This is a genomic window from Sulfobacillus harzensis, assembly GCF_012933365.1.
GTDB classification, from domain to species: Bacteria; Bacillota; Sulfobacillia; order Sulfobacillales; family Sulfobacillaceae; genus Sulfobacillus_B; species Sulfobacillus_B harzensis.
Window position 1 is genome coordinate 1 of sequence record NZ_JABBVZ010000032.1, and the last position, 40,409, is coordinate 40,409.

Annotated in this window: 40 protein-coding genes and 1 tRNA gene; 29 read left to right on the top strand and 12 right to left on the bottom strand. The window is 58.5% G+C overall.

The genetic code is table 11. The features are described from left to right. From HIJ39_RS10690 to HIJ39_RS10750, 13 genes are all read left to right on the top strand, one after another. Positions 1 to 396, top strand: a 396-nt coding sequence (locus HIJ39_RS10690; RefSeq protein WP_207711619.1) for an ABC transporter permease, incomplete at its 5' end; no start/stop codon positions are given. Positions 397 to 915: 519 nt separating this feature from the next. Then, positions 916 to 1,257, top strand: coding sequence for a hypothetical protein (locus tag HIJ39_RS10695; RefSeq protein ID WP_169099503.1), 342 nt, complete (start codon positions 916 to 918; stop codon positions 1,255 to 1,257). 946 nt (positions 1,258 to 2,203) lie between these two features. Continuing rightward, positions 2,204 to 2,926: a hypothetical protein gene (locus tag HIJ39_RS10700; protein ID WP_169099504.1), complete on the top strand. Its 723-nt coding sequence runs from the start codon at positions 2,204 to 2,206 to the stop codon at positions 2,924 to 2,926. An 847-nt stretch (positions 2,927 to 3,773) separates the two neighbouring features. Beyond that, positions 3,774 to 5,012, top strand: a complete 1,239-nt coding sequence (locus HIJ39_RS10705; protein WP_169099506.1) for a peptidoglycan-binding domain-containing protein — start codon at positions 3,774 to 3,776, stop codon at positions 5,010 to 5,012. A 304-nt stretch (positions 5,013 to 5,316) separates the two neighbouring features. After that, entirely contained in the window at positions 5,317 to 5,595 is a 279-nt protein-coding gene (locus HIJ39_RS10710; RefSeq protein WP_169099508.1) for a hypothetical protein, read from the top strand. Positions 5,596 to 6,261: 666 nt separating this feature from the next. Next, the gene (locus tag HIJ39_RS10715; protein WP_169099510.1) at positions 6,262 to 6,807 is read left to right on the top strand and encodes a GNAT family N-acetyltransferase; all 546 of its coding nucleotides are present in this window, start codon (positions 6,262 to 6,264) and stop codon (positions 6,805 to 6,807) included. Between the two features lie 246 nt (positions 6,808 to 7,053). Next, positions 7,054 to 7,962 carry a cupin domain-containing protein gene (locus tag HIJ39_RS10720; protein WP_169099512.1) on the top strand — a complete coding sequence of 303 codons (909 nt, stop codon included), beginning with the start codon at positions 7,054 to 7,056 and terminating at the stop codon, positions 7,960 to 7,962. A gap of 69 nt (positions 7,963 to 8,031) precedes the next feature. Continuing rightward, the gene (locus tag HIJ39_RS10725; RefSeq protein ID WP_169099514.1) at positions 8,032 to 8,505 is read left to right on the top strand and encodes a GNAT family N-acetyltransferase; all 474 of its coding nucleotides are present in this window, start codon (positions 8,032 to 8,034) and stop codon (positions 8,503 to 8,505) included. Positions 8,506 to 8,588: 83 nt separating this feature from the next. After that, the gene (locus HIJ39_RS10730) at positions 8,589 to 8,876 is read left to right on the top strand and encodes a hypothetical protein (RefSeq protein ID WP_169099516.1); all 288 of its coding nucleotides are present in this window, start codon (positions 8,589 to 8,591) and stop codon (positions 8,874 to 8,876) included. Then, entirely contained in the window at positions 8,867 to 9,325 is a 459-nt protein-coding gene (locus HIJ39_RS10735) for a methyltransferase domain-containing protein (protein WP_169099518.1), read from the top strand. Before HIJ39_RS10730 ends, HIJ39_RS10735 begins: the two co-directional genes overlap by 10 nt. 226 nt (positions 9,326 to 9,551) lie before the next feature. Next, entirely contained in the window at positions 9,552 to 9,746 is a 195-nt protein-coding gene (locus HIJ39_RS24915) for a hypothetical protein (protein WP_169099520.1), read from the top strand. 14 nt (positions 9,747 to 9,760) lie between these two features. Further along, positions 9,761 to 10,180, top strand: a complete 420-nt coding sequence (locus tag HIJ39_RS24620; RefSeq protein WP_338055148.1) for a TadE/TadG family type IV pilus assembly protein — start codon at positions 9,761 to 9,763, stop codon at positions 10,178 to 10,180. Further along, on the top strand, positions 10,152 to 10,511 hold the full coding sequence (locus tag HIJ39_RS10750; RefSeq protein WP_169099524.1) for a hypothetical protein: 360 nt from the start codon (positions 10,152 to 10,154) through the stop codon (positions 10,509 to 10,511). The genes HIJ39_RS24620 and HIJ39_RS10750 overlap by 29 nt, the downstream gene beginning before the upstream one ends. 10 nt (positions 10,512 to 10,521) lie before the next feature. On the opposite strand, the gene HIJ39_RS10755 is transcribed toward HIJ39_RS10750, so the two are convergent. The 7 genes from HIJ39_RS10755 to tkt all read right to left on the bottom strand — a co-directional run bounded on the left by HIJ39_RS10755 (position 10,522) and on the right by tkt (position 20,277). Continuing rightward, on the bottom strand, positions 10,522 to 11,208 hold the full coding sequence (locus HIJ39_RS10755) for an HAD family hydrolase (RefSeq protein ID WP_169099526.1): 687 nt from the start codon (positions 11,206 to 11,208) through the stop codon (positions 10,522 to 10,524). After that, entirely contained in the window at positions 11,192 to 11,896 is a 705-nt protein-coding gene (pgl, locus tag HIJ39_RS10760) for a 6-phosphogluconolactonase (protein ID WP_169099528.1), read from the bottom strand. The genes HIJ39_RS10755 and pgl overlap by 17 nt, the downstream gene beginning before the upstream one ends. After that, positions 11,893 to 12,921: a glucose-6-phosphate dehydrogenase assembly protein OpcA gene (locus HIJ39_RS10765; protein ID WP_169099530.1), complete on the bottom strand. Its 1,029-nt coding sequence runs from the start codon at positions 12,919 to 12,921 to the stop codon at positions 11,893 to 11,895. The genes pgl and HIJ39_RS10765 overlap by 4 nt, the downstream gene beginning before the upstream one ends. A gap of 79 nt (positions 12,922 to 13,000) precedes the next feature. Then, entirely contained in the window at positions 13,001 to 14,530 is a 1,530-nt protein-coding gene (gene zwf / locus HIJ39_RS10770; RefSeq protein ID WP_169099532.1) for a glucose-6-phosphate dehydrogenase, read from the bottom strand. Positions 14,531 to 14,544: 14 nt separating this feature from the next. Further along, the gene (gnd, locus tag HIJ39_RS10775) at positions 14,545 to 15,441 is read right to left on the bottom strand and encodes a phosphogluconate dehydrogenase (NAD(+)-dependent, decarboxylating) (protein WP_169099534.1); all 897 of its coding nucleotides are present in this window, start codon (positions 15,439 to 15,441) and stop codon (positions 14,545 to 14,547) included. A 19-nt stretch (positions 15,442 to 15,460) separates the two neighbouring features. Then, on the bottom strand, positions 15,461 to 18,226 hold the full coding sequence (locus tag HIJ39_RS10780) for a bifunctional transaldolase/phosoglucose isomerase (protein ID WP_169099536.1): 2,766 nt from the start codon (positions 18,224 to 18,226) through the stop codon (positions 15,461 to 15,463). Positions 18,227 to 18,288: 62 nt separating this feature from the next. Beyond that, positions 18,289 to 20,277, bottom strand: coding sequence for a transketolase (tkt, locus tag HIJ39_RS10785; RefSeq protein WP_169099570.1), 1,989 nt, complete (start codon positions 20,275 to 20,277; stop codon positions 18,289 to 18,291). A 162-nt stretch (positions 20,278 to 20,439) separates the two neighbouring features. Here tkt and HIJ39_RS10790 point away from each other — a divergent pair, with 162 nt between their 5' ends. The 4 genes from HIJ39_RS10790 (at position 20,440) to HIJ39_RS10805 (ending at position 23,530) form a co-directional block, all read left to right on the top strand. Beyond that, complete coding sequence (locus tag HIJ39_RS10790) at positions 20,440 to 21,381, top strand: ROK family protein (protein WP_169099538.1); 942 nt, start codon at positions 20,440 to 20,442, stop codon at positions 21,379 to 21,381. A gap of 130 nt (positions 21,382 to 21,511) precedes the next feature. Continuing rightward, complete coding sequence (glnA, locus tag HIJ39_RS10795; protein WP_169099540.1) at positions 21,512 to 22,927, top strand: type I glutamate--ammonia ligase; 1,416 nt, start codon at positions 21,512 to 21,514, stop codon at positions 22,925 to 22,927. 46 nt (positions 22,928 to 22,973) lie between these two features. Then, positions 22,974 to 23,061 (top strand) — tRNA-Leu (locus HIJ39_RS10800). Positions 23,062 to 23,113: 52 nt separating this feature from the next. After that, positions 23,114 to 23,530: a winged helix-turn-helix domain-containing protein gene (locus tag HIJ39_RS10805; RefSeq protein WP_169099542.1), complete on the top strand. Its 417-nt coding sequence runs from the start codon at positions 23,114 to 23,116 to the stop codon at positions 23,528 to 23,530. Here the strand turns inward: HIJ39_RS10805 and HIJ39_RS10810 are convergent. Next, complete coding sequence (locus HIJ39_RS10810) at positions 23,520 to 24,200, bottom strand: alpha/beta fold hydrolase (RefSeq protein ID WP_169099544.1); 681 nt, start codon at positions 24,198 to 24,200, stop codon at positions 23,520 to 23,522. The two genes, HIJ39_RS10805 and HIJ39_RS10810, sit on opposite strands and share 11 nt — an antisense overlap. Positions 24,201 to 24,326: 126 nt before the next feature. Between HIJ39_RS10810 and polA the strand changes: the two genes are divergently transcribed. Genes polA through HIJ39_RS10840 form a run of 6 tightly spaced genes read left to right on the top strand, consistent with a single transcriptional unit; the run spans position 24,327 to position 30,541 of the window. After that, positions 24,327 to 26,885 carry a DNA polymerase I gene (gene polA / locus HIJ39_RS10815; protein ID WP_169099546.1) on the top strand — a complete coding sequence of 853 codons (2,559 nt, stop codon included), beginning with the start codon at positions 24,327 to 24,329 and terminating at the stop codon, positions 26,883 to 26,885. After that, positions 26,878 to 27,738 (top strand): bifunctional DNA-formamidopyrimidine glycosylase/DNA-(apurinic or apyrimidinic site) lyase, encoded by an 861-nt coding sequence (gene mutM / locus HIJ39_RS10820; RefSeq protein ID WP_169099548.1) that lies wholly within the window; start codon positions 26,878 to 26,880, stop codon positions 27,736 to 27,738. Before polA ends, mutM begins: the two co-directional genes overlap by 8 nt. Further along, a complete protein-coding gene (locus tag HIJ39_RS10825) occupies positions 27,725 to 27,916 on the top strand; it encodes a hypothetical protein (RefSeq protein WP_169099550.1) in 192 nt (63 codons plus the stop codon). Before mutM ends, HIJ39_RS10825 begins: the two co-directional genes overlap by 14 nt. Next, positions 27,917 to 29,194 carry an ABC transporter substrate-binding protein gene (locus HIJ39_RS10830; protein ID WP_169099552.1) on the top strand — a complete coding sequence of 426 codons (1,278 nt, stop codon included), beginning with the start codon at positions 27,917 to 27,919 and terminating at the stop codon, positions 29,192 to 29,194. A gap of 22 nt (positions 29,195 to 29,216) precedes the next feature. Then, positions 29,217 to 29,816 carry a dephospho-CoA kinase gene (gene coaE, locus HIJ39_RS10835; protein WP_169099554.1) on the top strand — a complete coding sequence of 200 codons (600 nt, stop codon included), beginning with the start codon at positions 29,217 to 29,219 and terminating at the stop codon, positions 29,814 to 29,816. Continuing rightward, complete coding sequence (locus HIJ39_RS10840; RefSeq protein ID WP_207711621.1) at positions 29,789 to 30,541, top strand: lytic transglycosylase domain-containing protein; 753 nt, start codon at positions 29,789 to 29,791, stop codon at positions 30,539 to 30,541. Before coaE ends, HIJ39_RS10840 begins: the two co-directional genes overlap by 28 nt. A 69-nt stretch (positions 30,542 to 30,610) precedes the next feature. Here HIJ39_RS10840 and HIJ39_RS10850 read toward each other — a convergent pair whose 3' ends face one another. Continuing rightward, a complete protein-coding gene (locus HIJ39_RS10850) occupies positions 30,611 to 31,729 on the bottom strand; it encodes a homoserine dehydrogenase (protein ID WP_169099556.1) in 1,119 nt (372 codons plus the stop codon). A 71-nt stretch (positions 31,730 to 31,800) separates the two neighbouring features. Next, positions 31,801 to 33,090, bottom strand: a complete 1,290-nt coding sequence (locus tag HIJ39_RS10855; RefSeq protein WP_169099558.1) for a hypothetical protein — start codon at positions 33,088 to 33,090, stop codon at positions 31,801 to 31,803. 83 nt (positions 33,091 to 33,173) lie between these two features. Between HIJ39_RS10855 and HIJ39_RS10860 the strand changes: the two genes are divergently transcribed. The 4 genes from HIJ39_RS10860 to HIJ39_RS10875 are packed head-to-tail and all read left to right on the top strand — an operon-like array spanning position 33,174 to position 35,912. Beyond that, a complete protein-coding gene (locus HIJ39_RS10860) occupies positions 33,174 to 34,052 on the top strand; it encodes a VanW family protein (protein ID WP_243239549.1) in 879 nt (292 codons plus the stop codon). Positions 34,053 to 34,093: 41 nt separating this feature from the next. Further along, the gene (locus HIJ39_RS10865; protein WP_169099560.1) at positions 34,094 to 34,912 is read left to right on the top strand and encodes a hypothetical protein; all 819 of its coding nucleotides are present in this window, start codon (positions 34,094 to 34,096) and stop codon (positions 34,910 to 34,912) included. Positions 34,913 to 34,940: 28 nt separating this feature from the next. Further along, entirely contained in the window at positions 34,941 to 35,483 is a 543-nt protein-coding gene (locus tag HIJ39_RS10870) for a cob(I)yrinic acid a,c-diamide adenosyltransferase (protein ID WP_169099562.1), read from the top strand. Between the two features lie 9 nt (positions 35,484 to 35,492). Further along, a complete protein-coding gene (locus tag HIJ39_RS10875) occupies positions 35,493 to 35,912 on the top strand; it encodes a DUF2203 domain-containing protein (RefSeq protein ID WP_169099564.1) in 420 nt (139 codons plus the stop codon). Here the strand turns inward: HIJ39_RS10875 and HIJ39_RS10880 are convergent. Next, a complete protein-coding gene (locus HIJ39_RS10880) occupies positions 35,909 to 36,484 on the bottom strand; it encodes an HDIG domain-containing metalloprotein (protein ID WP_338055147.1) in 576 nt (191 codons plus the stop codon). The two genes, HIJ39_RS10875 and HIJ39_RS10880, sit on opposite strands and share 4 nt — an antisense overlap. A 106-nt stretch (positions 36,485 to 36,590) precedes the next feature. On the opposite strand from HIJ39_RS10880, the gene HIJ39_RS10885 reads away from it, so the two are divergent. Continuing rightward, positions 36,591 to 37,559, top strand: coding sequence for an FAD-dependent oxidoreductase (locus tag HIJ39_RS10885; RefSeq protein ID WP_169099566.1), 969 nt, complete (start codon positions 36,591 to 36,593; stop codon positions 37,557 to 37,559). On the opposite strand, the gene HIJ39_RS10890 is transcribed toward HIJ39_RS10885, so the two are convergent. Next, a complete protein-coding gene (locus HIJ39_RS10890) occupies positions 37,547 to 39,295 on the bottom strand; it encodes a M61 family metallopeptidase (RefSeq protein WP_207711623.1) in 1,749 nt (582 codons plus the stop codon). The genes HIJ39_RS10885 and HIJ39_RS10890 overlap by 13 nt on opposite strands. Positions 39,296 to 39,400: 105 nt before the next feature. Here HIJ39_RS10890 and HIJ39_RS10895 point away from each other — a divergent pair, with 105 nt between their 5' ends. After that, positions 39,401 to 40,294, top strand: a complete 894-nt coding sequence (locus HIJ39_RS10895) for a fructose-bisphosphate aldolase (RefSeq protein WP_169099568.1) — start codon at positions 39,401 to 39,403, stop codon at positions 40,292 to 40,294. Positions 40,295 to 40,409: the final 115 nt, after the last annotated feature.

The following is a 40,409-nucleotide window of genomic DNA, read 5'->3' on the forward strand; positions in this document are numbered from 1 at the left end:
TCCGGTACCGTTTCGCTGGAAGTGGAAGCCCGAGGACGCAAAAAGCATGGACGCTATTTAGGAATGGCTATACTAGAAGCCACCACGGCCGCCTTCTTCAGCGGCAGCGCCCTGATGGCCCGCGGCGAGATTAACGGGTTTGCCGCCTTGGCCAATGGGTTAAATCTCCCCGTGTTGCTACTCGGTGGCGTGTTGCTGCCCATTTCGCTGGGCCCGACATGGCTTCGGGACTTGGCGCACCTTGATCCGCTATACTACGCGGTGGACGCTGCCCGCAGCTTGGCAGCCGGGCATGTGGGCGCGCCGACGGTATGGCACGCCTACGCGATTTTAGTACCGCTGTGTACCTTCATATTGGTGTGGGCAACGCGTGTGCTACGACGGGTGGTGACCTGAGTGGACCTATCTTGTGTTTATCTTTGGCTAGATTGCTGTTAGGGCAAGCGACGTGGACGTCGACCCACATGAGAAGAGATGGTGGAAGCGCGCCTTGTTCCATCCGGCATGGCGCGCTGACGCGCGCTATAGGATATCCGTTATCCCTGGAATCTCGTAGACTATTGTGAGCGTGGAACATGAAATGCTGTGTACCGCCGGAGTCCAAAAAAACAGCCCCTCCGCGTTATGGGTCCGAACCATTTAATGCCGTGCACCATGACATGATCACACTCCCTCATGTATCGAATCGCCATGCCGCGACCCCGCCACGACGTCATCGCTTCACGCGTCCTAGGATCTGACTTTCTTAAAATGATGGCCTTGATGGCCATGGAATATGGGCCGGAGCCACAGCTGGGAAAAATTTAACAAACACAGTTACAGGGCGTTGATCCACACGAAAATCCGAATGCCCATAAAAATTGCATGATAGACGCAGGCAAGTAGAGTATCACGCCGGCGAATGGCGGATATTTCGTGGTGGTCCGGTATCCTCACGGCCACCAAGATCAACTGTTTTACACAACGGTGAAGGACCGACAATGGACGGCCGTTAATACCGGGGAACTGTATCGGCCGGCGTTCACCTATAGCTTCAGTGGAACAGTTGGCCCTCAAAGACCGAGCATTGTCACGGTTTCGACCCCGGACAACCCGAAAGTCGCCACCGTGGTGGCGTACTCGCGGCTTCGGGGATCGGGAAAGGCCATCCCGATCGCTCTTAGCAAAATTGGCCGCTTGGCTCTATGGGCGTATAAGTACAACTCCGCCGTATTTTCCGTCACCAGGGTCGTGGTGTACGACAGTCACGGCACGTGATATGGTCGAGCCAGCCCAAGTCGTAACGCCCACGCATCAGATCTCTCATACTCAGCTGGCGCCGGCGGATGAAACTGACTGCTGCAGTGTGGTCCCAGCAAAATCACGGTGAGGGCCGTGCCGCCAAAATTACCCATGTCGATATCGGCTTGGCTGCCTTCGGGTTTGTCAGTGCTGTGCCATTGTCCTCTTAATGATGCAGCCGATGGGCGCCTATTTGAGGGGGCGCATTGGCGGTCGTAACCGTTTAGCCCGCAATCGATGGGAAAGAATATCCTGTTCTGCCGGTTACGGTGTCGGGTGGGCCTGAACGGGTGGGCAGCAGCGTCTTTATGTGTCGGATTCCTAATCGGGATAGGTGTTGACTGGGTGGTGCACCGGAGCGGCGTGGTCGGCTCGGGGTAGAGAAAGAGCGCCTCATCACCACCGTCGGGGTGCTCAATTCGCTGCGGGTCTCTCCGGGCAGTCCATGTGCTCCGAAATGGAAATCTCTATATTACTTGGCGCTGTAACTTTATTCGCAAGGGGGCGTTGTATTCGGCAAATACGGACAAAGGGATGATTTACGTGGGACGATTGCGTTTGGTGTTGGTTGGCGCCGTTCGCGCGCTCTTGGCGTTGCCACTCGTGAGATGCGAGGGTAATTGATATGCTGCGCGCGTCGGTACCTTCAAGCCTTCTAGTCCTGGCTCTTGCTGGATGCCTGGCTGGATGTGGGACTGCTGTGGCGGACGGGGGATCGAGCCAAACCGCTCCGCCAAAGGCCGTGGCTAGCGGGAGTGTGACAGCTCCGGCCCAAAGCTCCCAACCGGGCGCCTCCTCTGCTTCAACAGCTAGCCCTAGGCCGGGGCACGAGGTCGGGCCAGGCAGCGTGAGCCCATCCAGCCGTGGTCCGGGCTTTACCGCATGGGTAAACGGATGTTATCCCGCATGGGAGCAAACCGACATGAGCGTGGCTGAAAAGACCAAACTGCCTGTCGCCACCGTCGAGGTCCAGGGATTCGACGGGGACCCGCAGATCACAGCGGTAAACCTTCCCATGTGGTTCGGCGACCCGGCGGGCACAGTTTCTACGGCTAACGCGCTGTTGAACGGGTGGACCGTGCGTGGCGATGCGGCCATCCGGGGTACGAGCATGTTGAGGCTCGTTTCGTCACCCACCTCCGATACCCTGTACATTGAGGAGCCTGCTCCAACGGCAGCGCAGCTCAAGGCATTAAAACCTCTCGGATGGCCGGTGCCCAGTGCATCCTCTGCGGTCACTGTTGAGATCCAGACTCGGCCGACGGCGTCCGGCTCTGGTCTCGCGGCTGGGATCGGCGCAGTGGTTCATGCGCTGGCGTCGAAAGGGCCAATGGCGACGACGCTGTTTTTTGTTACCGTGCCGGCACCTGCGCCGAGAAACTATGAGTCATACGCGGGAGGGATTAATCCGGCGGAGTGGCTTACGCCCCCCGAAGGAGGCGGACAGTACATTTGCAGCTCCGGAAAAAGTTCCGTCATGGGACTGTCGGCCGGGCTTGTCACGCCGCTTCCCGTCTCTTCAATCAGCAATGCCAACGGCATCACCGAGGGGTTTGCTATGGGTGCGTTTCTGGTTTCCTCAGATCACGCGGGAATAATCCAGAACTACTGGTACAGCATCCCTGGGATAACGGCGCCGCGTTGAAGTCTATACCACATTCCCTCCCTCAAACAACACCCTTGTTGGTCACGGCGACTGTGTCGGCGCACCTCATGACGTATTCGGCCATTTGCATGGTAGTCGCGATCGGCACGCGTCAGCGATCGCGGTGCATGCGACTTTAGGCTGCGCTTGGCCGAATGAGGACGAGCGGATAAGCTCTTCGCCGCAGCTGTGCATTCCTAGAGCGTAGGTCGATTACGGTCATGTCTTACTTGAAAGGCCCGCCTTGCCGCTTTTGCGGTTGCGTTGGCACAAACCATAAATTTCGTTCGGGTATCATCTATAAAGCGAAAAGAACCAAGCCGATACGTCACCAACCGTTCGCGAATGACATATTGACGAGGACGTTCGGCCTTGACCACCAACTCCGGTTCCATATCCGTTAGGGCAGCCCTGGTCGGCGTGAATGAATGCGTGGTGCAGAAGTTTTTGCGCCCACGACAACGGCCCCATTTCGATCTCCTGGGGAACTTCTGAGCCCCATACACAAACACGGGGAGTGGCCAGAACATGGTCGCTGGAGAGATTCCACCGACCGGCGAAGGCGCGCGCATAGGGCCCCCATTCGTACGATCAGCGGCTTGGTGTGTTCCGCTGATGCCTAACCCACCCAAGACTGCGATACTGCCTGCAAGTACAGCCCACCATGACCCTTGTTTCATGGGACAAGAAAGGTCTCGCGGCGCTTTGGGAATAACCCACGAATAGATCGCAGGACCAAAGGGGGGGCAGAATTCAACCGCGTTAAGCATCCGTCGCGTTCATGTCACAATCTTCGACTCTGCGTCATACGGTACACCATGTTATGCCAAGGGAGGGAAACATTAACATGGCTTTGTTTGAGGATACATTTTCCCCATACGTGCCATTTGGGAGCCGCAATCTCTCAACGGGGGCGGTCGGAACCGATGTCGCGGTATTGCAGGCTGTGTACGACCTTATGCTGAAAACGATGAATCCGCCGCTTGGACCTATGGGCTCACCCATCGCCATCGATGGGCGTTTCGGATCCAACACCGCGCAGGCGGTCCGCAACATTCAATCCTACTTCGATCTCTCGATAGATGGAATCGTTGGCCCCAATACGTTCTTTGTGTTTGGGCAGGGTGTTGGCCCCAACATGACCTATGGCGGCCCGGAGTATGGAAGTCGCGAACTAGAAACTGGGATATCCGGGGGCGACGTAAAGATTCTTCAGAACCGCCTCAACCTATTTCACTATAGCTCCATTATCGGAAGGCCAGCTTCCGGGACCTTCGATGCGGCGACCGAGGCTGCCGTTCTGGCTTTTAAGCAAGATGCGGCAGGACACGGGGATACCGGCTTCCCTAACAACGGCATTGCCGGCGATGGCTTTTATGACGGGTCCTGGATTTACACGTTTGCCGGCGGTCGAGCAATCCAATCGGGCCGGAATGGCTTTGACGTCGTGTTTCTTCAGGTGCTGTTAAAGGTCCTCGGATACTATTTTGGGCGCATTACCGGCTACTACGATTCCGCCACTTTAACGGCTGTGTGCGCCTTCCAAGCCGCAGAAGGCATCGCCGTCGACGGCGTGGTGGGACCCGAGACATTCTATAAGCTTGGCCGCCACAACAACCACGCCGCGCCGACCCCGCTGGGCGTTGCTTGGCCGGTGTATGCGGAAATCGCGGAGTTCACCGATTGCTGCTTCATTTTAGCAAGCCCCGACGGTGCGGTCTCTGCTGGGGCTGCAGAACCCCCAGGAGGCACTATGTGGGTGCGCCAGTTTGCCAACGGCGGCCTTGCGACGGTGGCTACCACCTGGGAATTGCCGCCACCTGAGACTTACAACCCGTGCTACGACACCTGGGTGCTCGACTTCCTCCCCTATCCCAGTCGGATCATGACCCTGGTCAATTCCTGCTTCGGAATCTACCAACATGCGCGGTCCCAAAGCTACGGCTCGCCTCTTCCTCTTGATGCGGAAGTTACAATTCGGCCCGGGCAAGGATCGGTGCCGATGGGTCCCGTGGTGTTGCGGGGAATCATGGCCAATTGCGGCGGAACGGGTGAAGGCAGCGGCTGCCCCGACGTGGACATCTAACGGACAATTCGCTCGAGGGCATCTCCTAAACGCCGGGAGGTGCTGTTTAGCACGTACTTCCCGGTATTCGTTTCAACCGCCGGATGTCGAGTCCGCAAGGAATCAGCCAAGGGAAAAGTCGACAGGGAGCAAACCACCCTGCAACACGTCCCAGACTGCTGGGCAGGGGATTGCGACCAAAATATCGAATTATCAGCTATCAGCGCGAGCGCTCGTGAATGGCGAGTGCTGCGCCGACAATGTTGCGAGGTAGAAACCACGGAATGGACTTAGTATCTTCCAGGCAGACGAAGGGGGATTCTCTATGCAGATCGATGAATTGAAGCGCCACTTCATACGGCACTTGCTGGCTCACGAGCATGGATTGTCTTCAGACACGCTTGAACGCCATGTTGAAAACTCGGCTGGTCCCCTGGAGGTTGAGCACCGTGAACTCCTCCGCACCTGGACCGATGCGCTGGTCGGTCGGGGACATATTCACCGCGACGGCGATTGGGTAAATCTCAGTGAAGAGGGTCGACTCGAGGCCTTTCGCTTGTCGCAGGCAAGTCAGGTCTCCGAATTCAACGGATGGCCGTTTTAGAGTGGTGCTTTCTGGAATCGGCCTGTGCCCTTCTAGCTATCGACGTCCGGACCATGACGCGTCCATCGGCTTGAGCACCCAGTGGTGGATTCTAAGTTGAAAAACCCATTGAGAAGCCATTGGGTGACCTGGTCATGTGCATCCAAAAGCGTCGTATTGGGGAGGCATATCCGGCTCAGGTAGCTCACGCCCCGTGAAAGTCGAGGCAGAGAGCCGCTGTCTTTCGGATGCGCCGGTCACGTGTTTGACGGTGGGCCAAAATGTCGTGAAAAGCAGGAATTCATGGGGCCCATAAGACGTTGGTGGGGGAGAGTCCGTGGGCGTGCCGTATCGCGTGATTCGTGAGCAGCACCGCAGCTACGCTGAGGCACTGCTTTTGTGTGCTGGCGACCAGGTGGAGGGGGGCGGTGTGGGCCGGATGCCCGCTGGCCTTCAAGGCTTTGGTGTACCGCCGTGTCGGGCCTCAGGGCATGGTTGCCTGAGCGAATTCTAGACGTTCACGACAGGACCCGAGCCGTGGCGACAACCGAAGATCATGCCATCGAGTTGACGGTAGAAGCTGAGGACGTGGTCGGGTCGGGGCGAAGATTCTAGATGCAACCCGTAACGATTTATCGGACGGTCCTCCCGCAATGTGGGATAATTGGCGGAAAAAGGAGACGCGCCATGAAACCGATTCTTCTCGACTTTCCACAGGAATTCGAAACCGAACGGTTGCTGATTCGCTGTCCGTTGCCAGGCGATGGTGCCATGGTCAATGAAGCTATTGTGGAGTCCCACGAAGAATTGAAGGAATGGATGCCGTTCGCGGTGAACCTGCCATCCATCGAGGAGACAGAGGAAAATGTGCGTCGTGCGCACGCCAAATTTCTGCTCCGTGAGGATTTGCGTCTCCACATGATCCGGAAGTCATCGGGGCGTTTTGTCGGCAGCACCGGACTACACCGCATCAATTGGGACGTGGGACGTTTTGAGATCGGATACTGGATTCGCACATCGGAAGCTGGCCAGGGGTTGGTGACCGAAGCCGTCCATGGCATCGTGCGCTGGGCTTCAGATAATTTGAATGCGCAGCGCATCGAGATCCGGTGCGACGCACGCAATCAGCGGAGTAGGAACGTCGCCGAGCGGGCGGGATTTCACCTGGAAGCTATTCTCCGTCAAGATGAACCGGACGTCGAAGGACTGCCCAGCGAACCCCCATCTATGTAAAATTGCGATTGCCCAGTGGCGAGTGGGGGTATCCATCGTGATGGGGTCTTTGACGCCGTGGACGTCAATTGCATGACGGAGCGCCTCAAGGGATTTTGGAATCGCCGATTGGTCGGGATCGCACCCGTCTGGTTTTTAGGCCAGGCAGTAATCGTCGCAGTTAGGGATTAACGATGTACTCAGGCGGTTGTTTGGCGAGTTCTGACGCCTAGCGTCGGCGTGCAAGGACAATATAGGGGGGGTTACATGGCGAGGGTGATTTTTTGGGATGTTGCCAACGGACTTCCTGAAGGGGAACCGCTAATCCGCTGGGATTTGGCATGGCCTTTGTTTTTGCAAGGCATTGAACCTGGAGAGTTGCCCCTTGAGCAGCCACCGTTGCTCAATATCCTGGGGCGGTGGTTCTGGGAACAGATGGGGATGCTGGGGGGCCGTCTTCGACCTGATGCTCATGAAACCGTGTGGTTCGTGACACCGGCGTTGTCGGATGGGGCGCGGGAATATCTGACGCGTCTCGCGTCATTTTGGTGTGACGAGGTCTACTGGGAAGTTCCCACCGCGATCACGCCGAACCGCTGGACGATACCAGCGGTGAATGTCGGGGCATTGCCGTCCACGCCTCTATGGACTGCGCTGACGGAATCCTACCCGGAGGGGATCGACCGTCATCTTCTCCCGATGATTGGCGTGGGCCGGGTGTTTATCAAGGTTCAACAGGTCGTTGAGGGCTCCGCATCCGCTCGGCTTCACAGTCACAGTGCCCAAGACGAATACTACTTCATTCTGGCAGGATCGGGTACTTTGCGTATGGGCCGTTATAGCCAACCTGTCGCGCCGGGCACCTTTATCGCCAAGCCCACAGGGCCGGACCTGACTAGTCAGATAGTGGCCGATCGAGGCGAGTCGGTGACCATTCTCGACATCGAGGTCCATGCGGATTCCCGCCTGGCGATGGGTGGAAGGGACATGATGGCTTACACCGATCATCAGGAGGTGTTACTGGTGGGGGCGGGGATGGAAGGCATGGTTCCGCAATCCGCGGTGCGGCCCACCGAAGATGTGTTTAGCCATTACTTTGATGGCTATGTGCGGGCAGTCGACGGCAGCGTGATACCCTGCGAACTGCCGGGGCATCCCAAACGGGATGACGGCTAGGGCTCACATCCTGGTGCCAAGTTGGCGAGGTCTCCGACAAAAACGCAAATGGGATAGGGTGGGGGGAAAATGGTTCAAACGAAGGTGCTGACACCAGATGACTGGCGCGTATGGCGGAGCCTTAGATTGGCTGCCCTTACGGAAGCGCCCGCTGCTTTTGGTTCCGTCCTGGCCGACTGGCAGGGCGACGGGGACGTAGAGGAAAGGTGGCGCCATCGTCTGACCGTGGTCGCTTTCAACGTCATGGCGGACGTAGCCGGCACTCCGGCGGGCATGGTCAGTGGTGCTTGGGACGCTCCAGATGTCGAGCTCATTTCCCTGTGGGTGGCGCCCTTCGCGCGGGGACGGGGCGTCGGTGATCGGCTCGTTGCGACAGTGGTCGAGTGGGCGCGGAGTCAACATGCGCCGCGCGTAATCCTTAGCGTTAAGGATGATAATGTGCCCGCCATTCGTTTGTACCGCCGCCACGGATTCCATGAGGCGGGTCCGAGTGAAGACTCGAAGCCCGGGTCTCCGGAGACGCTATTTGTCCGGCGTCTCTAACGAGGCGCCGCCCGGCTTCAGGCCGGCCGTTATCCCCGTGGAAGTCAGAATGGGCTGAAGCTCTCTATATTGGAGGTCCGTCAATGGAAAGCAATGCGTGGGACAATATTGACGCTGTGCGGGAGTATGTCCTGCGGCAGCGTGCGAATGCCGATTACTTGGAGCGCCCAGCCATTGAGTCCGTCTTGCCTCCCCTGCGTGCAAAGCGCGTTTTAGATTTGGGGGCGGGAGCAGGGGACTGGGCCGCCTGGGCGGCCAATGCGGGGGCAAGCTCGGTGACGGCCGTGGAAAAATCGCTCGCCATGCGCTCGTTCTTTATATTCCCGAAAACGGTGCGTTGGTTGGTGGCAGCATTGAGACGGTGGACCTGAGCCCGGCCAGCTTCGATTGCATCCTCAGCGTGCGGGTCTTTCATTACCTCGAACATTTCCCCGACTTGGCAAGTCGCTTGTATCAGTGGCTGGCACCGGGGGGGAGTCTGATCTTTTCCGTGGAACATCCCTTGAAGTACGCCAATAGCCGAGGAGACTGGATCGTGGACGCCGAAGGCAACGCCAGTGCATGGCCCATTGATTCCTACCTAAAACCTGGCCCCCGACCGGAAGAACGAATGGGCGTTCACCTGGTGAAATGGCACCGCCCAATATCGGCCTATATCACCCCATTAATTGAGGCGGGGTTCTTGATCAAAGCCGTGATGGAGCCGGATTTCACCGATGAGGGGTGGCGGGACCAACCGGCCGCTGCCGAAGGCAACCGCCGCCGGCCTAACATTCTCGTCATTCGTGCCGACAAGGAGATGAGCACCGGCACCGCGTGAGGCAGGCTACCAGGGCGGAGCTTAGGGAAAAAGAGAGCCAGACAGGCGACAGCTCCAGGTAAATCTGTCGGTTTTCGTCGGATGCCGGGTGCACTGCGAATACGCAGTTTCCGGTGCAGTGGGCTAACGGTTCTGTCGAACCCTTTGCCGGAATCCTCCCTCGATTCTTCGCTATCCTGTCCCTACCGCGTAGACGGCGCGGAAAAATGGTTCAGGAGGAGATCTTGTGAGACTATGGCTGACACTATGGGGGGGCCGATTGACGGCGTTCTTCGGGAAAAAAGAGGGCAATGTCTTTATCGAAAACGGCATTTGGATTATCGTGGTGGTCTTGGCCATGATTATGCCCATCGAATCCCTCCGAAACGCCCTGGTCAATGCTTTCGGACAAATCACGCAGAATCTCAGCACCATTCAATAGCGGGAAATGCCTACATTGAACTACTGCTGGTACTCCCAGTGCTCACCGCGGTATTCCTCGGGATGGTGACGGTTGCCAGCTTATTTTTAGGCAACGTGGCGGTATCACAGGCGGCCGAACAGGGAGTCCGGGCGTGGGCCGGGGGGGCGTCAACCGCCTCGGTGACAGAGACAGTCGCGGCGGCACTGCGCCAAGAGGGAATATCCGCCACGCCCGTGACCCAATTTGCGAACCAGGGCAGCGCGAAAAGTGTAACGGTGACCGTGCCCTTCAAACTTCTTAACACAGGAACCATCGGGTCCGTGAGCGCGTCGCGCACCATCACCAGCGCGGCTTCCGCACCGGTAGGCAGCGGGCCATCCGGGCCTGTTGGCGGGGGAGGCGGTGGTCAAGGAGGCGGCGGTGTTGTGTATCATCACTTCCCGCGCTGGTAGCGTCAGCATCATGGGGCTCGGGCTCGTCTTAGTAGGGCTGATGGCAGCGGCGCTAATCGTGGCTGGCGGGCAACTCTGGATGAGTCAGCAAGCGCTTCAGGACGCGCTCGGGAATGCCGCCTTGGTGATGGAACAAGCGCATCAGACTTCCGCCGCGGAACTGGTTCAGTTGGTGGAGGATAATGATCCCCAAGCGTCATCGGTCACTGTGCTTTTTTGTCAGGAAACCGCCACGGGAACTCTCGACGCTACCGTCAGCGCCCCGGTTACACTGACGTTTTGGGCTCCTTGGATGGGGATTAAGCCGCTTCAGGTACAAGCTCAGGTTTAGGCCCAGGAAGTCATTCCCGGGCCTTTTCCTGGCCAAATTGCCATACCTGGTCGAAGAATGGTGTGGGTTCGGCCAAACTCTCCAGCACCGCGTCTGCGGCCGCTGCCTGAAGCGCGGCGACGTCAAAGCGTCCGGTGGCTATCCCGAAACAGAAAAATCCTGCCGTATGCGCTGCATCCACGTCGCGGGGGGTGTCGCCAATCACGATAACGGGCCGGTCTAAATGGGAATCGGCTGCCCGTTGAAGAATGTCGGCACGCGTCGACCCAGCTTCCGAAAACCCACCGCCCGGGAAGTAGGGCGCGAGGCCTGCCGCGTTGAGCTTGGCATAGGCGCCTAGGCGGATGTTGCCGGTTCCCAGTCTTAAGGGCCAGCCTCGCATTGAAAGGTCGGCGATCAGGGAAGCGACCCCAGCCAATGGCTGGAGGGGAGTCCGACTGAGCTGCTGGCGCAAGTGCCGAACGTAGACGGCAAAAAAGTTCGACGCCTCCTCGGGGGGAATGCGGGCGCTGTCGGCGGCTTGAAGCCACAGATGATGATCGGTGGCTCCCGCGAAGTCAAGACCGTCAAACCCTCCAGATATTCCATACAAGGCATGGAAGGCCTGATTCAGGGCTTGACGTCCAACACCCAGCGGTTCCAGCAGGGTGCCGTCAATATCCCAGATAAGAAGCGGCCGTTTATAACGCTGAAGCACTGGCTCGGTCCAAAAACCAATGGGCCTCTCGGGCGTGTCTGGTCAGCCACGCAGCCGGGAGTTGGGATTCTCCGCTTAGGCACTCCTGAACCCGTGTCGCCTTGTCCGAGCCGGCCACCAAAAACGCTACCCGCCGGGCGTGGGCCAAGAGAGGCAACGTCAACGTGAGACGTTCGGTGCCCGGGCCGGGTCCTGCTGCCACCCAGTCGCGCGAAAGTTCCTGGGGCGAGCCGGGAAATACCGACGCGGTATGACCGTCGCCACCCATGCCTTGCATGGCCAGGTCGAGTTCGGGATACCCATCTGAACGCGGCAAGATTGCCAACGCCTGACGATACCGGGCCAGCGATTCCCGCGGGTCGGTTTCGGTAAGCCATGGAAAGACCGAGAGCGGTGGGACCGGCAAGCGGTTCAGCAGTGCTTCACGGATCATCCGAACGTTGCTGTCCGGGTCCATCGGGCCCACGTTCCGTTCGTCAACGAAATAAAGACGGATGGAGGACCAGGGGAGGCTCTCCTTGCTCGCCAAGTGCTGATACAAGGGTTTGGGGGTGCTGCCGCCTGACAGCGCCAAATTGGCGCAGCCATGCTCCCGAATGGCTTCCAGCGTCACCCTCTGCAACCACTCGGAGACCATATGAACTAAGGCCTCCGGGGAATCCGCAACATGGATTTCCGGTTTGGTCATGAGGCATGAGTCCCTTCTAGCAAAGTGTGGCGCAATGTTTCCAAGTACAGCGGGTCGCGCCCGATGGTGAGAAGATTCGTTAGGTCATCCAACAGGGTGGGCGTTTGGTGCGGTTCTTGCCATTCCCGGATGACATTGTCGTCTTTCACGAGGTGAAGCCGCCAGGCGTCGGCAGCGTCCGTCACCACCAATGCGTGGCGGCCGCGGCGAAAGCGCCAAACGTGAGACAGCCCTTCGGCCTGTTCCACGCGGATGCTGGGATGATTGCAGGGCGGAAGTCCTATATCCCAACCAAGACGCCAGGAGAGCCAAAGCCAGGAGCTGGCGAGCGGCCAGTCGTCATGGTTGGGGCTGGTCACCAAGACGTCCTCCGGGTTTTTCAGGACGGCTAGGGCCTCCGACTCGTCCGAGGCCTCGGCTAGCAGATGGCGAAATGGCACGCCCCGATACCAATCCAAGTCCATGACTCCCATCTGGTAGCGCTCTGCGGCCTCGATGAGCGGCTGCCACTGCTGCAACGGGTAGGCAGCACTGTCAATGACGAGCGATTGAAAGCTGGTACTGAGCAAATCCCAGCGAAAACGCCCTTCCGGAGGGGCGGTGGTCCACCAGAGATAGGAGGGGAGGTCCGAGCGCACCAACGGTTGGACCCAGTCAATCCAGTAGTTCGCAATCCCGCCAAAAAGGGTCATGGCAATGCACTCCGAAAACAGCAATGGGGGTCGGCCCACGCCGCGGTCGGTTTCCACGGCCGTGTAGACATCGACGTCCAAACGATCGGCACCGTCCCGTTCGGACGACGGGGAGAGCATGAGAATCCGCGCGGGATGGGTTTGGGCCAGCTGATGGGCTAATTTTAGCCAGTCCTCTAAGCGCTCGGGATCCACAAATAGGCCAAGCGTCATCACTGTAGCGGTCAGAGGAACGGCCCCGTCCAGCGCTTTGGGGACAATGGCGGGAAGGTGGTGCAAAAGTTCCGGACCCCCGATTTGCTGCTGCTTCCAGTGAATTATCCGTCGGTTCATCGGTAATGACGGCGCTTGACCCTCTGATGGCCAAGCGCCGCTACCTCCTTTCCCCTGGAATCTTCCCCTGCTTATACCATTACGGCCGACGCCAGCGAAATCCGTCCCGCTGAATGAGGGAATCGGCCTCCTCAGGGCCCCAGGATCCGGATTCATAGGTGGGAATGGGGCCTCGGGCTCGCTGCCAACCGTGCAAAATGGAGGATACCAGCGACCAGGCGGCCTCCACCTCATCCTTTCGGGTGAATAGGGTGGAATCGCCAATCATGGCATCCAACAGCAGCCGCTCATAGGCTTCGGGGGGCGTTCCCGCAAACGACGTCCCGTACAAGAACTCCATGTTAACGGTTCGAACCCGAATTTCCGGTCCCGGAACTTTGGCGCCGAAGCGCAGTGAAATGCCCTCGTCAGGCTGGATTTTCAGCGTCAGCAAGTTGGGCGCCAACTCGGGGGTATCGGTTTGCTCAAAGAAACGATGGGGTGCCGTTTTAAATTGGATCGCGATCTCGGTCGCGCGTTTGGCCAGGCGCTTTCCGGTACGCAGGTAAAAGGGGACGCCGGCCCAACGCCAATTGTCGATTAGGAGCCTCAGCGCCACGTAGGATTCCGTCCGGCTGTCGGAGGCAATGTCCGGCTCATCGAGATAGCCCGGAACCAGTTCGCCGTCGACCGAGCCCTTTTCATATTGGGCCCGCACGGTGTACTCCGCTACATCCCGGGTGGAGAAGGGACGAATGGAGCGCAGGACCTTGACCTTTTCATCCCGCACGGCGTCGGCCTCAAATGCAACCGGGGGCTCCATGGCGATCAGCGAGACTAACTGCAGCATGTGATTTTGAACCATGTCGCGCAAAGCGCCGGCTTGATCGTAATACGAGCCGCGGCCGGCGACGCCGAGGGACTCCGCCACCGTAATTTGCACCTGGTCGATGTATTGCCGGGTCCACAGCGGCTCAAAAATGCCGTTGGCAAACCGGAAGACCAAGATGTTCTGCACCGTTTCCTTGCCCAGATAGTGGTCAATACGGTAGATTTGCGACTCATCGAACACCTGATGCAAATCTTGGTTCAAAGCCACAGCGGACTCCAAGTCGTGGCCGAAGGGCTTTTCCACAATAATCCGCACCCAATGCCGCTCGTCGATCGGTTTAGCCAGCCCTACATTGCCCAAGTGATCGGCAATCACGGGATAGGCAGAGGGAGGTGTGGCCAAATAGAATAAGAAGTTTTGCGGAAAGTGGCTTTCTGCATCCCGCAACATGGTCTTCAGCGCCTCGTAGGCATTGGCGTCGTTGAAGTCTGCGGTCAGATAGTACGTGCTGGACAACAGGCGATCCAACACCTGGGGATCGGGTTTGCGCCGCGAGTGCTCTTCAATAGCCTGGCCTACCTCGCGGCGAAACTCTGTATCCTCATAAGCCCGGCGGGCAATGCCGATAATGCGGCAGTCGCCTGCCAGCCAATTATCCACCATCAGGTTGTAGAGCGCGGGAAAGAGCTTCCTATGCGCCAAGTCGCCTGCGGCCCCAAAGATCACGAAGGTAAAGGGTTCCGGCCGTCGGCGAGCCCCCAGTCCTTCTTTTAACGGATTTGCCATCACGGTGTCCATCGCATCGTCCCCGATCATTCGTTGTGAATTTTGTGCCCGCCGAACTGATTTCTAAGAGCGGCAATGACTTTAGCCGAGTAAGATTCCTCCTGTCGGGAGGCAAAGCGCGAGAACAACGAGAGGGTGATAACGGGAGCGGGCACATTCTCGTTAATCGCTTCAAAGACGGTCCAGCGACCCTCGCCGGAGTCATCCACATAGCCGCGGACGTGTTCCAGAGTCGGATTCTCCCGATATGCGCCGGCCAACAGTTCTAAGAGCCAGCTGCGCACGACGGATCCATGATTCCACAATTCGGCCACCTTTGGCAGATCAATGGGGAAGTCGGAGGCCTTTAGTATCTCAAATCCTTCTCCGTACGCCTGAAGAAGGCCGTATTCAATGCCATTGTGCACCATCTTCACGAAGTGCCCTGAGCCGACGGGGCCAACGTGCAGATACCCGTTTTCGGGCGCGAGATCGGTAAAAATCGGCTCTGCAGTATGGACGGCTTGGTCGGGGCCGCCTACCATGAGACAGTAGCCTTCAGTCAACCCCCATACTCCGCCGCTGGTTCCCGCATCGATGAAATGGACGCCCCGCTCTTGGGCTTCCTTTCCGCGCCGCACGGAATCATGAAAGTTCGAGTTGCCGCCGTCAATAATAATGTCGCCGGGATTGAGCGTCTGGATGAGCGTTTGAATCGTATCCTCGGTGATTTTGCCGGCCGGCACCATTACCCAAACAATCCGAGGTGCCGACAATTTTTCGATCGCCTGCGCCAGGCTTTCCGCGGGTTCTCCGCCCATTTTGGCCAGCCGTTGCCGTGCCTCGTCGCTGGGGTCAAAAACCACCACCTGGTGACCATGCTGCAAGAGCCGTTCGGCCATATTGCCGCCCATCCGACCCAAGCCAATCATCGCAAGTTTCATTCTGCACCCTCCTGAGAGATTAATGAGCCCAATCAGCCAACATTTCAATCGTCTGCGTCGCCGGGTGGGGCGCCAGGATGCGCACCACTGCCCGGCCATGAGCCTGGAGTGATTGATAGTCGCCCAACGCCTGAGCTTGCATCAGGGTGAGGAAATCGTAGCCGTCTCCGGGCACCTCCAGACGAGGGCCGTCCTGAGAGACAATCTGGACAAAGAGACCTGTGGCTGGCCCTCCTTTATGCAATTGACCGGTGGAGTGCAAGAAGCGCGGACCATAACCGAACGTCGTGGGCCGACCCGTCAATGCCGATAGTCGCGTACGGAGATGGGATACGGCGTGGTCGGCCTCAGCCGTAGGCTCAATGTAGGCCATAATGGCCAAGTAGCTGGATGCGCCCGCCAAGTCGTAAAGCTTTTTCAATGTGGACTGCAAATCATCACTCTTTAATGCCTCCGATGCCGTCCAGCGAATCCCCTTGGGGCCCTCCATGAGCGCTTCGTCAGGCAGCCGACCGTTTTCCAGTTTGCCCAAGATGGCTTTGGTGTTGTCTTTGCTTTCCTGCACGTTGGGCTGATCGAAGGCATCAATTTGCAGTACCGCTCCCGCGATGGCGGTGGCCACCTCCCAGCGGTAGAACTCCTGCGCCACCTGATACGGATTAGTGAGGTGGTATTCAATCACGGGATGGCCGGCGGCCTTCAACGCGTCGGTCGCGATCCCAGGCGCTTCGTCGCGCCATTGATAGACGACAAAGACGCGGTCCTGACTATACTCTGCCGGAGTCAACACGGGTTCATGGGCAATGGGGACCAGTCCCGTGCCAAGCTTGCCCGTGGATTCGGCCAACAATTGCTCCAACCAATCACCTAAGTGACTGATGGGGTCCGGCATGATGAGGGTCACCTTATCACGCCCAGCTTTGGCCAATGCCCCGAGGGTGGCGCCCAATCGCGCTGCGGGATTTTCGCCGGCGTCCGGATTTTGCGCCGCCTCTTGCATGGCCAGGGCTCCCGTTAGCAATTGGCGAACGTCCAATCCGTAGAGCGCCGCCGGAACCATCCCGAACCAGGAAAGAGCCGAGTACCGACCGCCAATATCCGCCGGGTTGAGAAACACCTCGCGGAAGCGGCGCGCCTGAGCCTCCTTATGCATTGAGGTGCCGGGGTCCGTAATGGCAATGAACTGCCGTGCCGGATCTAGCCCGCGGCGCTCCAATACGTGCCAAAAGTAATGGTAGAAGGCGTTGGGCTCCGTGGTGCTGCCGGACTTGGAGGCTACGATGAACAAGGTGTGTTCTAATGGGAGTTGCTGGGTCAGATGCTCAATGGCCCGGGCGTCCGTCGTATCGAGCACATGCAGGGACAAACGGGGCCGTCCACCGGAAAAGGTATGAACCAGCACGTCCGAGACCAGGCTGGATCCACCCATGCCCAACACCACGGCCGCTTGGAATCCCTCCAGCACCAACTGATTTAAGAAGCTCTCCAGATGCGGGACGTCTTCGAGCACCGCAGCGGGGACGGTGAGCCATCCCAGCGCATTTTTAATAATGGCCTGGTGCTCCGGAGCGTCGGACCAGAGGGAGGCATCATGGTCCCAGAGGCGGGGCACGGCCCGATCATGATTAAGTTGGTTGATGGTCGCGTCTAGATTGTCTTGGAATCCCCCTAGCGAGAAGACGCCGGGTGAGACCTCATGTTGCACGCGGCTTTTTTTTTCCAGACTCTGACGCAACGCGACGAAGGACTTGTGAAAGCTCTTGACTCCCTCGTCAAGAAGCTGAGCCGTCACATCCTTCATGGAGATGCCGGCCGCTTCTAGGCGGTTAATGACGTCCTGGGCGGCGTCAACATCCTGATCTACGGTGCGCGCGGCTCGGCCATGGTCAAGAATGGCATCCACCGTGGCGGGCGGCAGGGTGTCGACGGTGTCGGGCCCAATCAATGCCTCGACATAGAGCAAATCCGGGTAGTCCGGATTCTTGGTGCTGGTGGACGCCCAGAGAGGTCGTTGTACCATCGCGCCTTTGGCTTTCAGAGCCTCGAATTCGGGGCTCTGAAACCGCTCCAAGAAGAGTTGGTAGGCGAGCTTGGCATTGGCGATGGCGGCTTTGCCTTTCAAATCGGCATCAAGCCCGCGCTCGTCAATGAGGCGATCCACCAATGTGTCCACCCGGCTGACAAAGAAGCTGGCGACCGAGGCCACGCGATCGTTGGGCAGTCCCCGGGATTGCCGCTCGTGCAGTCCCTTCAAATAGGCGTCAATCACTTGACGATAGGCGTCAAGGCTAAAAATAAGCGTGACATTCACATTGACCCCGTCTGCAATTAGTTGACGGATGGCAGGAATACCGGCCGGCGTGGCCGGCACTTTAATCATGATATTAGGGCGGTCGAGAGCCCGGAACAGCCGGTGGGCTTCCTGAATGGTAGCATCGGTTTCCTCGGCCATAGTCGGCGGGACCTCGATGGAGATGTATCCGTCGCGTCCCTTGGTGTTCTCGTAGACGGGACGCAACAGGTCAGCGCCGCGGGCGATGTCCTCAAGAACCAGGGCATCATACAACGCGTCGACGGAGCCCACGGTTGGGGCGATTTGCGCGATGGCCTGGTCGTAGTCGTGAGAACCATCGATGGCCTTTTCAAAGATGGTGGGGTTTGAGGTGACTCCGGTAATCCCCTGGGCGATGAGAGAGGCCAATTCCCCCGAGTCTAATAGACCGCGGCGGATGTTGTCATACCATAAACTTTGACCCAGCTCCTGAATCTGACGAATGGGATTCAAAGGGAAATCCCTCCTTGTATGTGCTATATGTGCTCAGTGTGTACCGACGGAACGCCGATCACTCAGCGATTTAACAAATCTCCGGCCACGTCAACCACATGCTCGGGCGTCAGTCCGAACTCCCGGAACAGCACTTCGCCGGGGGCGGAAGCGCCGAAATGATTTAATCCGATGATCGCGCCATTTTCACCCACATATTTGTCCCAACCCATCGGAGAGCCCGCTTCAATCGCGATGCGGCGGGTGTTGGGCGGCAAGACCGTTCGGCGGTATTCCTCATCTTGCTCCTCAAACTTCTCCCAGCACGGGAAGGACACGACGCGCACCGCGGTGCCTTTGTCCGCCAATTGCCGCCCTGCAGCTAGCGCCACACCCACTTCTGACCCGGAGGCCATGATAACTAGTTCCGGGTGGCTTCCGCTTTCCCAGAGAACGTAGGCGCCGCGGCTGAGTCCGGTGGTTTTCTCCGACGGCAGCGCGTCAACGGATTGGCGGGTGAGCGCCATGGCAATGGGATGGTCAGTGGTGTTTAACGCCAGTTTCCAGGCCTCCCGTGTTTCGTTGGGGTCGGCCGGACGGACCACGTACACGCCCGGAATGGCTCTAAGAGCGGCCAACTGCTCAATCGGCTGGTGGGTGGGGCCATCCGTGCCCAAGCCAATGGAATCGTGGGTAAAGATATAGATGGCGGGTTGGTGCATGAGTGCCGCAAGACGAATGGCGGGACGCATGTAGTCGGAAAAGATGAGGAAGGTGCCGCCGTACACGCGAAGTCCGCCGTGCAGCAACATTCCGTTCAAGGCTGCACCCATGGCGTGCTCACGCACCCCGAAGTGCAAATTGCGTCCGTCGTACTGTTCGGCGCTAAAATTGCCGCCGTCCTTGATGTTGGTGTTGTTGGAGGGCGCGAGGTCGGCTGACCCGCCGATGAGGGCGGGCCAACGGGGTGCGATGCGGTTTAGCACCTGGCCCGAGGCTGCCCGCGTGGCCAAAGCGGTACCCTCATCCCATACGGGCAAATCGGCCAGCGCCTCGTTCGGCACCTGACCGGATATGGCTTGCTCCAGCTCCTGCGCCAAGTCTGGATACTGGGCGCGATACTTGTCAAAGAGACGGTTCCACTCGGCTTCCCATTCGCTGCCATTCGCGACCGCCTGGCGGAAATGTGCCAAAACATCATCGGGAACGTAGAAGGTTTTGTCCGTCGGCAATCCCAAAAACTCTTTAGTCAGTTTGGCTTCCTCGGGGCCCAAGGCTTCGCCGTGGACCTTGGGGGTGTCCTGACGGTTGGGGCTCCCATAGCCAATGATGGTCCGCACAGCGATAAGCGATGGGCGGGGATCTGCCTGCGCCTTCTTGATGGCCTCTTCGATGGCGTCCACATCATTGCCATCCGTTACGCGCTCAGTATGCCAGCCATAGGCCTGGAACCGCTTGAGCACGTCTTCGCGGAACGCAATGTCGGTGCGGCCCTCGATGGAAATATGGTTGTCGTCGTATAAATAGATGAGCTTGCCCAGAGAGAGGGTTCCTGCCAACGACGCCGCTTCGGAAGAGATCCCTTCCATCAAATCGCCGTCGGAGACGATGGCGTAGGTATAATGGTCAATGAGGTCGAAGCCCGGCTTGTTGTAACGGGCTGACAAATACGCTTCGGCAATGGCCATGCCGACACCGGTGGCAAACCCTTGCCCGAGCGGTCCGGTGGTCGTCTCGACGCCGGGCGTAAGTCCGTACTCGGGGTGTCCGGGTGTCTTGGACTGCCATTGACGAAAGCGCTTGAGCTCATCTAAGGGGAGGTCATAACCGGTCAGATACAACAACGCGTATAACAGCATGGAGCCGTGCCCGGCCGAGAGGATGAACCGGTCGCGGTTTAGCCAATGAGGGTTATGGGGGTTGTGGTGGAGAAACTTTGTCCAGAGGGTGTAGCCCATTGCGGCGGCTCCTAAGGGGAGTCCCGGGTGGCCCTGCTTGGCCGCCTCCACACCATCGATTGCGAGCCCGCGAATACTGTTAATCGCTTCTTGTTGTAAATCCTGCTGCACCATCACGCTGACCTCCTGTTCCGGGTGTGTCGCGTGGTTGACCCGGAGGTTTTGATTTCTTAGGGTTATTGTAGTGAACCTGCTTCATACTGGCAACGGAACCCAATTGAATGAGCGCTTGCCCGGAGTTAAGAGGAACCAGCAACCCAGCGAGGAGGAAATTTGGTGGCATATTATGGAGCAGTTGATGTAGGCGGCACGAAAATTGCGGTGGGGGTTGGCGACACCGAGGGGACGTTTTACGCAACCCACGTCCTGCCGACGGATCCCAAGTGGGACGCCCAAACGGTTGTCTCGAACATTACAGAGACCGTTAAAGCCGTGGCCCGGGAGGCCAATATCGCGGTGGCGGACCTCCGATATATCGGCCTCGGTTCGCCGGGGCCCTTGGATGGGTCGATTTTATTGGATGCCTCCAATATTGGGGGGTGGAAGGGACTCGATTGGCAAAAAGACCTGGAGGCGACCCTGAAACGGCCCGTCTCTGTGCAAAATGATGCGACCGCTGCAGGGTTGGGGGAATGGCGGTTCGGCGCTGGACGGGGAACCCAGCATTGTGTCTATGTCACCATCTCGACAGGGATTGGAGCCGGCATTGTCGCCGACGGCCAATTGTATCGGGGAGCACGCGGGAATGCGGGAGAGTTCGGGCATATTGTCATGCGGCCCGATGGACCGGTTTGCTCGGCGGGCCATCAAGGGTGCCTGGAGAGTCTGGCCTCCGGAACTGCTATTGCCCGGCGCGGTCGTGAACGGCAAAAGGACAGCGAATATCTTCGGGCGCAATCGGAGGTTGAAACCAAAACAGTTTTTGAGGGCTTCGAATCGGATGACGCCGTATGCCGGGCGATTGTGGAAGAAGCCGCTGATTGGCTTGGGCTGGGCCTTTCCTACCTCATAAATTTATTTAATCCGGAAAAGATCATTTTAGGCGGGGGCGTCGCCACGCATGCGCCCGAAGCCTATCCCGAGCGCGTCTGGCAGGCAGCGCAGCGCTGGTCCTTAAAGGCCATGGCTGAGGTGGTACGCCTGGTTCCGGCTGAATTGGGCGGGGATTCGGGGCTCATGGGAGCCTTAGCTGTGGCTGTCATGGCAGATTCCCATTGATTTGTCATATGTGAGCAATCTCTTCCCTATTCGTTGACACATTTTTTTATTTTTACATATAATCAAAGGGTGTTTGTAAGATATCGGAGATAAACCTTACAAAGCTCGGGACAAACAAGGGGGAAGTTCTGTGAAGGTAGAGGACGTCATCCGGCTCATTCGTGAGAAGAATATTGAGATGGTGGATTTTCATATTGTGGACTTGCCCGGCACCTGGCAGCATGTGACCTTGCCGGTCAGTGAAGTCGACGAGGAAACGCTGACTCGCGGCATTCCGTTTGATGGATCGAGTATTCGCGGATTTCGCGGCATTGAAGAAAGCGACATGATTATGGTTCCGGATCCAGGCACAGCGGTGGTGGATCCGTTTCATAATGTACCGACCCTCAGCATCATCTGTGACGTCACTGATCCCGATGGTGTCCCCTACCAGCGTGACCCCCGGCGGGTGGCCCGCAATGCCGAGGCGTATCTCAAGGCGAGCGGCATCGCCGACACCTCGTTTTGGGGTCCGGAATTGGAGTTCTTCATCTTTGACACCGTGCGGTTTTTGAATCAGGGCCACCATGCCTTTTATGAAGTTGATTCTGCCGAGGGGCACTGGAACTCGGGCCGCGAAGGCGGCCTGGGGCTTACCATCCGTCCCAAGGAAGGCTACTTTCCCCCCAGCCCCATAGACCAGACGCATCACTTGCGGACGGCCATGGTTAAGGCGTTGCAACAGTTTGGCATTCGGGTTGAGATGCATCACCATGAGGTGGCCTCGGGCGGTCAAGGAGAGATTGACCTGCGCTTCAACACCTTGTTGCGTCAAGCGGACACCGTGATGGAATACAAGTATGTTTTGCGCAATGTGGCCAATCAGCACGGCAAAGCCATTACCTTTATGCCCAAACCGATTTTCGGGGACAATGGCAACGGCATGCACGTCCACCAGTCGCTCTGGAAAGATGGCCGTCCGCTTTTTTATGATGAAACCGGCTACGCGCGCCTGTCGCCTTTGGCCATGCACTACATCGCCGGCGTGCTGTCCCACGCTCCCGCACTGCTGGCATTAACCAACCCGTCCACCAACTCATATCGGCGATTGGTCCCGGGATATGAAGCGCCCGTCAACATCGTGTTCTCCCACGGCAATCGGTCCGCGGCTATTCGCATTCCGCGCACCACGGAGCCCAAGGCCAGCCGCATCGAGTTCCGGACGCCGGACGCCACTTCCAATCCGTATCTGGCTTTCGCAGCCATTCTCATGGCCGGATTAGACGGGATTAAAAAGAAGCTGGATCCGGTCAAACTTGGTTTTGGTCCCATGGATCGCAACATCTACGCCTTAAGCGCTGAGGAATTGGCCAACATTGGCAGTGTTCCCGGCTCGCTTGGCGAGGCGCTCAACAATTTGCGGGAGGATCATGATTGGTTGACAGAAGGCGCCGTATTTAGCGAGGATTTGGTGCAAACCTGGATTGACTACAAGCAGAAGACCGAGGTGGATGTGGTCAACCTTCGGCCTCATCCCATGGAATTCGAGCTGTATTTCAACAGCTAAGGTTCTTGAAATGTTTCTCGACATCGGCTATAATAGTCGAGTCGGCGCCGAAGTGGCGGAATAGGCAGACGCGCGCGACTCAAAATCGCGTGAGGTGATCCCTCGTGCCGGTTCAAGTCCGGCCTTCGGCACCAAAAGATTAGCGGCCCATGAGGGCCGCTTTTTTCATTCGTGGGAGGTTTGTATATGGACAGCACGCCAGCGCGGGGCGGATTGCGCCAGCACATTATGAAGGCCATCGAAGACGGTCCGTTGACGGCAAAACAGGTCGCTCTCGCGGTTGGCGCAACCGTGGGGAACACCCACTACCATTTGCAGCGTTTGGTGGCAAACGGCGATCTTACCATGATGGAGTCCCCCAAGGGAGACAAGCTCTATCAGATTCCTGAATCCGGCGCGGGCCAAAAGGGAAGCCCGGCGCGAGAGGTGCCCGCGCTGTTCGATCAGGTATTGGGGTTGTCTTTGACAGTTGCGGAGACCGGGCAATTGGTCAACGAGTTGACAGCGCTGATGCATCGGTGGACAAGTCAAGCCCAGGTGCCACGGGCTCGAACGCAGGCTTTAATCCTGACTGTCCGTTTGGAGCGCGGATCTACCAATTAAACTTTTCCATTAAATCGAGCAGGATGTCGTTAAAGATTTCCGGTTGTTCCAGCATCATACTGTGTCCAGCGCCGGAAATTTGATGATAGGGGGCATCCGGCCAGGCATCTAAAAAGCTGCGGGTCAGGGACTCCGGGGTCATGCGGTCCTCCGCGCCGGCGATAATCGCTTTAGGACAGGTGATGCGGCGGAGATCCGAGCGCACATCAAAGGCGGTGCAGGCGACGAATTGGCGCCACGCTTCGTGGGTATCAACACTGCGGGCCTGCTCCAAACTTTTCTGGAGCAGGTCGGGATCCGGATTTTTGGCCAGCGACCACCGCGTAATCCGCTCGAGGGCTTCACGAGGCGTGTCTAGTAGCGACTGAATCAGTGCCGGATTGACCGGCAGGTGGGGGCCGGTACCTACCAGAACCAGCCCTTCCACCAATTCGGGAGCTTTCAACGCCATGGTCTGGGCGATGGCTCCTCCCATTGAATGTCCCATGATGACAGCTGGCTGGGTGAGCTGCTCCAAGCACCAGTCCGCCCAGGCGTTGATCAGCCGGACCTCCGGCACATCGTCCAAAATGGGCAATTCGGCGCGCTTGGCGCCTCGAAGAATGGGCATTTGCCGAGTCCAGATGAGGCGGCTCGAGGCTGCCCCGTGAATCAGATACCACAACGCCATAAAATCCTCCATGAAGGGGTCGAAGCTTGTCTCTGGCGACCGCCATTTGATAACATAGATTAGACTATACGCCGCCGGTGGGGTCAATCACCCGCCTAAAAAAGACGTGAAGGAGCCGCACTCGGCATGCCCACCCAATTACTGATCGATGGACATAGCCTCCTGTTTCGTGCCTATCATGCCCTGCCTCCCTTGCAGACCAAGAACGGGGTGCCGACGGGGGCTATGCATGGATTTCTTTCGATGTTGTTTCGGGTGACGGAAGCCGAAAAACCCGAGCGCCTGATTGTGGTGTTCGACGCTGCTGTCGCCACTTTTCGCCATGAACAGTTTGCTGAATATAAGGCGCAGCGTGATGAGACGCCGGACGACTTTCGGCAGCAGCTGCCGCTTTTGCGGGAGCTTTTGGAGCGGCTGGGGGTTCCGGTGCTGGCGGTGGGCGGATTTGAGGCCGATGACACGTTGGGGACGCTGGCCTATATGGGCCGGGAACGGGGATATCATTCCTTGATTGTGACCGGCGACCGCGATCTGTTGCAATTGGTGGATGATCAAGTGACCGTTCTTTTGACCAGCCGAACCGGCATTTCCGATTTGGACCGCATGACCCGGGACAAAGTCAAAGAGAAAATGGGCGTGTGGCCCGAACAAGTTCCGGACTTAAAAGGATTGATGGGGGATGGCTCGGACAACATCCCAGGGGTGGCAGGCATCGGCCAAAAGTCGGCGTTGGCGCTCATCGACGCCTATCAATCGGTGGACAATCTCCTCGAACATCTCCATGAAGTGTCCAATGCCCGGTGGTTAAAGGCCCTGCAGGGGCATGAAGAAGAGGCGCGCCGTTTTCGCGATTTAGCCACCATCGTCACTAAGGTCCCCCTTGAATGGCCTGATGTGTCCGAGCCCTTCCTATGGCATGTGGATGCGGGCGTGGCGGCGATGCTGGACGAGCTCGAGCTGCATCAGGTGAAAAAGCGCCTTAAAATATCGGATGATGCCGGGAAAGCGGCTCAGGCCTCAATCGATGACGGGGCACCGCTCCCGCCGGTGGAGGTTCTCGACGCCGCGCAGTTTCCGCTGGACTCCGACACCCTCTACGGTTGCTTAGTAGAGGGAGCCAATCTATGGATTTATAATCCCCACACGCATCAGGCGGCCCGATTGACACCGGACGACTACCCCTTGCCGCCCGTAAAGCTTGCGGGATGGGGGATTAAGGCGGTATTTCGCGATCGTTTCGAAAAGGGCCGGCCGTTGCCCGAATTTCGCGAGGACGTGAAGCTCCAGGCCTACTTGCTGGATACCGAGCGCCGCGATTACGGGATCGCAGGTCTCCTCAAGGAGGCGGGAATTCAGACTCCCGAGGCCAATAGCGGGCAGAGCGCGGCGGCGGTCTCGCTGCTTGCTGAACGGTTGGGGGAATCGCTCCAGATCCATGGGTTGGGGGATGTCTACCGCCAGTTGGAGATGCCCCTCGCCCGTGTGCTGGCTCGTATGGAAGCGGTTGGCGTGCAAGTGGATCGGGATCGGTTGGCGAGTTTGGGGGAGGAGCTTAAAGAGTCCATTGTTGCGACCGAACAGGAAATCTATCACTTGGCGGGACTGGAATTCAACATCAACTCGCAGCGCCAGTTGGGGGAGGTACTGTTCGACAAGTTGGGACTGCCTGCCGTGAAGCGGACGAAAACGGGTTTTTCCACCGACGCCGAAACGCTGGAAACGCTCTCCCCGCTTCACCCGGTGGTCGACAAGGTTCTAACCTATCGGCAATTGGTCAAAATTGAAAGCACCTACGTCGAAGGACTGTTGCCTCTCATTCAGAGCGATGGCCGGATTCACACCACCTTTCACCAGACCGTGACGGCCACGGGCCGGCTGTCGTCCAGCGACCCCAATCTGCAGAACATCCCTGTGCGCCTGCCGCTCGGGCGCCGGGTGCGGAGTGTCTTTGTGGCCAGCCCGGGCCGAACACTGTTGGCGGCCGACTATTCCCAGATTGAGCTTCGCATGTTGGCCCACTTGGCCGGGGATGAAAATCTCATTCAGGCCTTTCAGGACGGAGAGGACATCCATCGCCGCACGGCTTCCGAGATTTTCAACATTCCCCTTGACGAGGTGGACAGTACCTGGCGAAGCCGTGCCAAGGCGGTCAACTTTGGGATTATTTACGGCATTTCGGACTTTGGCCTGTCGCGCGACACCGGAGTGAGCCGCAGCGAGGCGAAAGACTACATTGATCGCTATTATCGCCGCTACCCCCGTCTCAAAGAGTACTTCGAGGGCGTGATTGAGGGGGCACGGCGTGACGGGTTTGTTACTACCATTATGGGTCGGCGGCGGCTATTGCCCGAAATTCGCTCCAAAAATCGGGCGCGGCGTCAGTATGCCGAACGAATGGCCATGAACACGGCCATTCAAGGCAGTGCGGCCGACCTCATCAAAAAGGCGATGTTGGCCATTGATGCGCATCTGACCGATGAGGGGCTCAAGAGCGACATGATATTGCAGGTGCATGACGAACTCATTTGGGATGCGGAACGGGACGAGCTGGAGCAGCTCCGATCCTTGGCCGTGCGCGACATGGCGGGCGCCATGTCCCTCAAGGTGCCGTTAGTGGTGGAAGTTAAATCCGGCGATAATTGGGATGCCATGAACCCCTGGCCAGAGGATGGGACTCATGCCTGAACTACCGGAAGTCGAGACCATTCGCAGCTACTTGGACAGTGTCTTGGCTGGGAAAGCCATTATGAGTGTTCCTCACCTCGATGACCGGATGGTCAAGCGATCCCTGAAGAACGGAGCAGAGATTCGGGCGGCGCTGGTCGGTCAAACGTTTGGGTCCGTTCGCCGCCGAGGAAAGTTTCTGTTGCTGGGCCTGGCGTCTTCCCCGGATGCCTTGATGATTCATCTCGGCATGAGCGGACGGCTGGTCACCGAAAGCCTCGATGCCCCCTATCGTCCCCATACGCACCTGGTTGTGCGCTATAGCGGGGGGGAGCTCCGGCTTTCCGATCCGCGCCGATTTGGACGCATTGCTTGGGTGGAGTCGGGCGGATTGTGGGGACCGCACTTGGGGATGGAACCCTTGTCGTCCGCCTTTTCGTCGAAGACCTTAGGAGAGATTCTCAAAGGCCGGAAAGTGGCGATTAAAAGCGCGCTTTTGAATCAGAATTTAGTGGCGGGACTCGGAAACATTTACGCCGACGAGGCGCTTTTCTATGCGGGAATTCATCCCCAGCGCCCCGCAGGCTCGCTAGATGTGGACGAGTTGAAACGTCTAGTTCGAGGGATCCGAGCGGTGCTTCGGCGTTCCATTGAGCATCGTGGCACATCCTTTTCCGACTACGTGGACGCCCTAGGTCATCCGGGGGAAAATCAAGGATACTTAAAGGTATATGGGCGGGAAGGGAAAGCTTGCAGGCGATGCGGCACCCCCATTCAACGGCAGGTCGTGGGAGGGCGTTCCAGCCACTATTGTCCCCATTGTCAGCGATTAACAGAAACATCCAGTGAAGGAGCACACCATGCAGAAATTTAGTCTCATGTTGGATTCGGAGCAAGCGGCGCGCGAAGTGATGGACCTCTTATGGGATAAGTGGGGAGTTCGCGGGGAAATGGAGCTCGTCCCCATGGAGGGCCATTATAAACTTGACGTGGTGTCGGAGAAGGACCTCAGTCCTCAGCAGATGGAGAAACTTCCGGGGAAGCGTGTGTAAATGCGGCGTTGGTGGCCATGGCTGTTGCTGGTACTGGCGTTAGTTCCGGCGTTGCTCATTTCGAAGCCCAAACAGCCGCAGGTGGCGGTGCCCAATAATCGCGTCAGCGAGGCGATTTTTCAAAATCCCGCAACGCTTGATCCGGCCTTAGCCGACAATCCCAGCGAATGGGCCGTCACGATGAATGTCTTTGATACCTTATACCAGGTGACCTCTTCCGGGCAGGTGATGCCCAATCTGGTGTCGCACGCCAGCATGTCCAATAAAACGCTGACGCTGACCATTCGCCCAAAGCGTCTGCCCAATGGTCAGACCCTGTCGGCATCGGTGGTGGCGGGCGCGTTGTCGCGCCCATTGTGGCCCGAGGTTGGCTCGAGCCAGGCGAAAGCGCTCTTGGCCCACGTTCAGGGTGCCGCCCAGGTGGAGCATAACAAACTGCCCTACTTGTCTGGCGTCGCAGTGGTGAACCCCGATACCGTGAGCATTACGTTCACGAAACCGGTTACATCCGCCTTTTTGAAAGCGTTGGCCAACCCTGCTCTAGCAATTGTGCCGGTGACGGATGAAAAGCGGGGCGGCGCCTATTGGCAGTTGTCCAATCTCTTTGGCAGCGGCGGGTATCGTTTGACCAATTGGGTACCGAACGGGTCATTGAGTTTTCGTCGTTTTTCGGGTCACGGCCCGGCCCACGTTCAGTTGACCGAGTATTCCTCGTTCCAGGAGGCGCTTTTAGCCTTTGAAAATCAAGTGGTCGACCTGGTCCCAGTCGATCCCGGTCAGCTGTCCAAAATCCCCCAAAAGTTGCTGAAAGATGTACGGGCACTGGCCGTGCCGGGGAATTTGGAGCTAGTGTACCGGCCCCATGCGGCCAACATTTCCACCTATCCGGCCGTGAGTCCGGCCGCGTGGGTGAAGTCCACCTTTCGCGACCGTATCCCGAGTTTGCATGGCAATTGGCCCTCGGGCGTGCGACATGGTCGGAAACTGGTATTGTACGTAAACGCCGGACAGCCAGAAGCGGTTTTGTTGGCGGACCGCTTGGCCAAACTCCGTCCCGGCAAAGTGATTGTGCGCGCGGTGTCGGGAACCTCCTTGCAGGCCCTGGCGAAAGGCAATAAAATTGGCGCCTACATTGGTCAGGTCAACTGGTTCAAGAATGGTGCGGTCATGCCTTTGGCGCCGTTGAGGTCGCTGTGGCTGGTCAACCCAGCCATTCAAGCGCCACAAGCATTTTTCAATGGGACACTGGACTGGCATAGCTTGACTCTTCGGCCATAAGATACGACAAAGGGGGAGCGTAATGCGGCTCATCGGACTCACCGGGGGGATTGGCAGCGGTAAAAGTTCGGTCAGTCAAATGCTGTCATCCTATGGCGCCTCGATCATTGATGCCGATCAGATTACTCACGCTTTGGAGCGTCGTGGGCAACCGGTCTGGCGCGCCATTTTCGAGGCGTTTGGCTGGCCGGTGTTGGCCGCTAATGGAGAGCTCGATCGGAAGAAATTGGGGCACTGGGTGTTTGGAACGCCGGCGCTTCGCGCCCGGCTTAATGCCATTGTCCACCCGGCGGTGCGCGCTGAGGTGCGGCGCCAGGCACAGGCGGCGGCCGAGTCTGGGGCACCAGTTGCTGTGCTGGATGTCCCGCTTCTCATCGAGGGCGGCTTATACCGCATGGTGGATGAGGTGTGGGTGGTCTATGCCGATCCCGATGACCAAGCGGCCCGTATTCAAGCCCGCGATGGGGTGGGGGAGGACCACGCCTGGCAGCGCATTCGGGCGCAAATGCCGTTGAAAGACAAGCTGGCCTATGCCGACCGCGTCATCGATAACCGCGGCGGATTGGCAGAATTGGAGAGAGTGGTTAAGGACTTATGGCAAAACGTCGCCACCGGCGATTAAAGGTGCGCCGTCTGGCCTTCTGGGTGGTGCTTGTCGGGCTCGTGGCACTCCTTTATGGATGGTGGGCGCCTTTTCGCTATCGTCCTGAAATTATTCAATCAGCGCGTCAAAATCATTTAAGCCCCTATCTCATCGCAGCCGTGGTGCGGGTCGAAAGCGGGTTTCGTCCGACCGTGGTGAGCCGCCGAGGAGCGGTCGGTCTCATGCAGTTGATGCCCTCGTCGGCTGTTTGGATTGCGCATCAAATGCATTATCAGGGTGCTGTTAATTTGGCCAATCCCCGCGTCAATGTCATGCTGGGCACTTGGTATGTAAAGTATCTATTGAATCGCTTTCACAACAACCTAACCTTGGCCTTGGCCGCCTACAACGGCGGCCCCGAGACGGTGGACAGCTGGCTCAGCCGCGGGATCTTGTCCGAAAATGAGCGGAACAGCGACCACATTCCCTATCCTGAAACGGCGCATTTTGTCGTTCGTGTGAAGCGGTACCGCACCGCCTATCACATCATGTATGCTTGGCTTTCCATTCGTGAACACTCTTCCCGGGGGGTGGTCTCACTGGCTAAGATAATGTCTGAAGAGACGAAGATGAAGCTGGGTGAGCGACTTGGGGTCGCTGATATTGCGCGCCAGGAAGGATGGGGCGGCGTGCCGGCCCGTCAATGCGGTATGCTGGTGCACGAAGCGATTAAGCTGGCCGAAGAGGAACTCAGTCGCAGCTGAACCTCCCCAGCCGGAGCGGAGCCTCAGGCTCCGCTCTTGGTTTTTGGGGCCGGTATCAGGACGTCAAGCCTACGCCAACAACGGAAATAGCCAGAGTCCGTCCTGCGGCGCCGGGAGCTCGTTGGTTCGTGAAAGCCCCGGGCCTAGGCGCTCACCCGGAATCGCGCGGTCGGGATCAACCGCGACCACAAGATAAGGATGGGTGGGGGGCGTTGGCCTACCCACCCGCGGGCCAATGTCCACCGGCGCCAGAGGATGGCGAACCACTTGGCTCCGGCGGATGTCGGACCATATGCTGGTGGCGGTGGCGAGGCCACCGGCCCCGGGTCCTTGCAACCAAAACGTTCCTGCATGGCTTCGCACCCACACACCATTTTGCGGACCGACCAGATTAAAGGCGGGATGCGCGCGGCTAACCGCTATGGGTGCCACGAAGGCCGAGACCGCGCCGTGCGCGTCGAGGGTAGCGTCCGCCCACGGCCGGATGGTGAAGCCCGCCTCTTGAAGGCGCGCCCAAATAGCCGGCGGGTAGTCCTGGATCGCCGTTCGGGGAATCGCCTCAACATCCAGCCACACACCAAATGCCAACCAGCATAAGATGGTTAGTTTGCGGGCGGCATCCGCACCGCTCAAGTCACTTGCAGGATTCGCCTCGGCATAGCCGAGCGCTTGGGCCTCTCGAATGGCGCGCTCGAGATTGGCGCCCTGCTGCTGTGAGGAGAGGAGGAAGTTGCTGGTCCCGTTTAAGACGCCCCCAATGGCCTGAATTGGTGCCGTGGTTAAATGGTGTTCCAGGGATTCCACCACCGGAATCCCTCCTGCCACGCTCGCCTCAAATCCTAAGTAGGTGTCCCACTCCTGACTTTGCTGAAGAAGGTCGGCGCCGTGGCGGGCCATGACTTCCTTGTTGGCTGTCACCACCGCCTTGCCGTTGGCCAGTGCCCGCGCAATCCACTCCTTCGGTTTATCCAGACCACCGGCCACTTCCACAATGATGTCCAGGGTCGGATCGTCCAGCACATCCTGCGGGTTGGTGGTGAGCGGCAGATGGACTGGGCGCGGTCGATCGAGATCGCGAACCACCGCGCGCACAATCTCAAACGTGACCCCGCGCCATGGCCGGTTGAGGGCGACAATGGCTTGTCCCACAGTCCCAAAGCCGATAAGGCCAATACGAACAGACGGCATATCGTGGATCCTCCTTCAACGTACCAAGAGTCTACGAAACCTTACCGCCCCAGGCAACTATTCGTGAGGTACTATTGGGGGACCAGCAGGGCTCCCCCGTACCAATAGTCCCGATATTGCTTGACAAGCCGCGTGGACGGCGCCACGGTGACAATTGTGCCGTCCGGGGCTCGAAGCTTTAAAGGATGGCGAAGGTGCTGAGGCGCTACCGAAGGCAGCGGTTTAAGCCAACGCCAGGGCAGGTAGCCGAGGCCTTGACGCGCTCCGCGCCATTCGACTTGTGCCCAGTGGCGGTGATTGACGGTCACTTCGGCATCTACCACGGTCAACGCGGAGGAAGGCGCCCAGGCTTTGGGGATGGCCGCCCAACCTGGGATCGGTTCCAGTGGTCCGGATTTGCTGATGGCTACCGTCGTCGGGGCAACCCGATGCCACTTTTCCGGAATTCCGGGTTGAGATTCAATCCGCGGTGTCCTGGTCCAGCCAGGGATAGGGGAGAAGCGGCCCCCAATCAGGGTTCGGCCACCGGGTCCCATACCCAGGACAACGGCCAGGTGGTGGTGAACAACAAGGGACGGGGTGGCCGCAGTCGGGGCCAGTGCCAGCCCGGGGACCGATCCCGGGACGCCGGAGAGGCGAACGCCATGGGGACCCGTGGCGGCGACGCGAAAAATCTGGCCCCAGTAGAGGTGGGCTCCGCGGGTGGTCCAAAGGTCGCGCCAGGCGATCTCCACCTCTTCACCATGCCGGAATGGGGGGTCAAAAACCGCTTTAGCCTTGGGGCGTATCGCCAAGGCTCTCACATGGAAGGCATTGCCCCGGAGTGTTCTGAGGCGAATATGATAATGGGCCGCGTTATGGGCGTCGAGCAAGACGGGATGAGAGTGAACCACAATCGCCATATGGGACCAGACGGTCGGGGAAGGCGCATGGCCGGGGTTGGGATAGCGAAACAGCACCGGATCCCCAGGTCGGAGCCGGGATAGGGGGATCCAGTGGGCGTAGCCGCGGCTCAACAGATAATAGCTCAGGCGGTCGACGTTGACCAAAACCGGCCAACGGGGATTCGACTCGGGAACTAACGGAACCGGGATTCCGGCGGCAGCCAACGAGCGCCCTACGAACTCGGCACATTGATAGGCCGGTTGAAACCAGCCTTGCGACGGGACGCGCGCCGCAATGCGGGTGGTGTTTTGCTGGGAAACGACGAGGGCCGGTTGTCCTGATGCCTGGGCCCAATTCCAGTGGGTATCGGCAAAATCAATGGCAAACCCGGGGCAAACCGGATGGCCTGCTCCCAAGAAGGCAAGGCATCCGCCCAGCATGGCCAAAAGCACGGCGCTAAGGGCGTGGCGGCGCATAATTCGCTCCTCCTTTCTGCACCATAACGGGGATAGTTTCTCAGTTTTTGCAGATTGACATCCTGTCGGAGAGGAGCGATCGCTTGATTCGATTGTGGCTCTTGAGCTTATGGCTTATGATGCTTCCCAACGCGCCTGCGCCCAGCGTACTGGCACCGCATGGAGGGGCGCTCTGGGCTATGGCCGAAAAAACGCCGGTCGATAATCCGATTGTCGTCTCGGCGGTCCCTGGCGAGTCAGAGGCCAAAGCGCTCAAACTTCCCTATCTATTGGCGTCACGGACGACCAACTATAATCACGCCACTCCCAGCCAGGCGAAAAACATCGAGTTGGTGGCGCAGCGCTTGAATGGCACCGTGGTGCAGCCTGGCCAAGTCTTTTCCTATTATCGCGTAGTGGGACCTTATACGGCGGAAAATGGGTATGGATGGGGACGCATGTTTTCCGGCGACCGCATTGTCCCCTCGATTGGCGGCGGGGTCTGCCAAGGCTCCAGCACCTTGTATTCGGCCTTGTTGAGGACGGGGCTGCCTGTCTTGGAGCGCCATCAGCACGGACTGACGGTGCCCTATTTGCCGCCCGGCGAGGATGCTACGGTAGCGGGAACCTCATTGAACTTTAAGTTCAAAAATAACCGCTCCACGCCCATTCTGATCACGGCCCAGGCTGGGAATCGCCATATGACGGTCGCCATCTGGGGTGCCACCCCGGGTCCAGAGATCGTGGTGAAGCATCAGATACTGGCAGAGTATCCGTTTAAAACCGTGACCAAAATCAACCCCCGGTTGAGGCCTGGGGAAACCAAGATCCTGGCACCCGGGCAAAAAGGCGTAAAAGTCAAAAACTGGCTGGAACAAAAGACGCCCACCGGGACGGAAATAAAGAATCTGGGTATTGATACGTACCGGCCTAGCCCTCGCGTGATTGAAGTGGGACCCAAAGTCACACCTGAGGGGGAATGACGCCGTCTCTCGTCCCATAAGCATGGGACGAGGGGATGGACATGGGGCTTTGGGTTCTGATTGGGTTGCGATTGGGGATACTCTCGACTGAGCGTGTGGCGTTCCATGGGCTCGGCCGAGGCCAGAATGCATTGGCGGTGACTGCTGTGGCATACGGTGGCGCCGCCTTGTTTTTGTGGGCGGCCTGTCTATTTCTGGGCCAATTCCGATGGCAAGGGGAGGCCTTTTGGCCGGGTGCGATCTATGCGGTATCGTTCTTTTTGTACACCGCGTCGTTGTCGGAAGGGCCGGTGAGTCTGGTCAGCGCGTTTGCCAATGCGACGGCGGTCATTTTGTTTCTGGTGGCGCCGGTGTTCGATGGGCTGGCGCTGGCCGGCATTGTCCTCTTTGGCGTGGGTGCCGCGATGCTGGTCCCTTGGGGAGAGGGGGTGTCGCGGGCGGTCTGGTGGATGCTTTTGAGCGATGCCGCCTTGGCGCTGGGGCGTATTCTCGACTCCGGCGTCCATGGCGTGGCCTCGCTTCCCTATGCGGCCAGCCTGTTCTCCTCGGTGGTGCTCTGGCTGTTGGTGCCCGTCACCGCCTATGGCCGTTGGGGGGATGTGCGGGACTTGATTCGTTCTCGACCGGGGTGGGGCACTTTAGCTGCGGGAGCCAATGGCTTCTCCTATTTGACGGTTTTTGAGCTGCTGCGGTTGATGCCGGCGACCCTCGTAGAAGCGGTGTCCGCGTGGGCCGGAGTGCTGGCCGCCGCCGTGGGAGCCGTGTGGTTTCGGGAGGGAGGTGGGATAAAGAAGCTGTCGGCTTCCGCTTTGATGACGTTCGGAACTGTCATCCTGCTCTTCAGTCAGCGATCCGCATAAGGTAAAATAGGCGTCAGGGGGCAGCTAGATGAAAATCTACACCAAAATGGGCGACAGCGGCGAGACCTCGCTCTGGGGTAAGGCCGGAGAGAAGCGCAGTCCAAAAGATGCGTCGCGGGTGGAAGCCTATGGCGCCGTGGATGAGGTGAACTCGGCCATTGGCCTGGCACGGGCGTTGGGCGTGGACAGTCGGCTCGACACGATGCTCCTGGCTATCCAGCATCGGTTGTTTGCTCTGGGGGCCGACTTGTCCAATATCAACGAGGACCGAGTAAATCGTATCACGGATGATGACGTGGCCCGCCTAGAGGCGTGGATTGATCAATTGGATCAAGCGCTACCGCCCCTGAAGGCGTTCATTTTGCCGGGGGGGTCGCGCCAAGCGGCGCAGCTGCATATGGCCCGCACGATTGCGCGGCGGGCAGAGCGCCGACTCGTGACCTTCGTTCGTGAGGACGCGACCTACGGCGTTCATCTCAAATTTTTGAACCGCTTGTCGGACTTTCTCTTTCAGGCAGCCCGCACGGCTAATTTGGCGGCGGGTCAGGCAGATGTGCTGGCAGAATTTTAAGGAGGCGCCATGGAGAGACAGTTCACCATTGAAGAGGCCAACCAACTGATCGCGGTTTTGCGGAAGGATCTGGAGGAGCTGAAGCGCTTGCAGCACGAAGCGCGGCAAAAGTATGAAGAGATGCGGGATATCCGTGAGGTGGGCTATCGGTCCGACGGAAATCTCATCATGCTTTCGGACTACCAAGAAACCAAGCGTGAGTTTGACCGGATTGTGGCATCGGCCAATACCATTCTCACCGGCATCAATCAGCGCGGCTGCCGGGTGACCGATGTGGAAACAGGACTGGTGGACTTCCCCGCCGAGGTGGAGGGGCAGCCGGTCTATCTCTGCTGGCAAAAGGACGAGCCCGAGGTGGGCTATTACCACGGGCTCGAGGAAGGGTTTGCGGGCCGGCGGCCATTGCCCCAGCGGTTCAATCCCAGTTAGGGGTTCAGTCCCAATGCGGCCGCGTGAGGCTTCAACGCGTCCACAATGAAGGTGATGAAGTCCTCCAACGGCACCCCCAGACCCTCAACGCCCGCATACACGTCGGCCCGATTGACTCCACGGGCGAATCCCTTATCCTTCAACTTCTTGATCACTGACCGAGGCGTGACCTCGGAGAGGCTTTTCTCCGGGCGAACCAAGGTGACCGCAACGACGAAGCCGGTCAACTCGTCGCTGGCGAAAATGGCTTTCTCCAAGAGCGTGTCCCGCGGCAGCCCGTTTTCCGTCACATGGCTTCGAATGGCCGTAATAATGCGATCCGGAAATCCTTCGGCAGCCAAGATGCGGCCGCCCTCGATGGTGTGCTCGCCTATCTCGGGATAGGCTTCATAGTCAAAGTCATGCAATAGCCCGACCAGGCCAAACAAGTCGGGATCCTCCCCATGTTGAACCGCAATGGCCCGCATGACCGCCTCAACGGCCAATCCGTGCTTAATGAGATTGGGGTTTTTGGTATACCGGTTAAGAATGTCCCAGGCTTTGTCGCGCGCCGGCAGCTCGATGTCTAGCACCTCATCGTCCTCCTCATTTCCGAATTCCCATCATTATACCGCTTTTGACACGGATTTCCGGCTCCCGTACACTGAGAGCGGAAATCATACGAGGAGCGTGCCATCCGTGGAGGAATTCCGCGATGTGGTATTGATTGGGGCTGGTCCCATCGGGTTGTTTGGCCTGTACTGTACGGGCCTTCATCATTTGAAGTCCACCATGATTGAACGATTGGACCGGGTGGGCGGCCAATTGGAGTATTTGTACCCAGACAAGCCCATTTACGATGTGGGTGGATTTCCTGTCGTGACCGGTCGTGAATTAGTGGCGCGTTTGAAACAGCAGGCTTTTCAATATCCCGCCCAGTGTTGGACCGGGGTGGAAGCTCAGGGGTTGGAGCCCATTTCGGGGGGATGGGAGATCCGCACTAGCCAGGGACCGGTGAAAACCCGCACGGTTATCATTACTGGCGGCATTGGCAAGTTCATTCCCCGACGCTACAACAATCCCGCCATCGACCAGTTTGAGGGCCGCGGCCTCACCTACATTGTTGATCGGCTGGAAGACTTCCGCGGCAAGCGGGTGCTGGTGGTCGGAGGGGGAGACTCGGCCGCCGACTGGGCGCTGGCGACCGCGGAGATTGCGGCTGCGGTGACCATGATCCATCGCCGCGACACGTTTCAGTGTCATGCCGACAGTTTAGAAAAACTGCAACATCACCCGCGCGTCCATCTCATCCCCAATCGGACCCTAGACCGGGTTCATGGCCGTGCGGGGGTCGAGGCGGCGGAATTGGCGGCGCCAGATGGCCGTCATGAAACACTTAAGGTGGATGGCATCATCGTCGCTATCGGATTGCTGCCGGGAACCGATGTGTTTCATGGATGGGGTTTAGCAATGGACGGAAGCGAAATTCGGGTAGCGAGCAACATGGCCACCAATCTCGAGGGCGTGTTTGCCGCGGGTGATGTGGCTACCTATGATGGCAAGGTCAAGCTCATCGCCGCCGGGTTTGGCGAGGTGGCGACCGCTGTGGAAGCGGCATTGGGCCACATCGCCAAGTTTTCAAGCGGCAACCACGGTCAGGCGTCTTGAGGCAGGGGTACGCCGAGCCATCGTTCGAATCGCTCCCGTTGGGCCAAGCTGGCATCGGCAACGGGAACTAACTGGTAGCGGTCCGGCCGAGGCGGCAACGCGGCTTGCGGTCGGGACAACACCCGGCCTTGATGGGCGAGGAGCACGTCAACGGATTGGCCCGGCGCCAGTTGTGTCAGGCGCTCATTAAACTGCTCGGCGGTGCGGATGCGTTCGCCGTTTAATGCCAGAATCTCGTCGTCAGGCGAAATGCCGGCTTCTTCTCCCGGACCGCCGCGCTCAACCTGGCGCACCAGCAGTTTTCCTTGCCGATCTGTGACCCAAAACCCCAGCCAAACGGGGCGCCGGTCTTCGGCGTCTTGAAACCCGCGCTCGAGCCGCAATCCCACGATGTCGAAGAGAGATTCATCAAAGGGCTCCGTGCCGTGAACATAGCGGGCCAAGGCGCGCTGAAGCGGTGCCCCGCCCATCTCCACCAAGAGCGCCTCAAAGGCGTCTTCGGGATATCCACCCTCGCCATAGCGGCGCCATAACTCGGAAAACACGTCGGTCAGCGTTTTCTCACCATCGGTTGCCTGGAGCATCTCCAAATCTAAAAAGAGTCCAGCCAGCGCGCCTTTCAGGTAATAGGAGATGGTGATGTTGGGCGTGTTGGCATCGGGACGATACTGGCGGATCCAGGCTTGACGGGAGGCGTCGGCGAGCGAGGTCAGCCACCGTCCGGGTTGGGATTCCAAGGTCGCGATTTGCTTGGCCCAGTGATCCAGAATCTCTGTGGCCGGGATTGTCTGACTTTTGGCTAAAAGCCAGGGGGCCATGTAGTCGGTAATCCCCTCCAGCGCCCACAAGAGGCTGGTGTAGACTTCGTGCTGATAGTCGAACGGGCCTAGGACGGTAGGGTGAAGCCGCTTAACGTTCCAGAGGTGAAAGAATTCGTGAGCAAACAGGCTAAGCAGGGCGCGATAGTCGCGGGGGTTGCGCCAACGCGACGGAGGGACCATGATGTTGGCGGAATTGCGATGTTCCAGGCCGCCACCGCCAGCTTCGTTGACGGTCACTAAAAATTCGTAATGCGAGTAGGGCAGCGATCCAAAGATGGACTGGGCGGTTTCGATGATTCGGGTAAGGTCTTCAAGAAAGGTGGGCCGCGGCAGTTGATCCGCACCGAGGCCGGCCACCGAGAGGGTATGGGGAACGCCGCCGGCACTAAACGGGTAGCGCACCAAACGACGGCCCATTTGGATGGGGCAATCCACCAAGGCGTCGTAGTTTGGGGCACTCAACACACGCTCCCCGTCCAGTCCTGAGGCCACCGACCAGTCGTCCGGGAGATCCAAGGTTAGCGTCACCGGTCGGTCTTTCCACTCGGGGTGATACAGGAACAGGGTGGTCCCGTGCGCGAGCCCGTAGTCGGCATCCAGATAGCTGGTTCGTACGGTAAGCTCGTAAGCGTAGACATCGTAGCGGAACGCCACGGCATCGGCGCCGTGGGGCACCTCAATCTGCCAGGTCGCCTTGTCCCGTTGAACGATAGGCATTGTCTCCCCATTGGCTGAGGCGGATAAATTAATGACGTGACGGGCGTATTCACGCACCAAATAGGAGCCGGGCGTCCAGACAGGCAAGGACACGTCGAATAGTCCGGACGGGGGCTCTAAAAATCGGGCCTCCACATGAAAGTAATGGGAGCGGGGATTGGGCACACTGAGCCGGTACTCTATGGTGTGGTTAGACATGGCTTCTCCTTTGCGTCACGAAATGAGATTCAGGTATATGGTACAATTTTCCCGACGAGGACGCGAAAGCCTCGGGGATACCAAGCACGAAAGGACTGGGATCAAGTGGCAAATCGGCCCCACCTGGATTCGTTGAATTTGGCGCCAGGAAAGAAGGCGCGTCTGTATCGCCTGCTGTATGAAACGGGACCCGCCAATGGCACGTTAATGATTCTCCCCATCGACCAGGGTTTGGAACATGGTCCCCGAGATTTTTTTGATGCACCGGAAAGTCAGGACCCTCACTTTCAGTTCCGTATTGCGGTGGAGGGCCGATTTTCGGCGATCGCCTGTCAAATTGGGTTGGCGGAAAAATATTATCCGGCGTACGCCGGGAAGATTCCCCTGATTCTTAAGTTGAACGGCAAAACGGAAATCCCCTCCGACGAGGCGCCTCTTTCTCCGCAGATTGCCTCGGTCGAGGACGCCGTGCGACTGGGGGCGGATGCCGTGGGCTACACCCTCTATGTCGGTTCGTCTCGTCAGGATGAAGACTTTCAACAGTTTCGGCGCATTCGCGAAGAGGCGGATCGTTATGGCATGCCGGTGGTGGTGTGGTCGTATCCGCGCGGTGCCGCCATCGAGGCTAAGGGCGGGAAGGACACCATCTATGCCGTGGACTATGCGGCGCGCGTTGCTCAAGAGCTGGGCGCCGACGTGATTAAACTCAACGTTCCCAAAGTAGACCCGGAGAAACTGAAGATGGCGCCCAAGGCCTATCAGCGCGACTGGACTCCTGAGGAAGCGTTAAAGCAGGTCATTCAATCCGCCGGTAATTCCTTGGTGATTTTCGCCGGCGGGGAACGAGGTGCTGGCGCGTCGGCATTGGAAAAGGCGGAAGCCTGCATGAAAGCTGGAGCAACCGGCCTGATTTTTGGCCGAAATGTCTGGCAGCGGCCCTTTTCCGAAGCAATGGAGTTGTCCCGCTCCATTCATGAAATGCTTGAGCGCTACGCGTAAACCGACGAGATTGAGGCCCCGTTTTCGGGGCCTTTTTCCTGCGTGCGACTGGCAGGTACAGAAGCTTGCAGGTGAAAGTCCTGCTCCTGCGAATTACCCCATTCAAGTGGGATAG

Bases quoted from the DNA above. Each gene is read 5' to 3' on its own strand.
- gnd (WP_169099534.1), bottom strand. From the start codon at position 15,441: ATGAAACTTGCGATGATTGGCTTGGGTCGGATGGGCGGCAATATGGCC.
- HIJ39_RS10825 (WP_169099550.1), top strand. From the start codon at position 27,725: ATGCAGAAATTTAGTCTCATGTTGGATTCGGAGCAAGCGGCGCGCGAA.
- HIJ39_RS10830 (WP_169099552.1), top strand. From the start codon at position 27,917: ATGCGGCGTTGGTGGCCATGGCTGTTGCTGGTACTGGCGTTAGTTCCG.
- HIJ39_RS10840 (WP_207711621.1), top strand. From the start codon at position 29,789: ATGGCAAAACGTCGCCACCGGCGATTAAAGGTGCGCCGTCTGGCCTTC.
- HIJ39_RS10700 (WP_169099504.1), top strand. From the start codon at position 2,204: ATGAGCGTGGCTGAAAAGACCAAACTGCCTGTCGCCACCGTCGAGGTC.
- HIJ39_RS10810 (WP_169099544.1), bottom strand. From the start codon at position 24,200: ATGGCGTTGTGGTATCTGATTCACGGGGCAGCCTCGAGCCGCCTCATC.
- HIJ39_RS10855 (WP_169099558.1), bottom strand. From the start codon at position 33,090: ATGCGCCGCCACGCCCTTAGCGCCGTGCTTTTGGCCATGCTGGGCGGA.
- HIJ39_RS10870 (WP_169099562.1), top strand. From the start codon at position 34,941: ATGAAAATCTACACCAAAATGGGCGACAGCGGCGAGACCTCGCTCTGG.
- HIJ39_RS10805 (WP_169099542.1), top strand. From the start codon at position 23,114: ATGGACAGCACGCCAGCGCGGGGCGGATTGCGCCAGCACATTATGAAG.
- HIJ39_RS10720 (WP_169099512.1), top strand. From the start codon at position 7,054: ATGGCGAGGGTGATTTTTTGGGATGTTGCCAACGGACTTCCTGAAGGG.
- HIJ39_RS10710 (WP_169099508.1), top strand. From the start codon at position 5,317: ATGCAGATCGATGAATTGAAGCGCCACTTCATACGGCACTTGCTGGCT.
- tkt (WP_169099570.1), bottom strand. From the start codon at position 20,277: ATGGTGCAGCAGGATTTACAACAAGAAGCGATTAACAGTATTCGCGGG.
- HIJ39_RS10875 (WP_169099564.1), top strand. From the start codon at position 35,493: ATGGAGAGACAGTTCACCATTGAAGAGGCCAACCAACTGATCGCGGTT.
- HIJ39_RS10725 (WP_169099514.1), top strand. From the start codon at position 8,032: ATGGTTCAAACGAAGGTGCTGACACCAGATGACTGGCGCGTATGGCGG.
- pgl (WP_169099528.1), bottom strand. From the start codon at position 11,896: ATGACCAAACCGGAAATCCATGTTGCGGATTCCCCGGAGGCCTTAGTT.
- HIJ39_RS10715 (WP_169099510.1), top strand. From the start codon at position 6,262: ATGAAACCGATTCTTCTCGACTTTCCACAGGAATTCGAAACCGAACGG.
- polA (WP_169099546.1), top strand. From the start codon at position 24,327: ATGCCCACCCAATTACTGATCGATGGACATAGCCTCCTGTTTCGTGCC.
- HIJ39_RS10850 (WP_169099556.1), bottom strand. From the start codon at position 31,729: ATGCCGTCTGTTCGTATTGGCCTTATCGGCTTTGGGACTGTGGGACAA.
- HIJ39_RS10890 (WP_207711623.1), bottom strand. From the start codon at position 39,295: ATGTCTAACCACACCATAGAGTACCGGCTCAGTGTGCCCAATCCCCGC.
- HIJ39_RS10765 (WP_169099530.1), bottom strand. From the start codon at position 12,921: ATGAACCGACGGATAATTCACTGGAAGCAGCAGCAAATCGGGGGTCCG.
- HIJ39_RS10730 (WP_169099516.1), top strand. From the start codon at position 8,589: ATGGAAAGCAATGCGTGGGACAATATTGACGCTGTGCGGGAGTATGTC.
- HIJ39_RS10865 (WP_169099560.1), top strand. From the start codon at position 34,094: ATGGGGCTTTGGGTTCTGATTGGGTTGCGATTGGGGATACTCTCGACT.
- mutM (WP_169099548.1), top strand. From the start codon at position 26,878: ATGCCTGAACTACCGGAAGTCGAGACCATTCGCAGCTACTTGGACAGT.
- HIJ39_RS10705 (WP_169099506.1), top strand. From the start codon at position 3,774: ATGGCTTTGTTTGAGGATACATTTTCCCCATACGTGCCATTTGGGAGC.
- coaE (WP_169099554.1), top strand. From the start codon at position 29,217: ATGCGGCTCATCGGACTCACCGGGGGGATTGGCAGCGGTAAAAGTTCG.
- zwf (WP_169099532.1), bottom strand. From the start codon at position 14,530: ATGGACACCGTGATGGCAAATCCGTTAAAAGAAGGACTGGGGGCTCGC.